Source organism: Marinobacter sp. C7 (assembly GCF_022343555.1).
GTDB lineage: Bacteria > Pseudomonadota > Gammaproteobacteria > Pseudomonadales > Oleiphilaceae > Marinobacter.
In genome coordinates this window covers 919,367-975,838 of sequence record NZ_JAKQZH010000002.1, presented here as the reverse complement: position 1 = coordinate 975,838, position 56,472 = coordinate 919,367, and the positions used below count along the sequence as shown (strand labels likewise).

The following is a 56,472-nucleotide window of genomic DNA, read 5'->3' as shown; positions in this document are numbered from 1 at the left end:
GGCTCGAAATCTTCCGGTAGCGCCAGGGTTCCTTCCACATTCTGGAAGAAGCGGAAACGGAACTTTACGCCAAGATCCTCGATATCCTCAGACAGATCACGCAGGGCGATGACTTCTTTTTCTTCGTCGCGCACGCCGATGACATTGACTGCCACCACGCCAGAAATGTAGTTCTTGTTATTACCAACCTGGGTCAGGGCCAGCTTGAAGTCCCAGACGCCGGGCTGGTAGTCCCGGGACAGGGTCAGACTGTCGACCTGGAGCCCTTTGCTGGTCTCCGACGGCGCCATGATATTTTTATAGAAAGTCAGGTCTGACTTCAGTGATGCGATGCGGGTTTCCAGCTCAACAATGGTATTCCTGGCCTGCCGGAGCGCCTGGGCGTCGATCACCTTGCCTCTTTCGAGGTTGACCAGTTGCTGACGCGCCTCCTTGTAATTGCTTCGAAGCGTGTCCAACTCCTCCTCCAGCACTTCATTGGAGGCGGAGACGTCCGAGAACCGGAAACCGCCCTGGGCAAGCCCGGCCGCATAGCCTGCAAGCGCTGCAATCACCGTAAACGCTAACAATATCGCGGTGCGGCGAATCCGGTAACCAGGACGATGGCGGATAACGACATATTCTTCCGCCGGCTTTCGTGGTTCACTCACTGGTCGTCCTCAGGGCAACAGGGCCGGCGCTTCAAGCCCAAGGGTTTCCCGGAAACCAAACATGATATTCATGTTCTGGACCGCCTGCCCCGCGGCCCCCTTGACCAGGTTATCAATGACAGAGGAAACGATAACGATATTACTGTTCTCCTGCCGATGCAGCGCCATACGGCACTGGTTCGCACCCCGGACACTGCGGGTCTCCGGATGGCTGCCGAAAGGCATTACATCGACAAACGGCTCGTCACGGTAGCGCTCCTCGTACAGGGCCTGAAGGTCATCAAAGGCGGACGGATCGTTCAATTCGGCGTAAAGTGTGGCCTCAATACCGCGAATCATCGGAATCAGATGCGGCACGAAGGTCACCCCAACCTCGCTACCGGCAGCGCCGGTCAGCCCCTGGCGGATCTCCGGCAAGTGACGATGGCCGGACGCCCCGTAGGCCTTGAAGCTTTCGCCAATCTCGCCGTGCAGCATCCCAATCTTGCCCTGACGACCCGCACCACTGGCACCGGATTTCGCGTCAGCGATCAGGCGCGCCGGATCAACCAGTCCCTTCTCCAGCAGGGGCAGGAAACCCAGCTGCACCGCAGTGGGATAACAGCCGGGATTGGCCACCAGGCGGGCACTACGGATCTCCTCGCGGACTACCTCCGGAAGACCGTAAACCGCCTTCTCCGCCCATTCCGGACTCTCATGGGCCATGCCGTACCACTGGGCCCAGACGTCCAGATCCTTGAGCCGGAAATCCGCAGAGAGGTCAACGACGCGGACGCCTGCATCCATCAGCTCCGGCACCATACGCATGGCTACGCCGTGGGGGGTCGCAAAAAACACGAGGTCACAGGCCTTGAGCACACCGGCATCAGGCTCGGAGAATTCGAGTTCAAAGTGCCCGCGCAGATTCGGGTACATGTCCGCGACCGGCATGCCAGCCTCGGAGCGGGAAGTTATACAGCTGACGGTTACCTCCGGGTGAACCGCCAGGATTCTCAGCAGCTCCACACCGGTATAGCCGGTGCCACCAACGATGCCTACTTTAATCACCATTTTCTCCAGTGACGTCGAATCAGGAATTGGAAGTTTGAAGTCCTAGTCTACCATGATAAACCAACGACTTATTGCAGCGGGGAGGCCGACCGCTACAATGTTGTCACAACACCGTAAACGGACTGGCACACCCGAACCGGACCCCCTGCGATCATGCGGAACATCTGGCACCAGATCACCGAAAACCTGATCCCTGTATTCCGTCGCAGGCTGTCAGGTGTCGACGCGCTTCCGCAGCTTGCGGTTCTGGGCCTGTTATCCGGCCTGATCACCGGTGGCGTGATCCTGCTGTTCCGGCTGGCCATCGAGTGGCCACTCGAGCATTTCCTGCCCGGCAGCGGCTCTGAATCCTTTGAACAACTCGACATCCTGACCCGCGGTCTCCTTCCGCTTGCCGGCGCCCTTGCTCTCGGGCTGATGCTTCACCGTCTGGCCATCCACGACCGCAAAGTCGGCATTGTCCACGTGATGGAACGCCTGAACTACCATCAGGGCTACATTTCGCTGCGCAGTGCGATTGTCCAGTTTGTCTCCGGTGTAACCACAGTGGTTACCGGGCAGTCAGCCGGTCGGGAGGGACCGGCGGTTCACCTCGGCGCGGCCTTCTCCAGCCTTATGGGGCAATGGATGCGGCTGCCCAACAACAGCATCCGGACCCTTGTGGCCTGCGGTTGTGCCGCCGCCATCTCCGCTTCGTTCAACACCCCCATTTCCGGCGTGATCTTTGCCATGGAAGTGGTGATGATGGAGTACACGATTGCCGGTTTCACCCCGATCATCCTGGCCGCAGTGAGCGCAGCCATCGTATCCCAGGCAGTCTACGGCTCCGAGCCGGCCTTCAGCGTGCCGGCGCTGACCATGAACTCACTGATGGAAATCCCCTGGATTCTCGCCATTGCGGTGATCATCGGTATCGCTGCAGCAGTATTCATTCAACTGGTGGACACCATGGGACGACATCACCATCAACCGGTCCTGCTTCGTATCGGCATTGCGGGCGCACTGATGGTGCCTTTCGCGGTATTCATCCCGCAAACCATGGGCATCGGCTACGATACGGTAAACGAGACCATCAACGGCGGCCTCGGATTCTGGCTGTTGCTGTCAGCGGGCGCCGCCAAGCTGCTCATAACCTCACTGACCATCGGCCTCGGCATGCCAAGCGGGGTCATCGGCCCGACCCTGTTCATGGGCGCAACCCTGGGCGGTGCCATGGGACTGGTCGGCGCGCAGATCGCCCCCGACACCGCATCCTCCGTAGGCTTCTACGCCATGCTCGGCATGGGCGCAATGATGGGAGCGGTCCTCCAGGCCCCCCTGGCCGCTCTCATGGCCGTGATGGAACTGACGCGCAACCCCAACATCATCCTGCCCGCCATGCTTATCATCACCACGGCGAGCCTGGTCACCAGTGAAGCCTTCGGCAAGAAGTCACTGTTCCTCACCATTCTGAAAAGCCAGGGCCTGAGCTACCAGAATTCACCCGTTATCCAGGCACTTCGGCGAGTCTCCGTCGGCGCGATCATGGACCGCAACATCCTGCGTACGGAACGCCACCTTTCCATCGAGGAGGCCCGCAAGGCGCTCAAGTCCGAACCCAAGTGGCTGATCGTCGAGGGCAGCAATGGCCCGACCGCACTGCTTCCGGCAGTGGATCTGGCCCGATACCTCGAGGATACCGAGAAAACGGTGGCCGAAGAGGAGATCGAAATGCCGGAATCCGTCGATCTGATGGATATACCTGCTAACCGTCGGGACCTTGCCCCGGTACAATACCAGGCAACCCTCGAGGAAGCGCTCAACGAATTCGATACCACCAACGCCGAAGCCCTTTACGTGCAACGCCACGTTGCCCCGATGATCCAGCGGGTGTATGGCGTGGTACTGAAGTCTGACATCGAAAGCTACTACCAATACCGACGGAGTTAACGGATGCTGTGGGTCAAAGCCTTCCACATAATTGCCATGGTTTGCTGGTTCGCCGGTCTTTTTTACCTGCCGCGCCTGTTTGTCTATCATGCCTCCTGCGAAGACCAGCCCGGACGGGAACGGTTCAAGATCATGGAGCGCAAGCTGTATCGGGGCATTACAACCCCCTCCATGATTGCGACGGTGGCCCTGGGCATCTGGCTGATCAGTTACAATGTGTCCGGTTATTTCAGCCAGGGCTGGCTTCATGCCAAGTTGCTGCTGGTCGCCCTGCTGGTTGTCTACCACTTTTACTGCGGCCATCTGGTCAGGGTGTTCCGGGACGACATGAACCACCGCAGCCATGTATTCTATCGCTGGTTCAATGAGTTACCTGTGTTCGTCCTGCTTGCCGTTGTGATACTCGCCGTTGTCAAACCGTTTTAAGGAGTAGAGCCATCAAACGCTACACCCGTCCCCAGGTCCTGGTACTGTCCGGGCTCGACCCTTCTGGTGGTGCCGGTATACAGGCTGACATCCAGGCCATCACTTCCCTCGGATGCCACCCTCTGCCGGTCCTGACCTGTCTGACCGTTCAGGACACCCGCAACGTCTACGATGCCCAGCCGGTGGACAGCGCACTGATTCGCAAACAGCTGGAGTGTGTCGCGGCGGATGCCCCGATCCATGCCATCAAGACCGGGGCCCTGGGAAATGCCGAGGTAGTCGATGTTCTGGTGGAGTTCGTGAAGGCCAGACCCGGAATCCCGCTCATCACAGATCCGGTCATAAAAGCCGCGGGCGGTGGCGACCTGGCCGACGAAGCCCTGATTGACGCCATGAAGGCGCGCCTGTTTCCTCTTGCAGAGATGATTACGCCAAACGGCATTGAACTGACAATGCTCGGGGGGAGCGAAGACCCGGAGCAGGCGGCAAAAAAGCTGATGGAGCAGGGTTGCGAATCGGTCCTGGCCACCGGTGGCCACGGCACCGGCCTGCATATCATCAATACGCTCTACAATCACAATCCGCAGCCCATGCGCTGGGAAATTGAGCGGGTGGGAGGCGAGTACCACGGAACCGGCTGCACCCTTGCTGCCGCCATTGCGGCCGGACGGGCATCGGGGTTATCGGCTCGCGCCGCGATCTCCCAGGCCCAGAACTATGTCAATCGGGCGATCCTCCACGCGCTGGACGTCGGCAAAGGCCAGCCTGTTCCTGACCGGGGCATCCTGTGGGAACGCTAGATAAAGGCCTGCGCCCGGGACTTTACGTCATTACCGACAGCAAACTCACCCCGGCGGATCGCCTGCTGGCATCCGTGGAAGCCGCACTGCGTGGTGGTGCGGTGCTGGTACAATACCGTGAGAAAACCGCTCCCGAATCCGAACGGCTGAGCCAGGCCCGAGACCTTCAGGCGCTGTGCAGCATGGCCGGTGTACCGCTGATCATCAACGACGATCCGGAGCTTGCCGGGCGGGTTGGAGCCGCGGGCGCACATCTCGGGCAGGAGGACGGGTCGCTGGCACGGGCGCGGCGTTTGCTGGGTGAGGACGCCATCATTGGCATTACCTGTCACGCCAGACTGGACCTCGCCCGCCGCGCCCTTGCCGACGGGGCCGATTACCTGGCCTTCGGGCGGTTCTATCCTTCGGCCACCAAACCGGACGCCCCCGGAGCCGATCCGTTCGTCCTCACCGAAGCGAGAGCTCTCGGCAAACCGCTGACCGCCATCGGTGGGGTCACTGCCCAGAATGGTGAGCCGCTGATCAAGGCGGGAGCCGATCTTCTGGCGGTCGTCGGAGGTGTGTTCGGGGGCACGCCGGATCAGATTGAACAGAAGGCCAGAGCCTTCGGGCAGCTGTTCGCTGCCCATCACCCACTTTTTTCACTATCGGATTAACAGGAGCCGAGCCATGACACACTCCGAAACCTTGTTCGAAGAGGCACAAAAGTACATTCCCGGTGGGGTGAACTCACCGGTACGGGCCTTTCGTGGCGTGGGTGGCACCCCGATTTTCTTCAAACACGCCGAAGGCGCCTACCTGTTTGATGAGGACGACCGCCGATACATTGATTACATCGGTTCCTGGGGCCCGATGATCCTGGGTCATTCCGACCCTCGTATCAAACAGGCGCTGCATGCCCAGGTCGACCTGGGTGTCGGCTATGGTGCGCCCACCGCTATCGAGACCCAAATGGCCAAGAAGGTCTGCGAAGTGGTGCCATCGATTGACCTGGTGCGCATGGTGAACTCCGGCACCGAAGCCACTATGAGTGCGATCCGACTGGCCCGAGGCTATACCGGGCGCGACAAGATCGTGAAATTCGAGGGCTGCTATCATGGCCATGTGGATTCACTGCTCGTGAAGGCCGGCTCCGGCGCCCTGACCCTCGGGGTCCCCAACTCACCGGGCATCCCCGCCAGCCTGGCAGAACATACCCTGACCCTGACCTACAACGACATCGACGGGATCCGGGAAACGTTCGAAAAAATGGGCGATCAGATTGCCGCCATTATCGTCGAACCGGTCGCGGGCAACATGAACTGCATCCCGCCGATTCCGGGTTTCCTGGAGGCATTGCGTGAGGTGTGTGACCAGCACGGCTCTGTTCTGATCTTTGACGAGGTGATGACCGGTTTCCGGGTGTCCCTGGGAGGCGCCCAGGGTTACTACGGCGTGACCCCGGATCTGACGGCACTTGGCAAGGTAATTGGCGGCGGACTGCCTGTTGGCGCCTTCGGTGGCAAACGGGAAATCATGGAGCACATTTCGCCTCTGGGCCCGGTTTACCAGGCTGGAACCCTGAGCGGCAATCCGCTGGCAATGGCTGCGGGCCTGACCACACTCAACGCCATTTCAGAGCCCGGTTTTCATGACCGGCTCACGGAAAAGACCAATGCCGTTCGCGATGGCCTTAAACAGGCCGCTGACGAAGCAGGTATCCCGATGACGGTACAGAGCGCCGGCGCCATGTTCGGATTCTTCTTTACCGAAGAAACCGCGGTGACCCGTTTTGATCAGGTCATGGCGTGCGACGTGGAACGGTTCAAGCAATTCTTCCAGGGCATGCTGAAGGAAGGCGTTTACCTGGCGCCATCGGCATTCGAGGCGGGTTTCACCAGTGCGGCACTGTCCGACGATGACATCGAGCATACGATTGATGCTGCCCGTAAGGTGATGGCAACCCTGTAATTCAGGAGTCTCGGGTCCGGCCTGAAGGCCGGACTCAGAGCACCCCTTCCAGCGTCAACATGAAAGTGTGGCGCTGGTAGTTGTAACTGTTAATCGCACTGTTGTTATCCCGGAACAGCCACTCGCTCCGCAGCAGCCATCGCCGGCTCAGCCCGTACTCCGCAAACGTTCCTGCCTCCCAACGCCGGTCCGTTCGCCGTTGGACCACCACAGTGTCGCCCTCCAGAAGACGGTGGGAATCCTGATACCGGCTGTACCGGAAGCCACCCAGGGCACCCACTTCAAGGTCCGCCCTGAAGCCATATCCCGCCACCATCTCCAGGGTGTGGTGTTGCGGTGAAACACTGACAAACCGTGTGCCGGAAACCATATCCGCGCGGTCATTGAGCTCCCACAGATACTTGCCCTCAACCTTCCAGTCGCCTATCCGGCGGTCTGTCCGCCCCCGCAACCGGTACCACTGACCGTCGTACGCCTCGAACGAACGGCCACCGTCGACCCTGGCCGCGGCAAGCGAAACGTCGCAGCCATCGACCGGGAAGGGGGCCGGGCATTGCGGCCATGCCATGATGCCCTCCAGTCCGTAGCGGGTCTCGAATGCATCGGAACCGAACCAGGACTGGCTCACTACCGCCCCCAGTTGCCGGGTCCGGTTCCCCTCCCGCTCTGACCAGGCAAGCTTGCCCTGCAGAAAGCGGGTGTTGTAATCACTATCGTCCGGGTAGTCCCGGCCAAAAAAAGCACCTTCAACATCCCAACCGGCTTCCCTGTCACCCCGAATCCGGAGGCTACCGGCAACCACAGCGTCTATAAAGAGTCCGCCTTCCCGGGTAGCGACGGTATCCGGAAGGCCAGAGATGTTACTGTCGTACCCACCCGCTGCGGATACATAAAAGCGTCGGGGTAGGCGCCGGGGAGCGGGCATCTGATCGGCGATTTCTGATAACCGGGTCCGGGCAAGGGCCCGCAGCTTGTCCGGGCCGTCACCGTCGCTGACCGCCACGAAAAAATCACGGGCTGCGACCCGGTCATTCCGGGCCAACGCGACCAGACCAAGGTTGTAACGCGCCAGGGATTCATGGGGGGAGGACAACAGGCGGGCGAATGCCTGCTCTGCGGCGTCCAGCTGACCCAGCCTGTAGTAGACGACGCCAAGGTTGTAATGGAGGGTCATGGAGTCCAGCCCACCAGCGCGCGCCGCCTCCAGATGTTGCCGGGCCGCCATCAGGGAACCCTGCTGAAACAATTCGACCCCTTTGCGAAAGTCCGCCTGTGCCGGCGCCTCGCCAGAGGTATCCTCAGCCAGTAGCGGCATACAGACAAACAGGAGTGAGCAGCTTAACAGCAGCTTACGGATGAGGCAGGCAGCCAGCAAACAACACCTTCCGTTCAGTTCCGGATCAGGGGAATAGGTCGGCGGGCTGACGACAAGCCAGCGTTACCGAGCGATAACGCAGGCAGTATAACAGGGATAGGTCAATATGACTGCCCGCCACCCTTGCCGGGGCGGGCAGGAACAATTACTCCCGCGGCTTGGCTACCTCGGGCAGGTTTTCCCGGGCGTCCTGGACCTGCTCTGGCAAATCCGGCCGGTCCGGACGCTCCCTGGAGGAGTCGCGTGCCTGTTCGGCCATGTCCTGTCCGAATCCCCGCCCCTGTTCACGGGCGTCGCGAGAGACGTCCATGCCGGGCGCCCCCCGGCTCTCGGTCATCTCTCCGGGACGCTCGACCGTTGCGGGCTCTGGTAGCTCGATCTCCCGGACAACGGACTCGGTGAGTGTCTGCTCATCAAGAACCATTCGCATGGTGACGTCCAGGTCCTCCTGCGCATGGGCCTCGGACACGGATAACGTAACCAGCATTATTACCGGAACGTACCATCTCATGATGCCGGTACCTCCTGCTTCTCATTTGCACCGGGAATCTCGACCCGGAAACTCTTTCTCTGCTCACCCGTATTCAGATGAGCCACCAATTCCCCCCTGCCGGGAAACAGGACTCTCAGGGGCAAGGCGACGACGTTCTCACCAGCGTCCAGACTGATCTGCCAACTCAGCTGCTGTCGCCCGGGCCACGGAGACAGCTCCACATTCGGCGGTAATTCAAGCGTCAGCGTGACATTCTCCAGTGCCTGGCCCGCGCGAAACGCTAACCGAACAGTCTGTTCCACAGGCTCGAATACGGCAGGTTCCGATACTTGCTCTCCGGCCAATTGCTGTTGTGGCTCGGAAGAGGGGCTGCGGTCCAGCATCACACCCAACGACACGCCCAGTGCCAGAGCCGCAGCGACAGCTCCCCCGAGCACACGATGGCTCCAGCGCCCCGGCTGGCCGGATTCTGTTGTAGCAGCAGACAGCACCCGTGACTCAAAACCGGAAGATGGCTCCGGAATTTGCTGGCGGACCCGCAGCTTTTCACCCAGCAACCGCTCCCCTTCCAGTGCCCGGCTGCACGCTTCGCACGCAGACACGTGCTCAGCCACCTTCTCCCGGTGCTGCGCTGGCAACTCATTGTTCAGGTAAGCAACAAGGCTTACGCGGATTTCCCGACAGGACATAGTCATCACCTCAGTCTTTCACACGCCCGGCCGTGACGGTTGGTTCCAGCTGTTGCCGCAATTTTTTTCGCAGTGCAGCACGGACCCGGTGCAGGCGGGATTTTACCGTTCCCAGGGGAATATCGAGTATTTCGGCGATCTCATCCTGGCGCCAACCATCGACATCATGCAGAAGCAGCAACGTCCGCTGGTCCGGCTCAAGGGTGGCCAGCACCCGGTCCAGCTCAGGACCCAGCCGCTCCAGTTCCAGGTGCGCCATCGGCCCGACATCCTCGGCATCCAGGCTGTCCAGCCAGTCCGCCTGGCTTTCGGCCTCGACCAGTTCGCTCATGGGCCGGTCGCCCTGCCGGTTCCTTCTTCGTAGCTGATCAATGAAATGACGGTAGAGCACCCGGTTCAGCCAGGGCCGTAACTGGTCCACCGTCTCCAACTCTTCCAGTCGGGGATACAGCTTGACCACGACATCCTGCACCAGATCCTCAGCGTCCTGTTGCTGGCCCGCAAGCCGGAAGGCAAAACGGTACATAGGCTCGAGGTGAGGCTGGATCAGGATTTCAAAACGCCGCTTTTTGCCCGGCTTAAAGGAGAGAATCGACAAAACCGTTACTACCCGCATGGTTTGCTGCTGAAGCGGCAAGTCTATACCAGACCGGCGCAAGGTTGCAGTTACGGGATTACCTTGATGATCACCAGTGGGCACCACATTACCGCTTGGTGAGAAAAGGTTAACAAAATCACCGGAACGCTTGCCGGAATTATGTCGTGGGGTAAGAGATATCCAACCAAAACCATGGAGGTTGTATGAAGCGTTCAATCCAGATGTTTGCTGTATCTGCACTGGCAGCTGGTATCGCCGCTTGTGGCGGCAGTGATGGTGGCCCGGCCACCGGCTCGGTTTCCGTTGATGTGACCGACGCACCAACCATGGAATTTTCCGAGGTGACAATTGCCTTTACCGGCATCCGCCTGAAGCATCAGTCCGGCGAATGGGAAGAGTTCACCTTCGACAACCCCAAGGTCTGGAACCTGCTTGACCTCCAGGGTGGAGCCAGTGAGCCGCTGATTACCGACGAGGAAGTCCTGGCCGGCAACTACACCGAGCTTCGACTGCTGGTTGATACCGAGAATTCCTACGTCGTCGAGAAGGACCAGCCGGACGTAGAGCTGTCCCTGGCCGTGCCCTCTGGCGAGCAAAGCGGTCTGAAGCTCAAAGGCGACTTTATCGTGGCAGCCGACAGCACCACGGACTTCACCGTCGACTTTGACGTCAGCAAGGCCATTGTGAACCCGCAGGGTCAGTCACTGGCGGATTACCTGCTGCGGCCTTCACTGCGCCTGGTAAACAACCTGGAGGTGGGCTCCATTTCCGGCGAGGTTGACTACGCAACAATTAACCAAGAGGCTACATGTGACTACGAGGGCGCGGTCTACGTCTATCAGGGTACAGACGTGACGCCGACGGACATTAACGTAAACGACGAGGAAAGTGGTCCGCTGATGGCTGTTCCCGTCAATTATGACGATACCAGCGGCATGTACACCTACACCGCGGCCTTCCTGACCGAAGGCGACTACACCATCAGCTACACCTGCCAACTGGATGACAACGAAGAGGATAATTCTGCAACTGTGGAATTCCGGGGCACCCAGAACGTGGACGTATTCGCCGGTCAAAACACCGAAGCCCAACCGATTCCGCTGGTACCGTAAGTCTCAAGCCCTCGGAATCAAAAGCCCCTGCTCCGGCAGGGGCTTTTTTTTTATTCAGAGCGCCGCCGCCCTCGCTTCCGCCTGATCCGCCCCGGCCACGTTACCCCGGGCGCGACGAATATCCGCCAGCAACAACCAGCCTGCCCGTTGCAAACGGACGCTGTCTCCAGCCAGGGACAACCCCTTCAGGGTGAACTGCTCGGCACTGCCCAGCTGACCTGCTGCCACATAGGCCTCGGAAAGCTTGAAATATACCTCCGCAGAACGGGGTGCAATGCGCTGCGCCCGCTCAAGACGCGCGATGGCACCGGAGGTATTGCCCTGGGCCAACAGGCTCTCGGCCTCGCGCACGAGGCTTTGGGCCGCCGGCGAAAGGCTCTCCCCCGAATCCTGATAGCTGGGTGCAGTATCCCTGCGCTCCTCAACAACCCTCGGCTCCTCCTCCGGCTGTTCACTCTTACGCCAGACCGGGGCTTCCTCCTGCTCGCTGGTAGAGGTCCGGGGCGGCTCCGGGGCCCTGGAAGGCTCACCACCGCCCATTGGCACGTAAATGGAACCTGGGCCACTGGCACACCCGGCCAGGGCGAGAAAGGCGCCCAGGGCGCCAGCACGGGTCAGCACAGATACTTTCATCGGAACAGTCCTTCAAACCAGCCTTGAATTCGACGCTGCAGCTTACCAGAGCAGGACACTTCCTGCTCCGGCTCACTGCCGGTGATGAATGGTACAAGGCGCGCATTATCGCAATATTCATCGGTCAACGCCTGCCGCCGGGCATTGACCCAGTGATAGTTCACCCCGTCCGGCACGACCGGCGAGAAACCATGCTGGGGCACCCCGGCCATGAACCGCGACCACACAGGCAACGCACCGGAAGCGCCGGACAGGGAGGTCGGGCCGTTGTCATCCCGTCCCACCCAGGCAACAGCGAGAAGATCGCCGCTGAAACCGGCAAACCAGGAATCCCGGCCGTCGTCCGTGGTGCCGGTCTTGCCGGCAACGGTGAGCTGTTCGGGGATTGTGTAATATGCCGACCGCCCGGTCCCCTCCTGCATGACTTCCTGCATCGCATATTGCACCAGGTGAACAGCGGCCGGGTCTGCCACCTGATCCACCTCCAGCGGGTAGCGGTTAAGAGCCTCACCTTCGGCATCCGTCACTTCGCGGATGGTACGCAGGGGGGTATTGAAACCAGAGGTAGCAAGGCCCTGGTACATCTGCGCAACGGTGACCGGAGTCATCGAAACCGAGCCCAGCAGCATGGAGGGGTAGCGGGAGATCGATGACGTCACCCCGAACGCCTGCAGGGTCTCCGCTACCACGTCGACCCCGACATCCAGTCCTACGCGAACCGCCGGAAGGTTGTAGGAGTTCGAAAGCGCCTCGTGAAGAGGCACCTCGCCGCGCTCCTTCTTGTCGTAATTCCGGGGTTCCCAACGCCGGCCATCGTCAAATTCGAGGACAAAGGATTTGTCATTTACCGGCGTGATCAGGGTGTAACGATCCGGCCGGGTCAGGGCAGAAAGATAGATAAACGGCTTGATCAACGAGCCGATTGGCCGTTCGGCATCCAACGCCCGATTGAAACCTGCGAACCCGGGGTCCTTGCCACCCACCAGCGCCAGCACCTCGCCACTGTCTTTGGCGGTAACCACAAGGGCGGCCTCAAGCGCCTCACGAACTTCGCCACTGGCCAGCCGGGGCACGGTTTCCTGGACCGCGTATTCAGCCGCATACTGGATCGCCGGATTCAGGGTGGTGAAGATTCTGAGGCCCTCGCTACGCAGGTCCTCTTCGCGATAATCCCGCGCCAGGTGCCGTCGCACCAGATCAATGTAGGCCGGATAGCGGTTCTCTGAATAGGACGGTTGCTCACTGACGCCCAGAGGCAGGCCCCGTGCCCGGGCAGCCTCGCTCGGGTCAATCAGACCCGCCTCCTCCATTTCGGAGATCACCAGATTTCTGCGCTCCGTGGCCCGCTCCGGATTCCGGCGAGGGTTATAGTAGCTTGGCCCCTTCACCATCCCGACCAGAAGGGCAATCTGGTGTACTTCCAGACTGCGCAGGGATTCTCCGAAATAGAACTGGCTGGCGAGACCAAAACCATTGATGCTGCGTGTTCCCGCCTGCCCCAGATACACCTCGTTCAGGTAGGTCTCGAGAATATCGTCTTTCTCGTAATGCCACTCCAGCAATACCGACATCAGGGCTTCGTTGCCCTTGCGCAACAGAGTCTGCTCCCGGCTCAGAAAGAAGTTCTTTACCAGCTGCTGGGTCAGGGTACTGCCGCCCTGAACGATCTCTCCGGCCCGGATATTCGCAAGCATGGCCCGCACAATGGATAAGGGGGCGATGCCGAAATGCTCATAAAAATTCCGGTCCTCCACGGCCATCAGGGTCGCCGGCAACAGTTCCGGCACATTTTCGAGCTGTACGAGGATCCGGTCTTCCTTGTGAGCCGGGTAGATCCCCCCTATCTGCGCAGGTTCCAGACGAACGATCGGAGCGGGGTCGCCACTGAGGACCCGGAAGTTCTCCACTCGATCCCCGTAGATGCTGAAGGCCACCCGGCGGCGCGGCTCCTCTCCATCGGGGAAGCGGAAGCCCCGGGTGCTGATCACAAAGCGGTTGCCACTTCGGCTGTAACTGCCACCTTTGGTGCCATCGCCCCGCCGAAAGCCGGAAAGCTCCAGCTCCCGTTGCAGCGCGGCGGTGCTGATGCCAGCTCCGTCGTAAAGCTCCAGGGGGCGGGCGTATACCCGTGAGGGTATTTCGAACCTTCGCCCTTCAAACCGGGAAGTCACCACGGCATCCAGGTACACCATCCAGCCGGCGAGCAACACCAGGCCGATCAGGGAAGCCCGGAAAAACAGGCGCCAGAACCAGGGCCGACGGCTGGATTTCGGGGATTTGCGGGAGGACTTGCGAGGGGTCTTTGATTTTGCCATGGCGCGATTATAGCGAAGGGAGCCCCCGATGAGGCAGGCCTGCTGTGTGTTATTTCTGTAATCTGCCGTTATGATAGGGCTTCAAAAATCAATGAGTTCAGGGAATCTGAGGAGAACACCGTGAGCGAGACATCCGGCAATACGCTGATTCAGGCACTGCAGAATCCGGCGCTGTATGAACACCCTGTCCGGGACTTCCGGGTGATCGAGACTCACATTTCCCAGGTCATCCTCACCGGGGATTACGCCTACAAGATCAAGAAGCCCATGGACTTCGGTTTTCTGGATTTCTCCACTCTTGAGCGCCGCAAGCATTTTTGTGAAGAGGAGCTGCGACTGAACCGGCGGCTCGCCAGCAGGCTCTACCTGGACGTGCTACCGATCACCGGCACCCCGGATCAGCCGGTGATCGGGGGTGAGGGAGAGCCGTTCGAATACGTGATCCGCATGCGGGAATTCGACCAGGGTCAGCTCTTCGATCGCCTTCAGGAGCGTGGCCAGCTGACGCCCGAACTGCTCGCCACGGCGGCCCGCCAGGCGGCCGAATTCCACGATCAACTGCCGCCGGTGGCGGAGGACAAGCCGCTGGGCACTCCCGATGCGGTGTACGCCGCCATGCAGGAGAATTTCGATCAGATCCGCCCCTTGATCGACGACAAGACTCTGCTGGCGCAACTGGATAATCTGGAAGCCTGGACCCGGACCACCTTTGACAGGCACCGGGATCTGATCGCCCGGCGCCGCGAAAATGGCTTTGTGCGCGAGTGCCATGGTGACCTCCACCTGGCCAACATCACTGTTTTCGAGGGCGAGGTCACTGTTTTCGACTGCATCGAATTCAATGAGCCGTTTCGCTGGATCGATGTCATCAACGACCTGGCCTTCCTGTTGATGGACCTGGAATCCCGCGGCGAACCGGCCCTGGCCAACCGGGTACTGAACACCTATCTGGAGTACCGTGGCGACTTCGAAGCCCTGCCACTGCTGCCCCTTTACAAAGCCTACCGCGCGATGGTCCGGGCCAAGATTGCCCTGTTTACCCTGGGCAATCCCGACCTCAGCGAAGATGAAAAGTCCGGACTGATGCAGCGCTACCGGAGCTATGCCCAGCTGGCCGAGGATTACAGTATCATTCCCAACCCGTATCTATTGGCTACCACCGGCCTGTCCGCCAGCGGGAAGAGCTGTGTCAGCGCTGCCATGGCAGGGGAATTGGGGCTGATCCGGCTTCGTTCCGACGTCGAACGCAAACGACTGCATGGCCTGGGCCCTCTTGCCGACAGCAAATCCGATACCGGCGAAGGCCTCTACACGCCGGAGGCCACCACCCTGACCTATCAGCGCCTGGCGGACCTGTCAGAACAGCTTCTGGCGGCCGGCATCCCGGTCGTAATTGATGCTGCCTGCCTGAAACAGAGTGAGCGGGACCTCTTCGCCTCCGTGGCCGAAGAACAGGCCGTGCCCTTTGCCCTGCTGCACTGTGAGGCACCGGAAGAGCTGCGCCGGCAATGGATCCGGAGTCGCTCCGGCGATGCCTCCGAAGCCACCGAGGAGCTGCTGGACGCCCAGCAGGGCTGGTTCGAACCTTTGACGGCGATGGAGAAGGCCCACACTGTGCACCTGCACACAGATCAGGAACATGTGGCCGAGGCAGTGGCAGACCGCATTCGCCAGCATTTCGGCCTGCAGGGCCGCTGAGACACCGGCAAGGGATATCCATGGCTGAAAGCACCCCCTCCTGGCAGCCAGTCTGCCCCACGGCCGACCTGCAACCTGGCCGGTTCATCGAGTTCCGGCTGACAGTAAAAGCCAGGGAACCGGCGGGAATGCCCCTGACCGGTTTCCTGTTCCTGGATGAAGGCCAGCCCAGGGCCTACCTGAACCAGTGCCCTCATCTGGGCATCGAGCTCAACTGGATGCCGGGGCGGTTCATGGATTCGGACAACCTGTTCCTCCAGTGCTCCACCCACGGCGCCCTGTTCAAGACCGCAACCGGTGAATGCATCGCCGGTCCCTGCCAGGGCGATGCGCTGACGGCCCTGGAGGTACGGGAGCAGGACGGCCAGTGGCAGATCAGGCTGCCAGATTGACCCGAATGGCCTCGACCAGCTCAAGGTTGCCAGAGGGATCTCCCCCGCCATTCGCCAGTGCTGCCCGATATGCGATCACCTCGACGCCGGCGGCCACGGCCTCGCGAAGCAGGCGACCGTAGGTCGGATCAATATGGTCAGCGGGGCGCACTTCGTCGATGCCGGTATGGTTCACGACAAAAAACAGGACGCCGCGCTCGCCTTGTTCGACCTGCCCCATCAGCTCCCGCAGATGTTTCTGCCCCCGGGTGGTCACTGCGTCGGGGAAATATCCGGCACCATTCTCGTCCAGGGTCACGTTTTTCACTTCAACCCAGGCATCGGGTCGGTGGTCATGGCCCGACAGCAGGAGATCAATGCGACTTTTCTCGCCACCGTACTTCACTTCTGACCGGCACTGGCCATAGCCGGCCAGCTCGCTCACCACGCCGCTTTCAATCGCATGTCGGGCCTGAGCGTTCGGCCTGGCCGTATTGACGCAGGCCAATACCCCCGGGCGGGTCTCCACCAGCTCCCAGGTGTACTTCAGCTTGCGTTTGGGATTGTTGCTCTGGCTGAGCCAGACCCTGGCATTGTCCGGCTGACAGCCGCGCATGGAACCGGTATTGGGGCAATGCGCCGTCACCTCCTCACCGTCAGGTAGCCGGATGTCCGCCAGGAAGCGCTTGTAGCGCCGAATGAGCCGGCCTTCAACCAAAGGTTCTGAATACTTCATGTGATCTCCGCAAAAAGTCAGTGTCACAAGGCTGGCACCCCCGTAACTAATCTGCTATTTTCCGCAAATTCCCGTTTCAGGACGAACGCTTCATCCAGGGTACAATCGCACAGCCACGGGGCTGGCACGATGGGAAGCAAAGCGTTCTTGTGGAGTACAAACAAGAGGCCGGGTTCAATGGCAAATACTGCAGAACAGTCACGCGAACGTTTTACCAACTTCACCCCCTATGAAATGAAGAAGGGTGAAGAGTACATGAGTGCCGAGATGTTGCAGCACTTCAAGGATCTGCTCCTGCAATGGAAACAGGAGCTGATGGAAGAAGTCGACCGCACCATGCACCATATGCAGGAAGACGCAGCAAATTACGCGGATCCCAGTGATCGCGCAACCCAGGAAGAGGAATTCAGCCTGGAGCTGCGTACCCGCGATCGTGAGCGCAAGTTGATCAAGAAGATCGACCAGACCATCGACCGGATCGACAAGGACGACTATGGCTTCTGCGATCAGTGCGGTGTCGAGATCGGCATCCGTCGTCTTGAGGCTCGCCCGACGGCCACCCTGTGCATTGACTGCAAGACGCTCGCCGAGATTCGCGAGCGCCAGACCGGCATCTGATCCCGAGAATAGCTGTCTGCCGGTAACCGCAAGCGGACCGGCAGACTGAGTTTTCCATGGCCAATCCACGCTATCGGGGCCGTTTCGCACCCTCTCCTACTGGCCCACTGCATTTCGGCTCTCTTGTTACCGCTGTCGCCAGTTACGTCGAAGCCCGCGCCCAGCAGGGCCAATGGCTTATTCGCATCGAAGACCTGGACCCGCTTCGGGAACCGCCGGAGGCCACCGGCCAGATTCTCCGGAGCCTTGACGCCCACGGCCTGTTTCCGGACGAGCCGGTCCGGTTCCAGTCCCGACGCCACGACGCCTACCAGGACGCCATCGATCAACTGTTAACCACCGGCCACGCCTACCGCTGCCCCTGCTCCCGCAAGGAACTTCAGGCCAATGGCGGCCGACACCCGCGCCAGTGCCGGGACGCACCCCGGCAACCGGGCGACCGCCCCTTTGCGGTCAGGTTTGCCCTGCACGACGAACACTGCCATTGGCAAGATCAGCTGCTCGGCCCTCAACACCAGGAGGTGCAGGCAGAACTCGATGACCCGGTCATCCTCCGCAAGGAAGGCTTCTACGCCTACCAACTGGCGGTGGTGGTGGACGACATCGACCAGGAAATTACCGACGTGGTGCGGGGCTCGGACCTGCTGGACATGACCGCTCAACAGCAACAGATCTTCCGGGCCCTGGGCGCCGAGCCACCCCGCTGGCTGCATATCCCTGTAATCCTGAACGAACAGGGGCAGAAACTGAGCAAGCAGACCCACGCCCCCGCGCTCGATGACGACCGCGCTCCCGAAAACCTGTTCCGCGCGCTGGACGCACTCGGTCAGGAACCACCGGCGTCACTGCAGGCATCAACCCCGGATGAGATCCTCGCCTGGGCCTGCCAGCACTGGCGCCGGCAGGCAATCGACCTGACAGCCCGCTAACCGGCATGGTATAAAGCCCTTCTTACACTTCAGTGCGGACCTTGAGCCTGATGTACATTTACCGTCTGGTCTTCCTGCTGGTTCTGGCCATATACATTTTTTCTCCCAACATCCTGGACTGGTGGACTGCGCCCGGCAACGTCTGGTACAGCCCCTATGTTATCTGGGCGGGACTGATCGCCATCGGTTTCTGGCTTGAATGGCGACGGGATCCCAATGAGTTTTAGTGCACCCGGCCTCGTGTTGGCCAGCCTGGTTTACCTGCTCCTGCTGTTCGGTGTGGCCTGGATTACCGAACAGGGTATGCTGCCCAAACACTGGGTACGTCACCCCCTGGTCTACACCCTCAGCCTTGGCGTCTATGCCGGCATCTGGGCAGTCTATGCGGCCATCGGTATGGCCGCCGAGACCGGCTATGGCTTCCTCGCCTATTACCTGGGTATCAGCGGTGCTTTCCTGCTGGCCCCGGTGCTGCTCAATCCGATCATGCGTATTGCCAGGGCCTACCAGCTGACCTCTCTGGCCGACCTCTTTGCCTATCGCTACCGGAGCCAATGGGCGGGCACGCTGGTGACTCTCTGTTCCGGGGCCGCCATCCTGGCGTTGCTGAGCATGCAGATCCAGGCGGTGGCAGTCTCTGCCAGCATTCTGGCCCCGGACACCTCGCCCAAGGCCATGAGCCTGCTGTTCTGCCTGATCGTACTGCTGTTTGCCATCCTGTTCGGCGCCCGCCGCAACCAGAATTCGGAGAACCACCAGGGGCTGGTACTGGCCATCGCCTTCGACTCCCTGGTGAAGGTGGGGGCGCTGCTGACGATTGGCGGGGTCATACTGTTCAGGGTCTTTGACGGCATGGAGGGGCTGGACCTGTGGCTCGCCATGAACAAGGCCGCCACCGGAACCATGACACTGGCCATAGACGACGGCAGCTGGCGCGCGCTGATGCTAATGTCCTTCGCAGGCGCGCTGGTACTTCCTCACATGTACCACATGACGTTCAGCGAAAACCCCTCACCCAAATCCCTGGCCAAGGCCAGCTGGGGTCTGCCACTTTACCTCCTGCTACTGGCCCTGCCGGTTCCCGTGATTCTCTGGGGCGGCCAGGCTCTGGGAGTGGGTGGCGAGCCCAACTTCTACGCCGTGGGTGTTGCCCGGGCACTGGACAGCCCCCTGCTGTCATTGCTCATGTACATTGCCGGCCTGTCGGCGGCCAGCGGCCTGATGATTGTCAGCACCCTGGCGCTGGCGGGCATGGTGCTCAACCATGTAGTGCTTCCTGTCAAGACGCCCCGGGACCAGGCGGACATCTACCGCTGGCTGCAGTGGGTCAAGCGTCTGCTGATCGCGGTCATCATCTTCTTTGCCCTGCTGTTCCATGAAACCGTGGGCCAGCACCTGGACCTGGCCATCCTGGGTGCCATTTCACTTTCCGGGATGCTCCAACTGCTGCCCGGCGCCCTGGGAGTCATCTACTGGCCGGAAGGCAACCGCCGCGGGTTGATTGCCGGCCTTGTTACCGGACTGGTCATCTGGCTGGCCACCCTGGTTCTGCCCTTCTCGCACACCATCAACCCGCTGGCCTGGTTCAATGTGCCGCTGGTGCCGGATTACAGCAACTGGCACATCTTCACATTTATCAGCATTACCGCGAATGTCACGGTCTTTGGCCTGTTCTCGATTCTCAGCGCCAGTTCCGCGGAGGAAACCAGTGCCGCCCAGGCCTGCTCGCTGGGAGCACTGTCCCGCCCCCAACGGCGGGAACTGCTGGCCAGCTCCTCGAGCGAGTTCATCCGCCAGCTCTCTGACCCCTTGGGCCATGGCGTTGCAAAGCGGGAAGTGGAAAGGGCCTTGGCACAACTGAAACTGCCCAATGTTGAGTATCGGCCCTACCAGCTTCGCCGGTTACGGGACCAGGTGGAAATCAATCTCTCGGGCCTGCTCGGCCCTTCCGTGGCCCGGGACATGGTCCACCGCCACCTGGGCTTCAAACCCCTGGCACGGGGCAATACCGGCCAGGACATCCGCTATGTTGAGCGTGCACTCGGGGACTACCAGAACAGACTGACCGGCCTGGCCGGCGAGCTGGACAACCTGCGCCGGCATTACCGTCAGACCCTGCAGAATCTTCCGATTCCTGCCTGCTCGGTGGGCGAGGATGGCGAAATCCTGATGTGGAACCACGCCATGGAAGAACTGACCGGTATCACTGCCGACGATGTGGTCGGGGCCCGCCTGATGGCACTTCCCGAGCACTGGCACCTGTTGCTGGAAGACTTCAACCGCGGCGAGGAGCTGCACCGGTACAAGCACCGGCTCGACCTGCGCGGGAAGCCGCATTGGCTGAATCTGCACAAGGCGGCACTGAGTGGGCCGGACCACACCGAGGGCGGGAGCATCATCCTGGTTGAAGATCAGACCGAAACCCGACTGCTCGAGGACGAATTGATGCACAGCGAGCGGCTGGCATCCGTTGGGCGCCTGGCGGCCGGCGTTGCCCACGAGATCGGCAACCCGGTTACCGGTATCTCCTCACTCGCCCAGAACCTGAAACTGGAAACCGACAACCCGGACATCCTGGATACCGCCGACCAGATTCAGCAACAGACACGGCGCATCTCCACCATCCTGCAGTCACTGATGAATTTTGCCCGCACGGGCAACCATGCCCATGCCAACCGGTACGAACCGGTCTCCATCCACCGTTGCGTGGAGGAGTCCATCAACCTCCTGTCTCTCAGCGACAAGGGCATGGGCATCCGCTATCTCAATGATGTACCCGCAGATCTGCTGGTGCTTGGCGACGAACAGCGCCTGGTACAGGTATTCGTCAACCTGCTGGCCAATGCACGAGACGCTTCCCCCGAGGGTGGTACCATCAGGGTCAGTGGAAACGGCGACAGCTACTCCGCTATTATCGAGGTCATTGATGAAGGCTCGGGTATCCCGGAAGACCAGCTCGACCATATTTTCGAGCCCTTTTACACCACCAAGGCTCCTGACAAGGGGACGGGCCTTGGCTTGTCTCTGGTGTACAGCATCGTTGAGGAACACTACGGCAACATCCAGGTCGAGAGTCCGGCAAATCCCGATACCGGCACCGGCACTTGTGTCCGTCTGAGGCTGCCAGCGTACAGCCCCGAAACCGACGATACTCCGGCCAGCCAGAACGAAAGGTCCTGAAACCGCTATGCCCCGCATTCTGATTGTAGAAGATGAAGACATCATTCGTTCCGCCGTGCGCAAACTCCTGCAACACGCCGGCTATGAGGTAGCCGATGCCCGGTCGGTCGAGGAAGCCGAACAGAACCATGAGCCGGATCAGTTTGACCTGATCATTTCGGATCTCCGGCTACCCGGCGCGGCAGGCACCGAACTGATTAACCGTGCGCCCAACACCCCGGTACTGATCATGACCAGCTACGCCAGCCTGCGCTCGGCAGTTGATTCCATGAAAATGGGGGCCGTCGAATACATCGCCAAGCCTTTCGACCACGACGAAATGCTGGCCGCGGTGGAAAACATCCTGGCGCGCCAGGGGCCGGCTGGCGCCGAATCTGACAGCGGGACCGATTCCGGCGACAAACCGGAGGAAAGCGACCCGGCCAGCATCATGTTCGGCCAGTGTGACGCAATGCAGAAGGTGTTCACCCTGATTCGGAAGGTGGCACCGACCGAAACCACGGTCCTGATCCAGGGCGAGTCGGGAACGGGTAAGGAACTGGCCGCCCGTGCCCTGCACCTGCTCAGCCCCCGGGCATCCAAGCCACTGATCTCGGTGAACTGTGCCGCCATCCCCGAGAGCCTGATTGAATCCGAGCTGTTCGGCCACGAAAAAGGGGCCTTCACCGGTGCCGTATCGGCCCGCACCGGTCTGATCGAGGCCGCTGACGGCGGCAGCCTGTTCCTGGATGAGATCGGCGAATTGCCGGCCGAGGCGCAGGCGCGGCTGCTTCGGGTGCTGCAGGAGAGCGAGATCCGCAAGGTTGGCTCCACCCAGAGTCGCAAGGTCAATGTGCGGATGATTGCGGCCACCCACCGCAACCTCAAGGCAATGACCCGTACCGGCGAGTTCCGGGAAGACCTTTATTACCGCCTTAATGTGATGCAGATTCGCATTCCGCCTCTGCGCGAGCGGCAGAGCGATATCCTCGGCCTGGCACGGAGGTTCCTCAAACGCCAGGGCCAGAAAATGGGCAAGCCGAACCTGAACCTCAGTCCCGAAGCCATGCGCGCGCTGGAGCGCCACCGCTGGCCGGGCAACGTCCGGGAGCTGGAGAACGCCATCGAAAGGGCCACCATCCTGTGTGATGGCGATGTGATCACCCCGGCCCTGCTCGACCTGGACAGCGAGGGAGGAGACGAGCAGATCCCCGAAACGCTGGTGGAAGGAAACAACGAGCAGGTCTCCACCCGGGATGCGGATTCAGCCAACGACCTGTCCCTGGAGGACTACTTCCAGCACTTCGTCCTGGAGAACCAGGACCGCATGAGCGAGACAGAGCTGGCCCAGAAGCTGGGCATCAGCCGGAAGTCGCTCTGGGAGCGGCGTCAGCGATTGGGGATACCACGAAAAAAGTCCGGCAGCTGAATGAAGGGGCCTCAGGCCCCTTTTTTTATGCCGAGGCCCGCCAAGAAATGAACCTGGGATCAGTTGTTACCCCCTGTTCCCCACGGTAACACTCCTCCGGAAACAACTGTGACCTCAGTAACACTTGAAAGGAGTACGGGGTAACACTTATTTCCTTCAAAACCGTAAGGCACTGTTAATAAAAGACTTTCAAAAACTGGCACGCACTCTGCAATCTATTAAGCGCACAACAACAAAAACAAGAAGTGGCAACGCAGCGTCAAAACAAATACAAAAAGCTGCAGGAAGACGTTCGGTAACAAAAACAAAAACAGAACGTGAGCGAACTGAGTGTTTTGGGTACTTTGCTTTTTAGTGGTCCCACGGCACGTGTGAGTTGTAGATGTAGAGAAGAATCGCCTTCCAGACGACACTGCATCTGCTGACAGACTCGCCCGATGTCCCTGACCGCTCTGTGTATTCAAAGCTTTCCGTTTGCACTGCTGAGATCCTCCGGACTTGGAGGTATACAGTGGGGTACAAAAATCAAGAAAAATCCCGGCAACAATAAAAACAATGCAGATCGTCAACGCTTTCAGGGCGGATTCGTGAAAACGGATCCGCCTTTTGATTATCTGGCGTGTGCAAATCCTGCCCAAACCGTTAAACTCTCGGTTTTTGCTCACCGCAAATACGGATTTCAATGCCTAAACGACTTGTCGACAGAATAAAATCCCTCATGCCCGGCGGACGGAAGAATCCCCATACCTACCAGCGACGGGAAATCCCCCGGGACCAGCATAATGTATCGCGCTCCGTGATCAGCGAGCCCGCCAAGAAAGTCCTGCATCGGTTGAACAAATCCGGTTACGAGGCTTACCTGGTTGGCGGCGGAGTCCGGGACATCCTGCTTGGCGGCAAACCGAAAGACTTCGACATCGCCACCAACGCTACCCCGGAAGAAGTGCATGACCTGTTCCGCAATTCCCGCCTGATAGGCCGCCGCTTCCGCATTGTTCATGTGGTGTTCGGTCGGGAGGTCATTGAAGTCACCACCTTCCGCGGCAATGCCAACGAAACCGATGACGACAGCACCGACGACGATCGCAAGACCAGCGAGCATGGGCTGCTGCTGCGTGACAACGTCTACGGTACTCAGGAAGAAGATGCACTGCGGCGGGATTTCACGGTCAACGCTCTGTATTACTGTATTCGCGACTTCACGGTAATCGACTTCGCCAACGGCATTGAAGACCTGCGCAACCGTCAGATCCGACTGATCGGCGATCCTGAAACCCGATACCGCGAAGACCCGGTACGCATGCTCAGGGCTATCCGCTTTGCCGGCAAACTCGACTTCGAGATCGAACCGGAAACCGAGGCACCGATACGCGAACTCGCCCCATTGCTCGGCCATATCCCACCGGCCCGGCTGTTTGACGAAGTACTGAAACTGTTTTCCGCGGGCCACGGCGAAAAGACCTACGACCTTCTCAACGAGTACAACCTGCTGGCACCGCTTTTCCCGGAAACCGTAAAAGCGATCGAGGCAGGCGAGCCCGACGAGCTGATCCGCCAGGCGTTGCGCAACACCGATGCGAGGATAGCGCAGGGTAAATCCGTCACTCCCTACTTCCTCTTTGCCGCCATGCTCTGGCCCGCCCTTCAGGCCGAGTGGCGCCGCCGCCAGGATAACGGGGACCCGGTACAACCGGCCCTCCACGGTGCCATCGGCAAGGTGATCGGTCGGCAGGTGCAAGCCACATCCATACCCAAGCGTTTCTCCGGTCCGATGAAGGAAATCTGGGAACTGCAGATGCGCCTGCCGAGACGGCAGGGTAAACGGGCCTTTGGCACCATGTCCCATCCCCGTTTCCGGGCCGCCTACGATTTCCTGCTGGTGCGGGAAGCGGCCGGGGAGATCGAACCGGGGCTGGGCCAGTGGTGGACAGAGTTCCAACAGGCGGATGAACGCGGTCAGGAACGCATGCTGTCCAACCTGGGAAGCGATGCACCGAAAAAACGCCGCCGTCGTCGCAAACCGGTAAAGCGCCAGGCTGCGCAATGACAACGGACGCCTTCATTGGCCTGGGCAGCAATCTCGAAAACCCTGCGGCGCAACTGGCCCGGGCGGTTGCAGAACTTGCGTCACTGCCGCAAACCACACTGGTGGCGCAATCCCCCTTCTATGCCAGCCGGCCGGTCGGCCCCCAGGACCAACCGGATTTCGTGAATGGCGCCGTATGGCTCAGAACAGAGCTGGCACCTCACGCATTGCTTGATCACCTGCAGGCGATTGAACAGCACCACGGCCGGGAACGTCTGCGCCACTGGGGGCCACGGACTCTGGACCTGGACATCCTGCTCTTCGGCCAGGAAACCCTGGGCGACCAACGGCTGGAGGTACCCCATCCTGAACTGGCCAACCGGGACTTTGCGCTCCAGCCGCTGCTGGATCTGAACCCCGACCTGACCCTGCCGGACGGTCGGACCGTCGCCAGCCTCAGGCAAAACTGCCCGGACAACGGTCTCCGGAAACTGCCCCCCATCCCCCGTGAACCCTTCGGCCCGGACTGAAACGCCAACCGCACCCCAGCCCGGACTCACCGTGATACTATTGCCTCAGGCATACCCCCGGATTACCCTTAGCACCTGAATGCCGAAACCACGGCGCAGTCCACGCCCATCCACCCAAAAGGCTAGGATTCTATGGCTGTTACCATCAATACCCTGCGGGAATACAAGCAGAAGGGCGAGGCTTTCTCTGCCCTGACCTCCTATGACGCGACCTTTGCCCAGCTCGTCAGCGAAGCCGGCGTTGATGTCATCCTGATCGGCGACTCGCTCGGCATGGTGCTTCAGGGCAACGACAGCACCCTGCCGGTAACCATGGATCAGATGGTGTACCACACCAGCTGCGTGGCCAAGGGAAACCAGGGCTCGCTGATCATGGCCGACATGCCGTTCATGTCCTACGGTACTGTCGAAGCGGCCCTGGAGAACGCGGCGGAACTGATGCGTGCCGGCGCGCACATGGTCAAACTGGAGGGCACGGACTGGATGAAGGACACGATCAGCGCCCTGAGTGAGCGGGGCGTTCCTGTTTGTGCCCACCTGGGCCTGACGCCCCAGTTCGTCAATAAGTTCGGTGGCTACAAGGTACAGGGTCGCGACGAGAAGGCCGCCGAAATGATGATTGAGCACGCCTGTGAACTTGAGGAGGCAGGTGCAGATATCATTCTGCTGGAATGCGTGCCCGCCCCGCTGGCAGCCCGCATCACCCAGGCGGTCAGGGCTCCGGTAATCGGTATCGGCGCCGGTTCTGACACTGATGGCCAGGTACTTGTGGTACACGATATGCTGGGACTGACCCCGGGGCGCAAGCCACGATTCGTGAAGAACTTCCTGGCCGAAACCGACTCTGTTCAGGAAGCCCTAGCGGCCTATGCCCAACAGGTCCGTGACCGTACTTTCCCGTCCGAGGAGCATACGTTCAAGGCATGAGAACGATCCATTCCCTCAAAGAACTCCGCACCATCCTGCGAGGCTATCGCCAGCAGGACAAGACCATCGGCCTGGTGCCCACCATGGGCAACCTGCATGACGGCCATATATCGCTGGTGCGCAAAGCGGCCGAGTCCGCAGACGTGGTGGTAACCAGCATTTTCGTGAACCCCATGCAGTTCGGGGCCAACGAGGACCTGGACAAGTATCCGCGGACCCTCGCCGAGGACCAGGAAAGACTTGAAGCGGCCGGAAATACCCTGGTGTTTGCTCCACCCGTGGAAGAGATCTATCCGGACGGCCTGGCCCAGCAGACCAAGGTGATCGTTCCGGAAGTCAGCGACGGCCATTGCGGCGCAAGCCGACCCGGCCACTTCGAAGGGGTCGCGACAGTCGTGACCATGCTGTTCAACATGGTGCAACCGGACCTGGCGGTCTTTGGCGAGAAGGATTTTCAACAACTCGCCGTGATCAGAAAGATGGCCCGAGACCTGTTCATGCCCGTGGAGGTCATTGGAGCGCCCACGGTCCGGGAAGAAGACGGACTGGCCAAAAGCTCCCGTAACGGCTATCTCTCCCCGGAGGAACGCAAGATCGCACCGGTCGTGTTCCGGACACTGGAAGCGACCGCCGAGAAACTCGCCAGTGGTCGCACAGACTTCCAGGCCATTGAGAAAGAAGCTGAACAGTCACTGAGCGCAGCCGGGTTACGGCCTGATTATTTCAACATCGTCAACAGCCTGACGCTAAAACCCGCTTCACCGGACGACCACGAGCTGACCATCCTGGTGGCAGCCTTCCTGGGAACCACACGACTGATTGACAACCTGTCGGTGGCGCGCTGACCCTCACACAAGGAAAAGGATCCCCTGATGCCCGAACACTCGGCCGTACTGACCTCGAAACCCGAATGGCAGACACTGAACGAGCGGCGGGACAAGCTCCGAAGCGTCTCCATGCGAGCGCTCTTCGAGCAGGATCCGGATCGTGCCAGCCGGTACTTTATCCAGGGTGCCGGCCTGGCCCTGGATTTCTCCAAGAACCTTCTGACCGACGAGACCCTGTCCGAACTGGTGGCTTTGGCCCGAAGCTGTCGCCTGGAAGAACGGCGTAGCGACCTTCTCAACGGCGCCAGGGTGAATATCACGGAAAACCGGCCGGCACTGCATACTGCCCTTCGCCACCCGGGCAACGAATCCATCCTGGTCGATGGCGTAGATGTGATTGCGGAGGTGCAGAAAACCCTGGACCGAATGGAAGCCTTCGTGAACGGTGTTCTCGATGCCTCCAGAACCGGATTCAGCGGCAAGGCCTTCACAGACGTCGTGAGTGTCGGGATCGGCGGCTCCTACCTCGGTCCCAAGCTGGTAGACGAATCCCTGCAGCCCTACCGGCAAGGCCGAATCCGCTGCCATTATGTTGCCAACATCGACGGTACCGACATCTGTGAGACTCTCCGGCAGGTGAACCCGGAAACCACATTGTTCCTGGTTCAGTCGAAGTCCTTCCGCACCCAGGAAACCCTTGAGAACAGCAAGGTGGCGCGGCAGTGGTTCCTCGACAACGGGGGCAATGAAGCCGCCGTCGCCAGGCATTTCATGGCGGTCACCGCCAACGTTCCGGCGGCCGAGGCGTTCGGCATTGATGCCGACAACGTCTTTCCCATGTGGGACTGGGTCGGAGGCCGCTACTCCCTCTGGTCGGCCATCGGCCTGCCCGTGGCCCTGAGCATCGGGATGGACAACTTCCGGGCGCTACTGGCCGGCGCCCACGCCATGGACAGCCATTTCCGGGAAGCGCCGCTTGAGCGCAACCTTCCCGTAGTGATGGGCCTGCTCAGCGTCTGGTACAACAATTTCTGGGATGCCGAGACCCACGCCATTCTGCCCTATGATCATTACCTGCGCAGCCTGCCGGATCATCTGCAACAACTGGACATGGAAAGCAACGGCAAGAGTGTGACCGAGGCGGGCCAACCCGTGAACTACCAGACCGGCCCGGTGCTCTGGGGGGGTGTCGGCTCCAATGGCCAGCACGCCTATCACCAGCTGATCCATCAGGGCACCCGACTGGTTCCCGCGGACTTCATCATTCCGCTGAAGACTCACAACCCCGTCGCAACCCATCATGCCGACCTGTTTGCCAACTGCCTCAGCCAGTCCCGGGCAATGATGGCGGGCAAGACCCTGGACGAAGCCCGGGCGGAGCTGGCGAACGAGGGTCTGGACAAGGAAACTGTCGAAGCCCTCGCGCCCCACAAGGTGATCCCCGGCAACAAACCGAGCAACACCCTGATCATGGAGAAGGTGGCGCCAGAAACGGTGGGGGCCCTGATTGCACTCTATGAGCACCGAACCTTTGTTCAGGGTGTGATCTGGGATGTAGATTCGTTTGACCAGTGGGGGGTGGAGCTGGGCAAGCAGCTGGGCAAGGGCATTCTCCCCAAGCTGCTCAGCCAGGATGCCATCGGCACCGCCGGTGACAGCTCCACCGACCAGCTGATCCGGAAGTTCCGTTCAGCTAACGGCCTCTGAGATTTTCCGGCCCCGCCACAGGAAGTCCACCGGCCAGAGCTTCTGGCCGGTGTTATAGGCCTGCCAGAGCTGGCGGTAAGTCTTGCCGCACACCGGGTGCACCGCGTTCGGGGCAATATCGGCCAGTGGACGCAATACGAACGCATTCTTCAGGATCTCGCCCCGGGGCAATTCAACACCGTCAATGATGCCGGTCCGGTCACCGTAGGTCAGGATATCCAGGTCCAGGGTCCGGGCACTGAATTTTGGCACATCGCGCCGGCGGCCGTTCTCGGCTTCCAGCTGCTTGAAGCGCCGGGACAGCTCACCAACGCTGAGATCTGTATCCACACCGACCACCAGGTTGAGAAATGGCGAACCGTCAAAGCCGACCGACTCGCTCTCATACACCGGGGAAATCTGCAAGTCACCGAACCAGTCTGCCAGAGCGTCCAGTGCGGCGGTCACGTAACGCTCCCGGTCGATATTGGTACCGATACTGATGTAGACCCGGGCAGTTGCCACCATCATTTGCTTCCCCGTTCGATTCGCACACCCACGGACCTGGCTGCCGGCACTGCACCGGGCTTACGAAGAGTCAGGGTCAGTCGCCCTACCCCGAACTCCTTTATCAGAAGATCCGCCAGCACTTCTGCGGCACGTTCAAGCAACTGTGGTTTCAGTTCCTGGAGACACCGGGCCACCCGCTCACTGACCGCGGCGTAATCCAGGGCATCGGCAACATCGTCCGACTGCCCCGGGGCGCGGTTATCCCAGGCCATATCCAGATCGATCAGGACCTGCTGGGTCACCTTCCGCTCCCAGTCATAAACGCCGATGACGGTTTCGACCGCCAGACCTTCGATCAGGACACTGTCTGCCAAGGAACTCTCCCGGAGTCTTCCACTCTTTGCTGATTGAAATGCACACAACCAACGGATACTGTGATCTGGCTGGTCAGTGATAAACGGGCCGGCATTTTCGCACAGATTGCACCGATTCGTCTCCGCCTCGGGACCGACACCATGGATCTGACCAGCCCTGCCGTAGCCACCGTTGCACTTTGCACCCTTGCCTATCTGTTGGGCTCCGTCCTGTTTGCACTGCCGGTATGTCATCTGTGGAAGCTGCCGGACCCGAGGGCCCTGGGATCCGGCAACCCGGGTGCTACCAATGTCTACCGTAACGGCGGCTGGGCGCCAGCGCTGGTCACCCTCGCCCTTGACGCCTTCAAGGGGTGGCTGCCGGTGTGGATCGCCCACATCGCCGGACTCTCAGTGATGGTGCAGGCAATGGTGGCCCTGTGCGCGGTGACCGGCCATATGATCCCTCTGTTCTACCGCTTCAAGGGCGGCAAGGGGGTAGCGACGGCCCTGGGTGCCGGCCTGGCACTGGCTCCGGTGACAACCCTGATACTGGCGGCCATCTGGGCCGGTGTGATGTGGCGCTGGCGCATCTCTGCCCTGGCCTCGCTGGTAGCCATTGCCTTCGGGCCATTGATCAGCGCCCTGATCGAGCCGAAAACCCTGCCCCTGTTCGGCCTGCTGGCCATCCTGATTGTCGTGCGGCACCGCAACAACCTGATCCGCCTCGCCCAGGGACGGGAAGCCGGGTTCTGACCGCCAGCTCAGTCCACCAGGCCGTCGGCGCGAGGCTCGCTGATTGGCGGCAGAGTATTCATGGGCCACCTTGGTACGGCCACGATGCGCTCGCCGTCCTGCTGACCGGCCTGCATTCGCTGGGCACCGGCATAGGCGATCATGGCGCCGTTATCGGTGCAGAACTCCGGGCGGGCGTAGAACACGTGGGCCTGGAGCTTCCTCGCCATTTTCTCGAGGCCGGCCCGCAGACGCTTGTTGGCACTGACGCCGCCGGCGATGACCAGACGCCTGCAGCCAGTCTGCTCCAGTGCACGCCGGCATTTTATGGTCAGCGTATCAACTACCGCAGCTTCAAACGCCAGGGCGATATCGGCCTTCACCTGATCGGAAAACTCCCCGGCTTCCACGGCAGCATTCACCGTATTGAGGGTGTAGGTCTTAAGCCCGCTGAAACTGAAATCCAGGCCCGGCCGGTCCGTCATCGGTCGGGGGAAGCGGTAACGGTCAGGAATGCCTTTCTCGGCGAGGGCGGCGACGCGGGGACCACCCGGGTAATCCAGGCCCAGCATCTTGGCGGTCTTGTCAAAGGCCTCGCCGGCCGCATCATCCACCGATTCCCCGAGCATTTCGTACTCACCGATGCCATCAACGCGGACCAACTGGGTGTGGCCGCCGGAAACCAGCAACGCCACGAACGGAAACGCCGGCGGGTTATCCTCCAGCATCGGGGCAAGCAGGTGCCCCTCCATGTGGTGCACACCCAGTACCGGCACGCCCAGCGCAAAGCCCAGGGCGTGGGCCACCGAGCCGCCCACCATCAGCGCGCCGACCAGTCCGGGCCCGGCGGTATAGGCAATGCCGTCGATATCCGGACGGCCGCACCCGGCTTCCTCGATTACCTGATCGCACAGGGGCAGGAGCTTGCGCACATGGTCCCGGGACGCCAGTTCCGGCACGACACCGCCGTAGTCGGCATGCATATCGATCTGACTGAACAGCGCATGGGCCAGCAGGCCTTTGTCGGTGTCGAACAGGGCCACGCCGGTTTCGTCACAGGAGGTTTCAATACCGAGAATGAGCATAGATTCGGGCCGCATCAGGTTGGCATGAATGAGAACGGAGCGCATTTTAGCAGAAACCCGAAACCGGAAGGCAGTTTCATCGAACAAACATTGACCTCGCCATGATCCAGGCGCTATTATTGCCGCCCTAAAATATGCACTGGTCGAGTTTTAGCCAATCTGACCAGGTATCGAGCCGCACAGGCAATGCCGTGCGGAGCAAATCAAAACCGAATCTATCAGGTAGGTGATTTTCGAATGCCAGCTGTTAAAGTGAAAGAGAATGAACCGTTTGACGTAGCACTGCGTCGCTTCAAGCGTTCCTGCGAAAAGGCCGGTGTACTGTCTGAAGTGCGTCGTCGTGAGCACTACGAGAAGCCGACCGCTGTTCGCAAGCGCAAAGCAGCCGCTGCCGTTAAGCGTCATCTCAAGAAGCTTCAGCGGGAACAGCGCAAGTTCGAGCGTCTGTACTAAGCTACAGCCAGACGCCGCTTGACTGCAAAGCACTGATTGCCTGTCAGCAACAGGCTGCACAGAGCGATTGAAAATGCCGCCGAGGCCTGGCTTCGGCGGCATTTTTGGCTATGGCCAACACCTGAAGTACCGGCATAAACAGGCCGGCAGACCTGGAGTCTCCATGAGTGGACTGATCCCTCAACGTTTCGTTGAAGACCTGCTCGACCGCATCGACCTTGCGGAACTGATCGGGTCCCGGATCACCCTCAAGAAAGCCGGAGCGAACTACAAGGCCTGCTGCCCCTTCCACGATGAAAAAACACCATCGTTCAACGTGCGACCGGACAAGGGTTTTTATCACTGCTTCGGTTGTGGCGCCCATGGCGACGCCATCAGCTTCGTACGGGAATTCGAAGGCCTGGGCTTTACCGAAGCGGTGGAGGAACTTGCCAAGCGAGCCGGCCTGGAAGTGCCCTACGACCGGGCCGCGCGGCAGGAAATGCAGCAGGCCCGGACCCTGACCGATGCGCTCGACTTCGCTAACCAGTTTTACCGCAAGGCCCTGCGTAGCCCGGGCGGCAACTACGCCCTCGATTACCTGAAGCAACGCGGGCTGGACGACGTCATTATCGAGCGTTACCAGCTGGGCTACGCCCCCGGCACCGGGACTGCACTTTATGACGCGGCGGCACAGGACCTGAAAGGTCCCCTGATCGAGACCGGCACCGTATCGGACCGTTACGGGCGCCCGCGGGACCTGTTCCGTAATCGGGTGATGTTCCCGATCCGCAACACCCGCGGTCGGACTGTGGCTTTTGGCGGCCGGACCCTGGGGGATGACAAGGCCAAGTACATCAACTCTCCGGAGTCGGATGTCTTTCACAAGAGCCGGGAGATCTACGGGCTGTTCGAGGCCCGCCAGGCCATCCGCCAGCTGGACAAGCTCCTGGTGGTGGAAGGCTACATGGACGTCATTGCCCTGGCCCAGTACGGCATCGATTACGCCGTTGCCACACTCGGCACTGCCACCAACCAGGACAGCCTGCAGGCACTGCTGAAACAGGTGCGGCACGTGGTGTTCTGCTTTGACGGTGATAGCGCCGGCTTCCGCGCTGCCGACCGGGCCATGGAGAATGCCCTGGAACTGATGGCGGATGGCCTGCATTTGCAGTTCCTGATGCTGCCGGAGGGCGAGGATCCCGACACATTGATCCGCAAGGAAGGCTCGGACGCGTTCCAGAAACGGATCGCGGGCGCCACGCCACTGTCGCGCTATCTGTTTGACCGGCAGGGCGAGGGTCTGGACCTGCAGTTACCGGAACATCGCGGTGAACTGCGCGCACGGGTTGAGCCGCTGCTTAACAAAATGCCCCGCAGCACCCTCCGGGATGCCATGTGGCATGAGATGCTGCGCCTGTGCGGAGGCCGCAACCAATGGCAGAACCGCCAGCCGCAACAGCGGGGCAAATGGCGAAACGGCGAGTTCCGGGACCGGCCGGCCGAAGAGCGGGTGGACGTCAAACTCAACAAGGACAGCACGCTCTGCCTGGCATTGGTGCAAGCCCCGGAGCTGGCCACCGAAATCTGCGAGCTGGCCCGGCAGTCACGGCAGTTTCCGCAGGCGATGGACCTGGCCACCTGGATCGTGGACCAAGGGATCCGTGATCGTCGCAAGCTGATAGGCGCACTGGCCCTGGATCAACAGGCCCGGGACCGGTTTTACCATCTCTTTGATGGCATCGAACACATTCCCTCACGGGAAAGCACGCTGGCCTCGGCCCGCGAGCTCATCAGTCCGAGCGAGGAAACCTCGCGCCAGCAGAGGCTGGCAGCGCTACTGAGGAACTTTGCCAACCTCTCTGCCGAGGAACGCAACGAACTTCGGGAGCTGAGCGGTGGCATGCAGGAATGACCGCACTTGAAACTTAACCGATTGACCACAATCTAATCAGTCGGTGGCAGAGCAACCACGCGACAGCTATAATGGCTGTTTAACTTTTTTCCTTTTAAAAGCGAGTTCACAGGGTGTCTATGTCAGGCAATTCGCAAAAATCACGTTTGAAAGACCTCATTGCACGAGGCAAGGAACAAGGTTACCTGACTTACGCCGAGGTAAACGACCACCTCCCGGAAGACATCGCCGACCCAGACCAGGTCGAAGACATCATCCGCATGATTAACGACATGGGTATTCAGGTGTGCGAGGAAACTCCCGACGCCGATACCCTGTTGATGACCGAAGGTGACTCCACTGCCGACGAAGCGGCCGCAGCCGAAGCAGCCGCCGCGCTCGCCGCCGTGGAGACCGACGCCGGCCGCACCACCGACCCCGTCCGCATGTACATGCGTGAAATGGGCACCGTGGAACTGCTGACCCGCGAAGGCGAGATCGTTATTGCCAAGCGCATCGAGGAAGGTATCCGGGATGTAATGGCCGCCGTGGCCCACTTCCCGGGCACGGCCGGCACCGTTATTCAGGCGTACGACCGGATCATCGAGAACGAAGGCCGCATCAGTGACATCGTCACCGGCTTCCTGGACCCGGATGATGCCGAGCCGTTCATGGGCGAAGAGACGCCCGCACCGGAGGAAACCAGCTCCGAAGACACAGATTCCGACGATTCGGATGACGACGACAGCTCCAGCGATGACGATAACGACAATGGCCCGGATCCGGAAGAGACCCGGCTGCGGTTCGAGTTGCTGAAAGAAAAGCTGGACGCTGCCGACAAGGCACTTGAGAAGTATGGCCGTTCCGACCAGAAGACGCAGGACGCCCTGAACGAACTGGGCCAGGTCTTCGCGCCGTTCAAGCTCGCCAACAAGGCGTTCGAGGAACTGGTAAACGTCGTTCGCTCCACCAACGACCTGGTGCGTGAGAACGAACGCGCCATCATGCAGATCTGCGTACGCGACTGCAAAATGCCGCGTAAGGATTTCATCAAGTCGTTCCCCGGTAACGAAGTGAACCTGGAATGGGCTGACAAGATCGCCAAGGGCAAAAAGCCCTATGCGGCGGCGATCAGTGAGCGGCTGGACGAAATTGTTCGTCTGCAGAAGCGCATCCATAACGTTCAGACCGAAGTGGACCTGGACGTTGCCGACATCAAGGAAATCAACCGCCGCGTTTCGATCGGTGAAGCCAAGGCCCGTCGCGCCAAGAAGGAAATGGTCGAGGCCAACCTGCGCCTGGTTATCTCCATCGCCAAGAAGTACACCAACCGCGGCCTGCAGTTCCTGGACCTGATCCAGGAAGGCAATATCGGCCTGATGAAGGCCGTGGACAAGTTCGAATACCGTCGCGGCTACAAGTTTTCCACCTACGCCACCTGGTGGATTCGTCAGGCCATCACCCGCTCCATCGCGGATCAGGCCCGCACCATCCGGATTCCGGTGCACATGATCGAGACCATCAACAAGCTCAACCGCATCTCGCGGCAGATGCTCCAGGAGATGGGCCGCGAGCCGACCCCGGAAGAGCTGGGCGAGCGCATGGACATGCCGGAGGACAAGATCCGCAAGGTCCTGAAGATCGCCAAGGAACCGATCTCCATGGAAACCCCAATCGGCGACGACGAAGACAGCCATCTGGGTGATTTCATCGAGGACATCCAGGCGCTCTCCCCGGTGGACTCCGCCACCGCAGAAGGCCTCCGGGAAGCCACCCGTTCCGTGCTGGCCGGCCTTACCGCCCGGGAGTCCAAGGTGCTGCGCATGCGTTTCGGTATCGAGATGAACACCGATCACACGCTGGAAGAAGTCGGCAAGCAGTTCGACGTTACCCGCGAGCGGATCCGTCAGATCGAGGCCAAGGCCCTGCGCAAGCTGCGCCACCCCTCACGTTCCGATCACCTGCGCGGCTTTATTGACGACCAGGGCAACGGATAAGCTCCACAACAGTAGCGGGCGCCACACCTCACCGGTATAATGGCGCCCGCTCTGTTTCCCCATCCGGAAACATCTCGCCATAATGCAATTCTGAACGGGCCTATAGCTCAGTTGGTTAGAGCAGGGGACTCATAATCCCTTGGTCGCTGGTTCGAGTCCAGCTGGGCCCACCATTTTTCAGCCACTTAGAAAGCTCGAAATAAAGCCTCCCTCCAAAGTGTCAACCAAACGTCGACGGCTGCTAAAAACCATCCAGGACGGATCATGTTAGTAAAAGAATTTCTCAGCCAAGCCTTTGCCCCAAAATATCAAATTAATCCAACTCCAGAGTTCAGAAGCACAGCGCGAAAGGCCTACTTCTTTCTTCACTTCGTAATCGGCTTTTACGTTCTATACCTTCTGAACGCTTCGCTGCATGAAAGCTACGAAATAGCCATGCAAAACGGGATCGTCAGAAAATATTCAGAAGGCACCGTTTTGGAAAGTCTGCAAACCTACCTTTTCAACAGCCTTTACTGGAACAGCTTCGAATTTAAAAGTGGCACCGAAACTATCTACCTCATAATAGGTGTTGTTTGGGGAAGCCTAGGATGGGACCGACTAAAAAGTATCAAGACGGATAAAGACGACTCATCGTTCTTCGCTTATTTCGTTGTTGAGTCAAGCGTTTGCATAACACTTGTTGGTTTCGTTACAGCAGCGATTAACGTTTCAAATCGCATCATGGAGGGGCTCTTCTCCAGCGGATCCCCAACGCTAGAGGTTTTGTGGATATGCATCCTCGGCGCAATTTTCGTCATTGGCACTTCGCTACTTTGGACACTAGCCAAAGATAGGAATCAAGAAACAATCAGCAACCGTGGCCCAAGTTCCACAACTTCTTGAAGAAAGCTGGGCGCCAAGTGGGCATACCTCATCGTTAGTTTTAAATCCGAGTGCCCTAGAACCTTCTGGAGCGTGAGTATATGCCCTCCATTCATTACAAAATGGCTGGCGAAAGTGTGTCTACAGATATGCGTAAGCTGCCCCTTAGGCAGCTTGATTTCAGCCCTATTTAACGCAGACCGGAAAGCGCTGTAACAAGACTGGAACGGCAACTCTTCAATCAATTCCTGGTAAAGATCCTTGCTGAGTGGAACCGAGCGACTTTTCCCGCTTTTCGTCCCGGCGTAGGTCACCCGATAAGGAGTGAATGCGGACGGCTTTACCGACTCCGCTTCCGACCACCTGGCGCCGGTTGCCAGAGCCAAGCGCGCCACATGGTAAACCGAGGGATTGGATGAAGCCCTGCACTCTTCCAGGAGCCTTTCGATTTGTTCCTGGTTCAGGAATGCGAGTTCAGGTTCATCTATTTTCAGCCGGCGCAGCCTTTCCAGCGGATTTTTACCTTTCCAGTGGCCTTGTCGGATCAGCTCGTTGAATACGGCCGTCAGATAAGCCTGTTCGTGATTGAGTGTGTTCTCTGAAATTCCGGACTCCACTCTAACCAGGCGATAGGCCGCGAAGTCACCTGATGTAAACCGGATAGCCCTGGGATTCCCTAACCGCTGGACGGTTGCCTCAAGCTTCTTCTTACGGGATTCACCATCCTTCAAAGCATGGCCGTGGTGGACGTACCAGAGCTTGACGAGATCCTGAAGGCTCCGTTTGTCCTGCCTCGGGTTCCAGTCTTCACCGGCTTCATGCTTGGACAGCACCCAGCGTTCATATCTAAGCGCTTCCGGCTTTGAATCAAACGATTTCCGGACGCGCTTCCGCCCTCGCCCACCCGGCTGGATATCAACCTGCCATCGTCCCGATGGAAGCTTTTTGATCATGCAGCCACCTTTGTCAGCAGTCGTCGTTTAATCAGACCATCCTCTACCAGCTGGTAGAGCTCGTTTTCGTATATTTCGCGCCTTCGGTAGTAATTGCAGAGGTCTTCCCAAAGGCCGGATTTCTTCAAGCAGTCCCAGGCCTGGCGCGTGTTAAACCGGTTGCGGGCATAGATGGAGAGCAAGTTGCCAAAGGCCAGGGAGACATTCTTTTCGTTGCCGCAACCGGGTTCCTTTTTTGCGCGTTTGTAGAGCAGATCCGGGGCCGAGTAGCCGAAACCAATGTCATCGCGCAGCTTGGTCCAGATGGGATGGACCCATTCCCGCTTGACCTCGTAACGGTTGCCGGTGAGCGCGTAGCGCCAGAGGCCGGTCAGGTGCGGTACCGCGTCCATGTAGGTGTAGATCGGCTTCATGTTGGCCGTGCCCTGGGAGATCTCGTTCACGATCCGGTGATGGAACCGGATTTCCAGGCGCCAAACGGGCTTATCCGGGTCGTAGCAGGTATCCGGGAAGCAGTCTTCGTTGGTGGCACACTCCCAGATGGACTCCATGAAGGCGCGCTTGTCGGAGACGTCGATTTCCTTGGACTTGTCGTAGAGGCAGACCTGAAGGCTGTTGGCCTTGCCGAAGGTGTAGGTTTCGCCCCGGCCGTTGATGGTGGCACCGTCCAGGCCCTTGAACACCAGGTCACTCAGACCGTTGTGAACGCTGATGGTTTTGGCGCGAGTGACGAAGTGGCTGGCGAAGTCCTGGGGCGGTTCCCAGCCCTGGAAGTCCACGCACAGGTGCAGGGCAATCCCGACCGGTTTAATGCCCTTCAGGAAGACCATGCCCCATTCCGCGAGTTCGTCGTGGATCTCCTGACTGGAGCGCTCATAGAGCCAGCGGGGAGAGGTTTCAATCTTGAGGTGCGTGCCGGGGTTTTCCGCATCCGCGTAGAAGTTCTGGATCAGCAGGGTCAGGCCATATTCCCGGTTCTGCAGGATGTACTTGAACCCCCCTCGCCTACCGGACTGCACCCGGAACGGAATGTTCCGGATGGTAATAGTGGCGTCAAAGCTGGATTCGTAGGCGTCCGCAATTTCAGCCAGGGGTTCCAGTTTGAGACGGCCCTCGAACAGCTGGCGAACGGTGTCCACACCGGTCCAAAGGACGTTCACGTCCTGGAGATTCACTTGCTGCCCTTCGGGACCGATGAACAGATCCCCTTTGCCGGTTTCCCCGGTCCGGATATCAATGCGCTCAAAGTCTTTGATTTTCATCTGTGGCCTTCTGTGGTTGTCTGTGGTGGAAAATCAACTCACGTTGTTTTCTATGAGACGTGTTACAGGGACGTCTCTGCCGCTGGCGCGGCGCGTGGTGGTCGCTCCGCTCGCACTCACGCGCCGCCGCCTTCCTCGGATTTAAAGTCCAGGTATTCCCGGTCCTCCCGCCGATCGTCGTCGCGGTTCGGTTCCCGGTAGCTGTAGTAAGTCACCAGCTTGCCCTCGATCACGCAGAACGGTTCCCCGGTTTTCTGGAACCGGGCGCAGATCCTGGAATGGATCTTTCGGGTACCGGTTTCACCCCAGATCCAGTAGACGTCGTTGACCTTGCCGACGATGCGCCACTTGTCCGAGAGCGGGAGCCAGCCAGGTTCGACTTCGAAGGCGGCTTGGTGGGTGGCCCTGGGCTCCAGCTGGGTTTTCACGGCCCTGGCCTGCCGGGTGTTCCTGACCGGGGTTGTGCCCTGGGCCGGAGTAGACTGTCGTATTTCCTGGGTCGGTGTTTCCGGGTTGTCCTGGGCTTCGCCTGGATTCAGGTACGCCATGACCTTGAAGACACTGAAGACCACGATGGCCAGCGCAGCCGGAATGCCGAACTTGATCAGGGGATGTTTCAGAACGTTGGCGCGGTCGTCGGCCTTCTCTTCCATACCCGCGGCGAAGTCAGTTTTGTTGCGAGTGTGGCTCTTGTAGTACTGGTAGATCTCGGGCTTGTAGCTGCCGTAGAGCTGGCGCATGGGTTGGCCGGGTTTCTGGCCGGTGGCGGCACCCATGTAAACATCGACCCGGTACTTGTTCCTCTGGCCAATCGCGGTCAGTTTGGTGGCGCGATAGGTTTCCTCAACCAGACCTCGGACGAAGGCGCACAGCTGGGCGAGATCCTGGGTGACGAGGACGATTTCGTTGGTTCGGCCATCCTCGCCGACGCAGTGCCGGTGTTCCGTAAAGAACTCCTTCTGGCACTGGGGAATGTTCACGGCCTTCATGCCGCTTTTCCAGAATCGCCAGGCCTCGTCGATGATCCAGATGACACCCGGTGGATGCTTCTCCAGATCGAAGAAGCCGGGGTCATCCTCGGCTTCCTTGTTGTCGAAGGTGGTGACCCTGCCCTGGGGGTAGTCATCCGAGAGACGTCCCAGCTTCAGTGGGATGTTGGTGATGATGTGCCGGCCCGATTCCAGGGCGGGAATAATGACGTTTTCGACCACGCCATAGCTCTTACCGGAGCCTGGCAGGCCTGAGTAACCGACGATGGACATGAATCACCCGATGACTGGCAGACGGCGAAGCAGGAAGCGGGCGACAAACGCCGAGGTCACAGCGGTAAGGCCGTACTGGAATTCCATGATGGTGAGGAAGTACAGCATGTCGCCGGTGAAGCCGGAGGCGAGCGTTTGCGGATCGACGACCTCAATGGCCGGCAGCGTATCGAGCGCAATCTGAAGTACCTCCAGAGCCCCCCAGAAGATGATTCGGGGTACGAACAGAACGATGTCGATCCAGAAATCGAGAACCGCTTGAAAGATCTCAGCCATGGTTAAGCCCTCAGGAATGCGAAGAGCGCGACCCCGGTCCAGAAGAACATGAACAGGAGGGAGAACACGCCGCGATTGTCTTCCAGGATGTCGCAGTGGATGGTGATGGTTTGCGCGTCAGAGATCGGGGTGGACGGCACAGTCCAGACAGGGCAGCTGGTCTGGCTGGGGATCTCGGCCAGGCCGCCCACCGCCTGGATGAGTTCGTTACCCATGATGGCCTGTTTAAAGCCGGTGGCAGTTTCGGTCAGGGTGGGAATGACGTTCAGGCCTTCACTGGAGAAGCCGCCTTCGGGGGCATCGAAGGCGTTATTCAGGGTGTCGTTGATGCTGTTCAGGGTCTGGTTGGCGGTGCCCAAACCATCCTTCAAGTTTTTGTTCACGCCTTCCAGCGCTTTGCCGACTTTATCCAGGCGCTTGTTGGTGCCATCCAGTTTCGTGTTGGTGTCGTTGATCCCCTCCTGGACTTTATCCAGGCCCTTATCGACGGATTCCGGATCGTTCTCGCGCTGGTATTCGTCCGGCGTACCGTCGCCGTCGGTATCGGTGTTCGGTTCTTCCGGGGTTTCCGGTTCCTCCGGAACATCGCTCAGCGGTTCACAGACGAACCCGTATTCATCGATGACGGTGATGGAATCGCCCTGGCAGGAGGGAATGCCATAGTCTTCCGGGATGCAGCGCAGCTCCCCATTCACGAAACCGACCTGTCCGGGGGTATTGCCGGAGCACTGATCGAAGTTGCCACAGGCAGGAATCGGGGAAGTGCCGTATCCCAGGACGACTTCGCCCCGGTAGTCGGGGCTGTCTTTGCTGCACTCGGGATTCTCTTCGGGTGGCAGTAAGCAGCTGCCGTTGAACATGCCGTATTCGCATTCGGTGACGCACTGCTGGGTCGTCGGATCGTAGAGTTCACCGATCTCGGAACACTCTTCCGGGCTTTTGCTGGGATCTGAACATTCCCCGGTGATGGGATCGCACTCGGGGGAATCGGTGTTCCAGTAATACCGATGTTGCGTGCCCAGCCGGTAGTTATCGGTTGGGGACGAGTAATAATTGAGGTTATAGCGGGTGTATTCGGCTTGAACGACACAGCGGTAATCGTAGGCGGTGGCGGCTTCCTTGGTCGCTTCCGCCTCCAGGCACAGCGTATAGGCTTCGGCCTGGGTCTCGGAGGTCGTACTGCCCACCGCAAACGCCAGAGACGGCGAAAACAGGCAGAGCCACAGGATCAGATATCTTTGAACAGGTACACGCACAGCGCCGCTCCCATGACGAAGAAGGTCCAATCCCATAGCTCTGCCACGACTCACGCCCCTACTTGATCATGCTCAGCAGGAGACGGCCGCCCTTACGGACCAGATAGAAGCCGAACAGGGAACCGACGATGGCGATGATCGCCGTTTCTTCGCCGGAAAAATCGACGGTACCGGTCATGGCGGTCCAGTCGGCGGCGGCAGCAGGACCCGCTACCAGGGTAAAGGCCAGAGCGGCCAACGCAATCACTTGCTTCTTCATGGTGTACCTCACTTCAGCATTTTCAGGAGTTGGCGACCGCCCCATGCGACCGCCATCAGTGGCAAGGTGATGCTGAAGCCCTGGAACAACGCTTCAGCAATCATTGCCGGGGTGTACTCGACGGGTGCCGTGTACACCACCTGAGTGATGGCGCCGGTGCAGTCCCAGCCCGAGGCCGTGATTGTCCAGTCGCCGTCACACAGGATTGCTTTGCTCACCGGTCAGTCTCCCCTGCCCGGTTAAGCGGATTTCTTGACGGGTTCCTGGGGCTTGAGCTCCAGGGCCTTGAAGGTGATCTTGCCGCCCTGCCCGGCTTTCATCTGGGCCTTGACGGTGAACATGGCCGGGAGGCGGTCGGCGTGGTTGCGCAGCTGGTCGATGTGCTTGTAGTCGCAGGCGATCTTCATGACTTCGTTGCCGACGCGGTTGTCGTCGTCAGCCTCCGCCGGGGAGTAAGCCCACAGGGAGCCGCCTTTGTTGCCGTCGATGTCGTAGCGGGTGGCGCCGATGATCATCAGGTTCAGGTAGTTTTCCATTGCATCTGTCCTCTGGTGTTGGGTGGTGCTTTCGGTGTTGGCCCGGTACCGGGCGGGTTAATTCCAATCTCTGGCAAGCTGCGCTTGCGGCTTGTGCTCATGGCTCGGAATCAAGGGGCGGTCGTCCTCCCCCGACATCCTCACCACTCCGGATGCGCACTGTGGACCAGCCAGCGACCGCCACAAGGCCAGGGGGCCTTCGGCCCTGGCGCGGGGCGCCAGCCTTGCAGCGCTCACTGCCCGGCCCCCTGGTCGTGCGCGAGTGGTGACGATGACGGGGGCGGACTCGAAGACTTTTCAGGGGCATCCCCCTGGAAGCCAAAGTTCGGGCAGCCAGCCTCTAACCAGGCGCGCAGGACCGAACCGCAGAGGGTCCACAGATCCGTGCCACGCTGAATGGCCTCCTGCTGGAGTTGCAGGTAGCAGGAACTCGGGGCCACCACGTAGAAGCGGCGTTCCTTGTCCTCCACCTGGTCCTGTCTTGGGGGGATGTAGCTCATGGTTGCGTCTCCGTGACGGTGGGAAGATCCAGTTGGCCACCGTCCCAGGCGTCCCTCAGTTGAATGAGGCGATCAAAGGCCGGGCTGTGGTAGTTCCTGGCTTCCAGTTCGTTGATGAGTGCGTCGGTGAACCCGGCCTTGCAGCGGGCGAGGTAGTCGCACGGGTGGTCGGTGCGGACCTCACGCAGCTGACCAAGGCGCTGGGCCAGGGTGTCAAAAAGGCCTTCCAGGGCATCAGGGGTGAGCGCAGAGGACGGACGTGGGCCCTGGAAGGCGAAACTGGCCGCGTTGATGGCGCGGTTGACGTCGTGGCGGTGGAATCTCATGCGGCGGCCCTCAGTGCTTGGCAGGCTTGCCCGACGGCCCAGGCGTTGAAGTCCCGGGTTTCTTCCTGGAGAAGAAATTCAGCCCACAGAATGGTGAGCCGGATGCCGAACCAGTAGAGGTCGGAATCGACGCCCATATAGGCCGACACCATCTGGTGGATCTGGCTGATGCGCATGGCGGCGGCTTCGTATTCGCCTTCCTCGAAGGCTTCACAGGCTTCCTGGAAGCGCAGGCGCATGATGGTTTGTTTCTGGTTACGCAGGTCCGGGGTCATTGCCAGTCCTCCTTATCCAGAGCGTCCTGAGACAGAGCGGCAATGTTCACCAAGCGAGGCTTTCCGATCTTGAGGGACGGCAAGTGCCCCTTTTCGATCATGCCCCTCACCTGCCCTTCCGTGAGCCCGGTCAGTTGAGCGAAGCGCTCCTGGGTCATGACCGGGGTAGCTATCAGAATGATTTGTTTCTGCTCGTCCACTGTTTTGCACTCTGCTACACTGATTTGCACTAACGCTTTTGGGTACTACCTTAGCGCTTTCATGCAATGAATTTAGCACTATTAGGCCATAAATCAAGCCTTAAAGTGTGAAATTTTTAGCCTAATTAGGTTAAATGTTGCAAAAAACTCTAATGTGAGACTTAGGAAGACATTCTTAAATGACTGATTTTGATGGACTTAATGAAAATGAGACTGATGAGTCGGGGAATGTCTCTACTCGGATGAAAACCCTAATGGGCAATCTTTCGGAGAGCGCATTTGCCCAAAAGTGCAAAATCCCGCTTAGCACGATGAGGAAATACCTCTCGGGATCAACACCTGGCCTGGATAAAGCTGCCCAGATAGCAGAGGCAAATGGAGTACCACTGGAGTGGTTAGCCACCGGAAAGAAGCCGACAAAGACAGATTCACAGTTTGAGGATGAGTTTGCGCTTATTCCTGGCTACAACGTCCAAGTAGCCGCCGGCCATGGATCTCTCGCCGGCGACGAATCACCAACTAGAGAACTCGCCTTTAGAAGAAAATGGCTCCGCTTCAGAGGATTGCATGAACAGGATTTAGCATTGGTGTTTGCCAAAGGGGATTCAATGGAGCCGACGATCTCAGACAATGAGACCGTGATGGTAGATACCAGCGAAAAGAAGCTGAGAGATGGGCACATCTACGTGATTCGAAACGGTGACCACCTTTTAGTCAAAAGGGTTCAGACACTTTGGAACGACGGAGTACAGTTGCTGAGCGACAACAAAGAGTATCCACCGCAGGAAATAGAACGCTCCAACCTAGAAAATATGGAAGTCATCGGAAGAGTTGTCTGGGTAGGAAAAGATCTTTAGTTAGAGGGAAGTTTTACGTGGAAGAGAAAAAAAACAGCAGAGCTTATATTAGCATTGAAACCGATATCGGCAAAAAAAAGTTCCACGACCTAGAAAGCCTTATTGAATGGGTAGAACAAGAGGAAGAATTCTGGAGAGATATTTTTGCCACCCGTTCCTCAGGAACTATTAGAAATATTTTTCAAAAATGGGGAGAGGCAAATCAGCAAATATCAACAATATCCGAATCTGAAAGAAAACCTACAGAAAAAAAGAGAGATATCAAGTCAGCGATAGAGACCAAATTTAATAAACGAGAAATAATCTCTTCAATAAACCCGATAGTAGATGAGCTCAAAGAATGCAAACACAACAATGAAGCAGATGGTTTTATAGAAGGATACCAAAATTCTTATACTCAAAATATTAAAAACGACCATTTACGCCTGATAGGTTATATTAAAGGAAAAATATTTTCAGAGAGAGAACACCCAAAAGCGAATTCCGAAAACCGGAAAATTGATAAGTTGATAGCTCAATGGAGCGAGAAAAACGAAGAGCTCCTAGCCTCTTTAGAGCAACACAAGGACGAGCACGAGAAGCTTCTCGATGCCTTGACAACGTCTCAGTCTGATAATTTAGAAACACTTAGATTAACTAAAAACAGCTTCAATCAGGCAATACTAGGCCTCAAACATGCGTTTGATGATTTCCTGAAGGATGCTAACCAGTCTCTCGAATCAGTAAGGGAGACTTATAGAAAACATATGTCACTGAGAGCGAGTGTCGATTACTGGAGTGATCAGGCGAATGAGCATGAGCAGAAAGCTAAAAGAGCATTTACCTGGCTTATAATATTTACACTGGTAACTATATTTACTTTTTTATTTGCAGGTGCACTTATCGTCTTGAGTGCAACACCCGAAGACTTAAATGGCTCTGCATTCAATCTTTCATATGGACATGCAATTAAGGGATTAGTAGCCGCTCTTCTGCTTTCTTTCCTTATATGGTCTATAAAGCTTTCAAATAAAACGTGGCATATACATAAGCACCTTCACCAAGATGCAAAAGAGCGTGTCACAATGATGAAAACGTATTTAGCCCTTGCCAGCGAGGAAAAGAACCTAAGAGAAAATGACGTTGAACTTATATTGAACTCGCTTTTCAGACCCGCGTACGACGGAATAATAAAAGATGACACAGCACCTAGAAGCTTAATGGATTTCATTATGAGAGATAATAAGTAGAAAGCTCCTTTAAGCACTATAAAAAAGATTAGTTGTTTATTCAAAGCTACAGAGATATCTACTGTCACACCACTAGGAAGGTATCGAGCTTGCCCGGCATTATTGACGGCGTTGAGACCAGGTCAACCTAATCTAAAGGCTTGATGTCGCTTTATTTGTTAGACCATTGTGAGACGTCGTTTTCGGTAATAACGGTATAGTTCATTACGCATCCTTACTCGGGAACCGATGCAGTTTTTGAAATATCCCAGACTAAACTCCGCCTTCCACCGGATCGGTGCCAGTGACCGGAAGAAGCTTTCGGCATTTAGGGTATCGAGAGCACGCCAAAACCTCTGCCCCAGCAAACTTGCCCGAACGTACCCGTTTCCTAGCCATAGGAGCATAGCAACGCGGACAGAACCTCTCAGGTGTATCGTCAACACGAGAAGCAGAAATAGACTCTGCACTTTGCTCCGAACTTTGTTCAGTGACTGAAACGGATTCCTCACTGGACGGCTCAACGGAATCCAATTCAAAAGCTCTTTGAAGATCTGCAATGGTGTAGCTACGTTTGGCTTTGAACCGTAAGAGGGGCAACCCTGCAACTTCAAAGGCCTTGTCCAAAAATGAATCGCGCTCCTGTCTGGTGGCCGAGTTATGCGACTTATCGTCCAGCTCAACCGCCCAAACCGGCTTAAAAGTTTTGCGTTCTACAATGACAATATCGATATGCCGGCTTTTAATCCGGTTACGGGCAGACTGCCAGGTGCTCCGATCCAGGCCTGATTTAACTGATATAAGATCTTCTACCCTGACCTTCCCGAAAATTCGATAGCGATCTTCAGGTAGTGCAAGTTCAAGCACCTGATAAAAAGAACCTTCCGCCTCGGTCATCAGACGCTCACGGCGTTGGTACGGGAGGTGGACTGATGTCTTTTTCGCGCGCAGTGCCTGTAGAAAAGCAATCAAAAAGAAAACGGCAGCGATTACCGCCAAGAATTTCAGAAATGAAACTCCATCAAACACAGAGCCCCCTAAACCTTATCAATTCCTTATGAAGTAGCAGATAGTAGCCTATCCGTCTTCCTCCTTGCCAACCGCCTTGTGGACTAAAGGTGTCAACAAAGTGTCCACGGAGTCGTGGCAGGGTGTGGCTTTGAGTGGAGATGCATTTCTACAACCCGCTGTTTTCGCAGGAATAGTGGTTTTTTGTGTTCCTTTGTTTGCGTGCGACATCGGGTTCAATTCCCGCGACTGTAATCAAACGAAGGCAAAAGGGGCATACGTCGAAGGAATCAGAATTTGAATGTAAGCTGGACCCCCTCAACGCACCCACTGATCAACCATTGACGGTCCTTCAGCCAAGCGTTAGTCGTTGCCTCGATAGACTGCGCAGTTTCTGAACCGGGCAAGCATCCAGTTACCGTGACCCGTATATCGCCCCCATAAAAATCCAAATCTACCTCAATCTCTGGGAAATCATGCAGCAACAAATTCCACAAGATTTCGGAAGCTTTCCCCGTGGTCATCGAGGACGCAATCGATTTTCTTCTCTGATCGAGAAAACGCTGCTCTTTCTGCTCAAAGGAGAGAACCTTCGGGCCTGGGGAACTATTAGTTATGTAAGGGCCAACATATTCACAATCGTCGCCATAGTAGTCCTCACGCCCCTCATAGCCACGAGATTCATAGTACGCATCATTGTTAGGATTGAGCTGGTTAGATCTGTTATCCACATCAGACTTGGACACTTAACAAATTCCCTTGTTTAGAACTTCGGGCTTTATACACTATAAGCATAAACGAAAAGATACCACCTAGTGTGTCTACGCCGTGTCCACACGTATGCGGTTTTCTGTGGTGTTCCGTGGGCCATGAATCCTGTAAGTGCCTGATTGTGCAGGGATGTGGCTAAATGGGGTATTTGTTATATGGATTGAAAATCCCCGTGTCGGTGGTTCGGTTCCGCCTGCCGGCACCAATATTCAATGACATCGCCCGCCTTGTGCGGGCTTTGTTGTCTCTGGAGGCTGGATTTGTAAGCAAAATGTAAGAAGATCCTAAGAACTATATTCCCAACAAGCCCAACCAGTATCCAAAACGCAGAATTAAAAAAAGCACGGGCACCAACAAAAGCGGGACCAAGAAGACAGACAGTGCACCTCCTAGCAAGGCGCCAGTAATCGCTCTCAAGTAACCTGCACCGGTGACCGTCTTTAAATAATAGAGAAAGTATCCCAGAACTAGAGCTGCGGAAACATAAACAAAAATCATAAAGCTAATCATGTACTCAAAAACATCAAAATGTAGTGAAAGCCTATGATCGAAGGAATAATAAATGCCAGCCAAGCTAACCACCGAGTAGACCAATAAATGCCAAACCGATATGGAACAAAGCGAAACCAAGAACAGAAACCTGATATTCGCAACTACTCCCAGCTTTGAAAGCACATACCAAACTGAAATAGAAAAAACAGCAGACAGCGTCATCATGAAAATGAGAGCGACAACCTCATTACTCACATCATCTCTATATACTTTATCGAAGAGTATCGATGCAAAACCAAACTTCACAAATGCGAGCTGAGGGACCTCCGGGTCAAAGAAACAGGACTGAGGAAATGCAATTCTTGTAGCTAAACCGAACTCTAAAACTCTGGAATTTTCTCTATCAACCTCTGGATCCCCGGTTGCAACCTGAAGCCCCGGACCAACTATTTTCATCCCCATGAACTGCGGCGGCTCCTGAACGTCCGAATTAGCCAGAGCTCTACGGTCGGCTACATAATCCTTCCAATAAGGGGAGTTAAGGAATTCTTTCACAGGTAAAAAGTCACAAGACGCAAACTCTCCAAACGAATCATAACCCTCGTACTGGAATAGACGCCCCGATACTGCCTCTAAGACAGCCACCAGTACGATTATCCAGAATGCAAACTTTACCCCCTCAAAAAAGCCAGAGCTTTTCATTATTTTTTCAGAAAAGGAGTCAGGCTTAAAAAAGAAGGAAAGTAAGACTTTTAAATTCTCAAGAGCAGATCTCAGAACTACTCGGAAATAGCTACTCAACCCGGAGCCTCTCTGGATTCAGTTTCAGATTGTTTTGGTAGATTATACCCGAGAGTCCTTTGACGGGCCCTTCCTTAGTCAAACTCATCACCGCGGGGAACGAAAAACGCGAGTTGGGTGCATCTTCAAATTTTCTCTAACTCCACGCCCCCAAGAATTATTCACCAATTAATTCAGCTCGGTTAGCAGCTTCGGACCCCTAAGGGACGACTCCGAACAAATTCTACTTACGCATACGCCGATTTGAGGGGATGTTTACACTGGGCCCCATAAAGGGTGTTATCGCTTCCTACTAGACCGCCTTGGTGTCAACAAAGCGTCCAAGCGCTTGCGCTTTTCTGTGGTCATGAGTGTTTTTCGATTTTAGGACGTGACTGTTTTAACGAAATAGTGGTTCAGCGTGTTGCTTGCGAGCGTGTGGCATCGGGCTCAATTCCTGCGTACCAATGCGGGACCGGAGCTTGGCACCTAGACGCAAACAAATGTCTATTCCAACGACCTTCAGACAGACGCTTACGGACTAGTTTTCTGAATGTTATCGGATCCGGTACGCCCTTCCTGTGGTGTCGTTGGTGATTGCAGAAGGAACAGACCGCGACAATATTCTCAACACTCGCATCTCCACCTTCCGAATGCGGAATAAGGTGCTCACCAGTGCACTGAAAGTACCGGGCCTGTTTTTCCGAGATGCCGTAAAAGCTCGCAAATTCCTTTATAGACGAAATCCACATCGGCTGATCACAGTAGTAGCAAAATCCATCTTGAGCAAGAAATGATAAATAGCGAGGCTTACGAAGTGATTTTCTTTTCTGTGACACTGGAGACACGCCTTTTTCAGTGCCTTGAAACCGATACATCGGTATCCAAGGAACCAGGCGAGTCACTCGAACTGGCGGGAAGACTGCTGACAAACATGACAAGCAGCCATACATTATGTTTCTAGACTACCGAACCTGCGAAAGCCAGTAAAGCCAAGCAGTGTCAACAAAGTGTCGACATCTCTGTGATGTCATGCGGTGCACTGTGGGGCAAGCTCCACGTAACGAATTGATTTAACGTTTATTGTGGTTTTATGTGTAGCTATAAAAGCTGGCTCAAGGCCCTCATAATCCCTTGGTCGCTGGTTCGAGTCCAGCTGGGCCCACCATTACTCCCCACTCCCGAATTCAACGCAACCGCGGCGTCAAGCTTCTTTACAGGTACCCTTCCCCACGTCCTGCAGACTGTGCTTAAGCATCTAATTAAGCAGCAGTTACGGATCTTGGTCTGAAACCTGCTTTCCACTGATGGCAACACGCAAGGAAAGCTTAGGGAGTAACCAATCATGAAAATGCACCATAAAGTCACGGCGATCGGAGGTCTGGCAGCAGGCCTGCTACTCAGCGGCAGCGCTCTCGGCGCTCCAATCCAATGCAGTCCAGACGACACGCTGAATCATATGATAATGGACGACAGCCAGGCGGCTGCCTGCCTGGATTCGGGTGTGGGTAACCTTACCGGGAATGCGACCAACGACCCGTTTCTCACAGGCGTTGGAAGCGACTACGAACTGATCGAGAAATCAGACGAGGCACCCAACCCCTACAACCTGACCTACAGCCAGGATGGAAGTTATTACGGAACCTGGAGTTTCGACTCGGATTTCTGGAACGACTATTCCGATGCAGCCATCGGGTTCAAGTTCGGGACCGGCAACACCCCGGATGAGTGGTTCGTATTCTCCCTGCAGGCTCTCGTCAGCTCCGGAGAATGGGCTTTCTTCTTCGGCTCCAGCGTCGACAAGGAGACAGGCGGTGGTCTGTCCCATGTAAACCTGTATGCCAAGGAACCGGTAACGGTTGCTGAACCGGGCACCATCGCATTGCTTGGCCTCGGCCTCGTTGGGCTTGGACTGGCTCGCCGGAAGAGAAAAGCCGGATAAAAAGAGTCGACTTTCTTTACACTCCTACCAAGGCTCCTCCCCGAGGAGCCTTTTTCATTCCTTCCCGGAAACATCCGACTACAAAAACAAACAGGCCTGAACCTGATAACGCCATGTATTCCGGTTATTTTTGGACCTGACGCCTAACATACGTGGTTCTACAGACACTGATCTGTGTCAAAAAAGCCAAAGTCCCGAAAAGACAAGCCACATACACTGCAACCCTGAACCAGCGTGGCGCCCCCAGGAACCACAGGCGCACGGACAAAAACAACGAAATGATGGAGTGTATCAATGGTAACCACCTCCCGGTTTTCAGTACGGGCCCTGTCCCTTGCAGTCGCTGCGGTATCCGCCGGCGTTTCACTGTCAGCCAGTGCCAGCATGGGCAACCTCGGCACCACCTACGGTGTAATGCCGGTTGACGTTGCCACCGCCCAGTCCCTGTCCATGTTCAACGATCAGGTCTCTGCCACCTATTACAATCCGGCCTACCTGACCAAGGATACCCGTGGAGAACTGACCGCAGGCATTCTTCACGCCGAACAGGAATTGCGCTCCGCCAATCCGAATGCCGACGGTGACGTGCTCTCCAACTCGCCCAGCCAACACGTACTGATCGGCATGAAGACCAACCTTGGCTCTCTCACTCGTTTCGATCACCCGATCTACCTCGGCTTTATTGCCGGCGTCGAGAAGTACGGTAAGGAAATGCTTGCATTCAGCTCCGAGACCACTGAGACCGGCCAGTTCCTGCAGTATGGCAAGGAACCGCTGTTCCTGAATATCGGCGGTGCCACGCAGATCTGGCGAGGCATTTCTGCAGGGGCCTCAGTTCGTGTCACTCTGGATGCAACCGCAAACCTGGATGCCGTATCCACCCTGGGCGGTGAGACCAGCCGTGAACGCCTTTCTGTCAATGCCGAGCCTTCACTGAAAACCATCCTCGGTACCAACATTGATCTCGGCAGCACCTTCTGCCCTGACGGTGGGTGCTTTCTGGATGGCTGGGAGTCTGCTCTCATCTACCGGACCAAGTCGTCAGCCTCGACCTCCATTGATTCCAACATCATCGTCACCCAGACCATTCCGGAGCCGGGCCTGAGCCTGGCGGTCTCCACCATCGATTCCTTCCAGCCGGAAACCTTCGGCATTGGTACCCAGTACCAGGGTGAAAACTGGCGGATTGGCGGCAGCATCGAGCAGCAAAACTGGTCCGAGCTGGAAGACGAGTTTGCTGCCGACAGCATCAAGGACCAGGGCTCGGTGGCCCCGGCCAGCCGGATCGAGTTCGACGATATCCTGATTCCGCGTATCGGTGGCGAATACCAGCTCAACAAGAACTTCGCCCTCCGCGGCGGGGTGGCCTATGAGGAGTCCCCACTCAAATCCACCCGCAACCCCGAAATCAACTACCTCGACACCGACAAGATCGTCATCGGCCTCGGCGTCAGCGCCACCTACGACCGCACCCGCCTGCTGGCCTACCCGGTCCGGCTCGACCTGGGCTACCAGTATCAACAGCTGCAGGAGCGTGATTTCACTCTGGTGGATTACGACGGCAACGAGACTGACGTGAAAGCCGATGGCGATGTCCACGTGGTCAGCGGCTCCATCACCCTGAAGTTCTGAGGAGAGGTACAGCCATGAAGTACAACAAGACCCTGGCACTCGTCCCCGCCATTTTGCTCGCTGCCTGTGGGGGTGAGGAGCAATCGATGAAAGCGGATGTTCCCTCCGGCTCGGTCGTCTACTCCTATCCCGCCGACGGCCAGACCGGAATCAGCCCAAAGTCGGACATTGTGATTCGCTTCTCCCATGCGATCGCCGATGCAGAAGCGGACATCCGGAACAAAATCCTGATCGAGGGTGACTCAGGCAACGTCGACTTCACTGTGACCAAAGTGGACGGCGGACGCAGCCTCAAGCTATCACCCGCCAGCAAGCTGGCGACGGGCACCGAGTATTCGATCTCCTTCGCCGAAGCTCTCACCGTCGCCAACGCGAACCCTGTCGCCACGCCAAATGCCGAGGGCCCGGAGGGCATTCAGTTCAGCACGCGGGCAGGCTTCACCGGCATTGCCAGTGAGGACAACCTGGCTGCGAATTTCACCGTGTCGGAGATGACTCCCTCCCCTGACGGCGAATTGCAGCCAATGGACTTCTCCAGTTTCCGGCTTGTTCTTACCCAGCCGATCCACCCCGAGTGGGAGAAAATGGGGGGCAGCATCCGACTCGAAGACAGTAGCGGCAACGAAGTACCGGCCAAAATCCTTGTTGACCAGCGCCGGATCACTGTCGATCCCTGCCTCACCGACGAGCCGGCGCAATGCGGCACCAAGGCCGACGAACTCATGGCCGGGGCAACCTACACACTGCGCATTTCCGGGCTCCCGAGTCTGACCAGTCCGGGCACCACGCTGGACTTTGACAAGAGCTTCACCGTCCGGGAGACCGGTCCCACAGTCGTGCTGTTCCAGGAAGTCATTGATTCGGGACTGCTCGAAGGACAAGAACCCCAGACCTCCAGGCTGAACGGTCAGATCATCAATGGCGTCACACTGAACTCAGTGCTGCAGGGCACCGCCGGACCCTCCCAGCAGACAGGAGGCCTCTTCGCCGAGCTTGCCTACGCACCCGCGTTTGAAGCCGACGAGCCACTGCCCCTGCGGGTTCCACGCACCAGCGTGTTGAACAGCAGCAGCCTGGACGTAAAGATCAACGGTACTGTGCCGATCATCAACCCGGAAACCGGGGTGATTCAGCAGACCGGCAACATCAAGGTCACCATGCTCTCGGACGCCAGCGGTTACCTGTTGCCCAATCCCTATACCGATGACCTCAACGCGCCGCGCCATGTAAAACTTTTTATGGACGTGGCCATGAACACCGAAGAGGCACAGCCGAACGCGTCCCTGTCCCAGAACCTGCTCGGCGTGGAGCTCAGCGGTATTGCAGTGGTTGAGGATGGTGTGCTGACAATTGATGCCATCGGTGTTGTAGAGCCGAACCTGCTTGGCCAGGAGTTTACCGACTCGACCATTGCCTTCCGTATCGAAGCGGCGACTGACACCGACTCGGCACTGGACGCCGAAGGGCTGTGGGAGCCTGACAGCACCGGTCCGACTCTGGTCAGCTGGATGCCCGGGCCGGATTCAGCCATTCCGGGTGATCGTGATCAGATGCAGCGCCCGGGAGATCCGATAGTGCTGAATTTTGATGAACCTCTCGACGGAGACAGTCTCGAGAGTGCATTCACCCTCTACGCAGGCAACGCGAATACCGTGCCCGTAGAAACCCGGCTTGACGGCACAACCGTAGCAATCAACCCCCAGGGCGGCCTGAAGCATGGTGTTGATTACACCCTGGCGATAAGCACCTCTTTGACTGATCTCGCCGGCAATAGCGCTGCGTCACAGTCATTGAACTTTGCCCTTCCGGCAATAAAAGATGGTTCTGAGGCACCATTTGCCTCTCCCATAGCTCTAACCACTTACCCCGGCTACCCATGCGTGACAGAGAATCTTGACCTCCCGAACGGCAGTCATGGAACCTGCGTGGACGCAGCGCCAGCGGATACGGTACGTGATCAGCTACCGGTTACTACCCTGCCGGAAGACCGGCCGATTGTGGTGCAATTCTCGCAATCGATGGATCTTTCAACCATCAATTCCAACACATTTGTGGTTGAAAAAATCTCCGACCCCGCTGCTCCAGGCGCAGTTGGCAGCGAGCAGGTCATCAGTGGCCGGCTGAACAAGAGCAATCAACGGGTCCGCTTTTTCCCGGATGCTGCCTGGGAGGTTGGCGCAACCTACCGCTACACCCTGAAATCAGCTGCAAACGGCGATTGCGGCACCGGAGATTACGTCTGCTCGGAAGAGAATCTGCCCCTACAGACCGATGTTCTGGTTGACCCGACCGATGTAGGGGGGCCGAACCTGACCATTTACTTCACCGGTCAGGACGAGCAATCCAGCGTCTTTACGCCACTGCGTAACCTGCCTATCCGGGATACGAATTCCAACTATGTCATCGACTGCGATGCACCCGGCAGCACGAACTGCCTGGAGCCTTTCGCTCACGAACCGGATGGCGACGGGGGTTTCCTGCCCTCTGCCAATGCCGGCAAACTTGGCGTAGTCAACCAGCGAGCAAGGTTACTTGGTGGCGGCGCCGACGCTCGGGTCGGATGCTCAACCACCGGGGCCGATTGTCCGGACAACAAATTCATCTATCAGACCTACGGTCTCGATACGGAAGTCGTCGGCCCGGCGTTCGATGAAGCCGGCAACAACATCGGTGTGCGGGTGCTGCTCTACCCGACCATGTTGGTCGCCTCATCCGCGAGCGTATTCTTGAAGGCAGATGCAGATTTCCTTGCACTGGCAGAAATAGAGGAGCCCACGGGCCCTCAGATCATCCGCATGACCTACGGCGAGCCAACCGAAGACAACCCATTGGGATTGGTTGAAGGCCTGATCTCCGAGGGTAGCGACGGGCGACCCTACTTCAGCACCGTTGCCAATCTGACGCTGGATGCACCCAATCTGGCGCCCCTTGAGGGAATTGCAGAGCACAACCTCTACAGCTACCCGATTCAGCTCATTCTGGACGGTCCGATCACCTTCTTCGACGACGGCCGCATGCAGATCGAGCAACGGAACACCGCTGTGGCACCCATTAATGTTCAAATTGGCGGCGGAGGTGTAGCCGACATCCCCCTGCAAATCCCCGTGGGTGGCATTTATCTGAACTTCATCTCCAACCCCATAAAGGAGATCCCCAAGAAGTATTAGTCAGGCATGTTCTGTCTCCGCTTGGGCCAGTCTCCGGACTGGCCTTTTTTATGGAGTTGTCCCCTCCTGACTTTTCCCCTCCCCCACCAAACCTGATAATCTGGTTGCACAACGAAACCTGCTGACACAATAACAATCCCGGGGGATCCCATGGAAAACGGCACCCATTTCCGCACCTGCCATCTCTGCGAGGCCATGTGCGGCGTTGCCATCGAGGTCAAGGACGGCCGCATTGCCGCCATCAAGGGTGATGACAATGATCCCCTCAGCCAGGGGCATATCTGTCCGAAAGCCGTTGCACTGCAGGATCTGCATGAGGACCCGGAGCGGCTACGCCAGCCCATCCGGAAGACGGCCGATGGCTGGCAGAAAATCGGCTGGGAGGAGGCTTTTGACCTGGTGGCCCGGCGCCTGCACCAGACGCGGAAGGAGCACGGCCGCAACAGTATCGGGGTCTACCTGGGCAACCCCAACGTCCACAATCACGGTTCACTGGTCGCGACCATGCCATTCCTGCGCGCCATCGGCAGTCAGAACCGGTTTTCCGCCACATCCAATGACCAGTTGCCCCACATGCTGGCCAGCCTGGAAATGTTCGGACACCAGATCCTGTTCCCCATTCCGGATATCGACAACACCGACCTGTTTATCTGCATCGGCGCCAACCCCATGGCCTCGAACGGC

The 56,472-nt window shown here is 58.0% G+C and carries 57 protein-coding genes, 1 tRNA gene and 1 pseudogene (2 of these 59 only partly in view); 31 read left to right on the top strand and 28 right to left on the bottom strand.

The annotated features are described in order from the left end of the window. Window positions 1-650 carry the 5' portion of a DUF6776 family protein gene (locus MD273_RS14380; RefSeq protein ID WP_239038462.1) on the bottom strand. Its footprint begins 91 nt before the window's first position, so only the first 650 of its 741 coding nucleotides appear in the window; its start codon is at window positions 648-650; its stop codon lies beyond the left edge, outside the window. 9 nt (window positions 651-659) lie between these two features. Continuing rightward, entirely contained in the window at window positions 660-1,697 is a 1,038-nt protein-coding gene (gene argC / locus MD273_RS14375; protein WP_239038461.1) for an N-acetyl-gamma-glutamyl-phosphate reductase, read from the bottom strand. A gap of 156 nt (window positions 1,698-1,853) precedes the next feature. Between argC and MD273_RS14370 the strand changes: the two genes are divergently transcribed. From MD273_RS14370 to hemL, 5 genes are read left to right on the top strand one after another with little or no spacing between them, the layout of a single operon-like run. Continuing rightward, window positions 1,854-3,629, top strand: a complete 1,776-nt coding sequence (locus MD273_RS14370; RefSeq protein ID WP_239038460.1) for a chloride channel protein — start codon at window positions 1,854-1,856, stop codon at window positions 3,627-3,629. A 3-nt stretch (window positions 3,630-3,632) separates the two neighbouring features. Beyond that, complete coding sequence (gene hemJ / locus MD273_RS14365; protein WP_239038459.1) at window positions 3,633-4,055, top strand: protoporphyrinogen oxidase HemJ; 423 nt, start codon at window positions 3,633-3,635, stop codon at window positions 4,053-4,055. A 38-nt stretch (window positions 4,056-4,093) separates the two neighbouring features. Next, window positions 4,094-4,855: a bifunctional hydroxymethylpyrimidine kinase/phosphomethylpyrimidine kinase gene (gene thiD / locus MD273_RS14360; protein WP_239038504.1), complete on the top strand. Its 762-nt coding sequence runs from the start codon at window positions 4,094-4,096 to the stop codon at window positions 4,853-4,855. Continuing rightward, window positions 4,843-5,511 carry a thiamine phosphate synthase gene (gene thiE / locus MD273_RS14355; protein ID WP_239038458.1) on the top strand — a complete coding sequence of 223 codons (669 nt, stop codon included), beginning with the start codon at window positions 4,843-4,845 and terminating at the stop codon, window positions 5,509-5,511. Before thiD ends, thiE begins: the two co-directional genes overlap by 13 nt. Window positions 5,512-5,524: 13 nt before the next feature. Further along, window positions 5,525-6,805, top strand: a complete 1,281-nt coding sequence (gene hemL / locus MD273_RS14350; RefSeq protein ID WP_239038457.1) for a glutamate-1-semialdehyde 2,1-aminomutase — start codon at window positions 5,525-5,527, stop codon at window positions 6,803-6,805. A gap of 34 nt (window positions 6,806-6,839) precedes the next feature. On the opposite strand, the gene MD273_RS14345 is transcribed toward hemL, so the two are convergent. The 4 genes from MD273_RS14345 to MD273_RS14330 form a co-directional block, all read right to left on the bottom strand. Further along, window positions 6,840-8,180, bottom strand: coding sequence for a tetratricopeptide repeat protein (locus MD273_RS14345; protein ID WP_239038456.1), 1,341 nt, complete (start codon window positions 8,178-8,180; stop codon window positions 6,840-6,842). A 145-nt stretch (window positions 8,181-8,325) separates the two neighbouring features. Then, window positions 8,326-8,691, bottom strand: a complete 366-nt coding sequence (locus MD273_RS14340) for a hypothetical protein (RefSeq protein WP_239038455.1) — start codon at window positions 8,689-8,691, stop codon at window positions 8,326-8,328. Then, a complete protein-coding gene (locus MD273_RS14335; RefSeq protein WP_239038454.1) occupies window positions 8,688-9,368 on the bottom strand; it encodes an anti-sigma factor family protein in 681 nt (226 codons plus the stop codon). Before MD273_RS14335 ends, MD273_RS14340 begins: the two co-directional genes overlap by 4 nt. A 4-nt stretch (window positions 9,369-9,372) precedes the next feature. Continuing rightward, the gene (locus tag MD273_RS14330; RefSeq protein ID WP_239038453.1) at window positions 9,373-9,978 is read right to left on the bottom strand and encodes an RNA polymerase sigma factor; all 606 of its coding nucleotides are present in this window, start codon (window positions 9,976-9,978) and stop codon (window positions 9,373-9,375) included. A 185-nt stretch (window positions 9,979-10,163) separates the two neighbouring features. Between MD273_RS14330 and MD273_RS14325 the strand changes: the two genes are divergently transcribed. Then, window positions 10,164-11,072 (top strand): DUF4382 domain-containing protein, encoded by a 909-nt coding sequence (locus tag MD273_RS14325; protein WP_239038452.1) that lies wholly within the window; start codon window positions 10,164-10,166, stop codon window positions 11,070-11,072. A 54-nt stretch (window positions 11,073-11,126) separates the two neighbouring features. Here MD273_RS14325 and MD273_RS14320 read toward each other — a convergent pair whose 3' ends face one another. Beyond that, window positions 11,127-11,705: a tetratricopeptide repeat protein gene (locus tag MD273_RS14320; protein WP_239038451.1), complete on the bottom strand. Its 579-nt coding sequence runs from the start codon at window positions 11,703-11,705 to the stop codon at window positions 11,127-11,129. Further along, a complete protein-coding gene (gene mrcB / locus MD273_RS14315; protein WP_239038450.1) occupies window positions 11,702-14,020 on the bottom strand; it encodes a penicillin-binding protein 1B in 2,319 nt (772 codons plus the stop codon). Before mrcB ends, MD273_RS14320 begins: the two co-directional genes overlap by 4 nt. A 120-nt stretch (window positions 14,021-14,140) precedes the next feature. On the opposite strand from mrcB, the gene MD273_RS14310 reads away from it, so the two are divergent. Beyond that, window positions 14,141-15,718, top strand: coding sequence for a bifunctional aminoglycoside phosphotransferase/ATP-binding protein (locus MD273_RS14310; protein ID WP_239038449.1), 1,578 nt, complete (start codon window positions 14,141-14,143; stop codon window positions 15,716-15,718). Window positions 15,719-15,738: 20 nt separating this feature from the next. Then, window positions 15,739-16,110, top strand: a complete 372-nt coding sequence (locus tag MD273_RS14305; protein ID WP_239038448.1) for a Rieske (2Fe-2S) protein — start codon at window positions 15,739-15,741, stop codon at window positions 16,108-16,110. Here MD273_RS14305 and sfsA read toward each other — a convergent pair. Continuing rightward, the gene (sfsA, locus tag MD273_RS14300) at window positions 16,094-16,825 is read right to left on the bottom strand and encodes a DNA/RNA nuclease SfsA (protein WP_239038447.1); all 732 of its coding nucleotides are present in this window, start codon (window positions 16,823-16,825) and stop codon (window positions 16,094-16,096) included. The two genes, MD273_RS14305 and sfsA, sit on opposite strands and share 17 nt — an antisense overlap. A gap of 177 nt (window positions 16,826-17,002) precedes the next feature. Between sfsA and dksA the strand changes: the two genes are divergently transcribed. From dksA to pgi, 11 genes are all read left to right on the top strand, one after another. Next, the gene (dksA, locus tag MD273_RS14295; RefSeq protein WP_091997293.1) at window positions 17,003-17,443 is read left to right on the top strand and encodes an RNA polymerase-binding protein DksA; all 441 of its coding nucleotides are present in this window, start codon (window positions 17,003-17,005) and stop codon (window positions 17,441-17,443) included. Between the two features lie 56 nt (window positions 17,444-17,499). Next, entirely contained in the window at window positions 17,500-18,372 is an 873-nt protein-coding gene (gluQRS, locus tag MD273_RS14290) for a tRNA glutamyl-Q(34) synthetase GluQRS (protein ID WP_239038446.1), read from the top strand. Between the two features lie 50 nt (window positions 18,373-18,422). Then, complete coding sequence (locus MD273_RS14285; protein ID WP_008940627.1) at window positions 18,423-18,599, top strand: hypothetical protein; 177 nt, start codon at window positions 18,423-18,425, stop codon at window positions 18,597-18,599. Then, window positions 18,589-21,552, top strand: coding sequence for a sensor histidine kinase (locus MD273_RS14280; protein WP_239038445.1), 2,964 nt, complete (start codon window positions 18,589-18,591; stop codon window positions 21,550-21,552). Before MD273_RS14285 ends, MD273_RS14280 begins: the two co-directional genes overlap by 11 nt. A gap of 7 nt (window positions 21,553-21,559) precedes the next feature. Then, window positions 21,560-22,960, top strand: coding sequence for a sigma-54-dependent transcriptional regulator (locus tag MD273_RS14275; protein WP_239038444.1), 1,401 nt, complete (start codon window positions 21,560-21,562; stop codon window positions 22,958-22,960). 437 nt (window positions 22,961-23,397) lie between these two features. Beyond that, on the top strand, window positions 23,398-23,670 hold the full coding sequence (locus MD273_RS14270; protein WP_239038443.1) for a hypothetical protein: 273 nt from the start codon (window positions 23,398-23,400) through the stop codon (window positions 23,668-23,670). Beyond that, window positions 23,643-25,007 carry a polynucleotide adenylyltransferase PcnB gene (pcnB, locus tag MD273_RS14265; RefSeq protein WP_239038442.1) on the top strand — a complete coding sequence of 455 codons (1,365 nt, stop codon included), beginning with the start codon at window positions 23,643-23,645 and terminating at the stop codon, window positions 25,005-25,007. The genes MD273_RS14270 and pcnB overlap by 28 nt, the downstream gene beginning before the upstream one ends. Further along, complete coding sequence (folK, locus tag MD273_RS14260; protein WP_239038441.1) at window positions 25,004-25,516, top strand: 2-amino-4-hydroxy-6-hydroxymethyldihydropteridine diphosphokinase; 513 nt, start codon at window positions 25,004-25,006, stop codon at window positions 25,514-25,516. The genes pcnB and folK (MD273_RS14260) overlap by 4 nt, the downstream gene beginning before the upstream one ends. 132 nt (window positions 25,517-25,648) lie before the next feature. Continuing rightward, window positions 25,649-26,443, top strand: a complete 795-nt coding sequence (gene panB, locus MD273_RS14255) for a 3-methyl-2-oxobutanoate hydroxymethyltransferase (protein WP_239038440.1) — start codon at window positions 25,649-25,651, stop codon at window positions 26,441-26,443. Then, window positions 26,440-27,288, top strand: a complete 849-nt coding sequence (gene panC / locus MD273_RS14250) for a pantoate--beta-alanine ligase (RefSeq protein WP_239038439.1) — start codon at window positions 26,440-26,442, stop codon at window positions 27,286-27,288. Before panB ends, panC begins: the two co-directional genes overlap by 4 nt. Before the next feature lie 27 nt (window positions 27,289-27,315). After that, window positions 27,316-28,977 (top strand): glucose-6-phosphate isomerase, encoded by a 1,662-nt coding sequence (pgi, locus tag MD273_RS14245; protein ID WP_239038438.1) that lies wholly within the window; start codon window positions 27,316-27,318, stop codon window positions 28,975-28,977. On the opposite strand, the gene folK (MD273_RS14240) is transcribed toward pgi, so the two are convergent. Both folK (MD273_RS14240) and folB read right to left on the bottom strand, forming a co-directional pair. Further along, entirely contained in the window at window positions 28,960-29,484 is a 525-nt protein-coding gene (gene folK / locus MD273_RS14240; RefSeq protein WP_239038503.1) for a 2-amino-4-hydroxy-6-hydroxymethyldihydropteridine diphosphokinase, read from the bottom strand. The two genes, pgi and folK (MD273_RS14240), sit on opposite strands and share 18 nt — an antisense overlap. Then, complete coding sequence (gene folB, locus MD273_RS14235) at window positions 29,484-29,840, bottom strand: dihydroneopterin aldolase (RefSeq protein ID WP_239038437.1); 357 nt, start codon at window positions 29,838-29,840, stop codon at window positions 29,484-29,486. The genes folK (MD273_RS14240) and folB overlap by 1 nt, the downstream gene beginning before the upstream one ends. Before the next feature lie 141 nt (window positions 29,841-29,981). Here folB and plsY point away from each other — a divergent pair, with 141 nt between their 5' ends. Beyond that, entirely contained in the window at window positions 29,982-30,575 is a 594-nt protein-coding gene (gene plsY, locus MD273_RS14230; protein ID WP_239038436.1) for a glycerol-3-phosphate 1-O-acyltransferase PlsY, read from the top strand. Between the two features lie 8 nt (window positions 30,576-30,583). On the opposite strand, the gene tsaD is transcribed toward plsY, so the two are convergent. Further along, window positions 30,584-31,639 (bottom strand): tRNA (adenosine(37)-N6)-threonylcarbamoyltransferase complex transferase subunit TsaD, encoded by a 1,056-nt coding sequence (gene tsaD, locus MD273_RS14225; RefSeq protein ID WP_239038502.1) that lies wholly within the window; start codon window positions 31,637-31,639, stop codon window positions 30,584-30,586. Window positions 31,640-31,876: 237 nt separating this feature from the next. Here tsaD and rpsU point away from each other — a divergent pair, with 237 nt between their 5' ends. From rpsU to MD273_RS14200, 5 genes are all read left to right on the top strand, one after another. Continuing rightward, complete coding sequence (gene rpsU, locus MD273_RS14220) at window positions 31,877-32,092, top strand: 30S ribosomal protein S21 (RefSeq protein WP_007153483.1); 216 nt, start codon at window positions 31,877-31,879, stop codon at window positions 32,090-32,092. Window positions 32,093-32,255: 163 nt separating this feature from the next. Next, the gene (gene dnaG, locus MD273_RS14215; RefSeq protein WP_239038435.1) at window positions 32,256-33,986 is read left to right on the top strand and encodes a DNA primase; all 1,731 of its coding nucleotides are present in this window, start codon (window positions 32,256-32,258) and stop codon (window positions 33,984-33,986) included. A 119-nt stretch (window positions 33,987-34,105) separates the two neighbouring features. Beyond that, the gene (rpoD, locus tag MD273_RS14210; protein WP_239038434.1) at window positions 34,106-35,962 is read left to right on the top strand and encodes an RNA polymerase sigma factor RpoD; all 1,857 of its coding nucleotides are present in this window, start codon (window positions 34,106-34,108) and stop codon (window positions 35,960-35,962) included. Between the two features lie 96 nt (window positions 35,963-36,058). Further along, window positions 36,059-36,135 (top strand) — tRNA-Ile (locus MD273_RS14205). 91 nt (window positions 36,136-36,226) lie between these two features. Continuing rightward, window positions 36,227-36,847 (top strand): hypothetical protein, encoded by a 621-nt coding sequence (locus tag MD273_RS14200; RefSeq protein ID WP_239038433.1) that lies wholly within the window; start codon window positions 36,227-36,229, stop codon window positions 36,845-36,847. Here MD273_RS14200 and MD273_RS14195 read toward each other — a convergent pair. The 12 genes from MD273_RS14195 to MD273_RS14140 form a co-directional block, all read right to left on the bottom strand. After that, entirely contained in the window at window positions 36,802-37,779 is a 978-nt protein-coding gene (locus MD273_RS14195; protein ID WP_239038432.1) for a phage integrase, read from the bottom strand. The genes MD273_RS14200 and MD273_RS14195 overlap by 46 nt on opposite strands. Continuing rightward, a complete protein-coding gene (locus MD273_RS14190) occupies window positions 37,776-39,041 on the bottom strand; it encodes a phage replication initiation factor (RefSeq protein ID WP_239038431.1) in 1,266 nt (421 codons plus the stop codon). Before MD273_RS14190 ends, MD273_RS14195 begins: the two co-directional genes overlap by 4 nt. A 116-nt stretch (window positions 39,042-39,157) precedes the next feature. Continuing rightward, a complete protein-coding gene (locus tag MD273_RS14185; protein WP_239038430.1) occupies window positions 39,158-40,303 on the bottom strand; it encodes a zonular occludens toxin domain-containing protein in 1,146 nt (381 codons plus the stop codon). 3 nt (window positions 40,304-40,306) lie between these two features. Then, window positions 40,307-40,579 carry a hypothetical protein gene (locus MD273_RS14180; RefSeq protein ID WP_239038429.1) on the bottom strand — a complete coding sequence of 91 codons (273 nt, stop codon included), beginning with the start codon at window positions 40,577-40,579 and terminating at the stop codon, window positions 40,307-40,309. Between the two features lie 2 nt (window positions 40,580-40,581). Beyond that, window positions 40,582-41,835, bottom strand: coding sequence for a hypothetical protein (locus MD273_RS14175; protein WP_239038428.1), 1,254 nt, complete (start codon window positions 41,833-41,835; stop codon window positions 40,582-40,584). Window positions 41,836-41,893: 58 nt separating this feature from the next. After that, the gene (locus MD273_RS14170) at window positions 41,894-42,094 is read right to left on the bottom strand and encodes a hypothetical protein (protein ID WP_239038427.1); all 201 of its coding nucleotides are present in this window, start codon (window positions 42,092-42,094) and stop codon (window positions 41,894-41,896) included. 8 nt (window positions 42,095-42,102) lie between these two features. Next, a complete protein-coding gene (locus MD273_RS14165) occupies window positions 42,103-42,312 on the bottom strand; it encodes a hypothetical protein (protein WP_239038426.1) in 210 nt (69 codons plus the stop codon). Between the two features lie 21 nt (window positions 42,313-42,333). Then, on the bottom strand, window positions 42,334-42,630 hold the full coding sequence (locus MD273_RS14160) for a hypothetical protein (protein WP_239038425.1): 297 nt from the start codon (window positions 42,628-42,630) through the stop codon (window positions 42,334-42,336). 233 nt (window positions 42,631-42,863) lie between these two features. Next, window positions 42,864-43,130, bottom strand: coding sequence for a hypothetical protein (locus tag MD273_RS14155; protein ID WP_239038424.1), 267 nt, complete (start codon window positions 43,128-43,130; stop codon window positions 42,864-42,866). Further along, on the bottom strand, window positions 43,127-43,456 hold the full coding sequence (locus MD273_RS14150) for a hypothetical protein (RefSeq protein ID WP_239038423.1): 330 nt from the start codon (window positions 43,454-43,456) through the stop codon (window positions 43,127-43,129). The genes MD273_RS14155 and MD273_RS14150 overlap by 4 nt, the downstream gene beginning before the upstream one ends. Continuing rightward, a complete protein-coding gene (locus tag MD273_RS14145; protein ID WP_239038422.1) occupies window positions 43,453-43,731 on the bottom strand; it encodes a hypothetical protein in 279 nt (92 codons plus the stop codon). The genes MD273_RS14150 and MD273_RS14145 overlap by 4 nt, the downstream gene beginning before the upstream one ends. Beyond that, on the bottom strand, window positions 43,728-43,931 hold the full coding sequence (locus tag MD273_RS14140; protein ID WP_239038421.1) for a Cox family DNA-binding protein: 204 nt from the start codon (window positions 43,929-43,931) through the stop codon (window positions 43,728-43,730). The genes MD273_RS14145 and MD273_RS14140 overlap by 4 nt, the downstream gene beginning before the upstream one ends. A gap of 179 nt (window positions 43,932-44,110) precedes the next feature. On the opposite strand from MD273_RS14140, the gene MD273_RS14135 reads away from it, so the two are divergent. Both MD273_RS14135 and MD273_RS19165 read left to right on the top strand, forming a co-directional pair. Continuing rightward, window positions 44,111-44,788, top strand: a complete 678-nt coding sequence (locus tag MD273_RS14135; RefSeq protein WP_239038420.1) for a LexA family transcriptional regulator — start codon at window positions 44,111-44,113, stop codon at window positions 44,786-44,788. A gap of 17 nt (window positions 44,789-44,805) precedes the next feature. Beyond that, window positions 44,806-46,017, top strand: a complete 1,212-nt coding sequence (locus MD273_RS19165) for a DUF6161 domain-containing protein (RefSeq protein ID WP_239038419.1) — start codon at window positions 44,806-44,808, stop codon at window positions 46,015-46,017. Window positions 46,018-46,269: 252 nt separating this feature from the next. On the opposite strand, the gene MD273_RS14125 is transcribed toward MD273_RS19165, so the two are convergent. From MD273_RS14125 to MD273_RS19160, 4 genes are all read right to left on the bottom strand, one after another. After that, a complete protein-coding gene (locus MD273_RS14125) occupies window positions 46,270-47,025 on the bottom strand; it encodes a DUF2726 domain-containing protein (RefSeq protein ID WP_239038418.1) in 756 nt (251 codons plus the stop codon). 269 nt (window positions 47,026-47,294) lie between these two features. Beyond that, the gene (locus tag MD273_RS14120; protein WP_239038417.1) at window positions 47,295-47,750 is read right to left on the bottom strand and encodes a hypothetical protein; all 456 of its coding nucleotides are present in this window, start codon (window positions 47,748-47,750) and stop codon (window positions 47,295-47,297) included. Between the two features lie 316 nt (window positions 47,751-48,066). Beyond that, window positions 48,067-49,068, bottom strand: a complete 1,002-nt coding sequence (locus MD273_RS14115; RefSeq protein WP_239038416.1) for a hypothetical protein — start codon at window positions 49,066-49,068, stop codon at window positions 48,067-48,069. 395 nt (window positions 49,069-49,463) lie between these two features. Further along, window positions 49,464-49,799, bottom strand: a complete 336-nt coding sequence (locus MD273_RS19160) for an HNH endonuclease (RefSeq protein ID WP_353050317.1) — start codon at window positions 49,797-49,799, stop codon at window positions 49,464-49,466. Between the two features lie 1,076 nt (window positions 49,800-50,875). On the opposite strand from MD273_RS19160, the pseudogene MD273_RS19210 reads away from it, so the two are divergent. The 4 genes and pseudogenes from MD273_RS19210 to MD273_RS14095 form a co-directional block, all read left to right on the top strand. Beyond that, window positions 50,876-50,989, top strand: a pseudogene (locus MD273_RS19210) (PEP-CTERM sorting domain-containing protein); the annotation flags it as partial. Between the two features lie 294 nt (window positions 50,990-51,283). Beyond that, entirely contained in the window at window positions 51,284-52,621 is a 1,338-nt protein-coding gene (aupA, locus tag MD273_RS14105) for an alkane uptake protein AupA (protein ID WP_239038414.1), read from the top strand. A 14-nt stretch (window positions 52,622-52,635) separates the two neighbouring features. Beyond that, on the top strand, window positions 52,636-55,788 hold the full coding sequence (locus MD273_RS14100; protein WP_239038413.1) for an Ig-like domain-containing domain: 3,153 nt from the start codon (window positions 52,636-52,638) through the stop codon (window positions 55,786-55,788). Between the two features lie 150 nt (window positions 55,789-55,938). Then, window positions 55,939-56,472, top strand: partial view of a molybdopterin-dependent oxidoreductase gene (locus tag MD273_RS14095; RefSeq protein WP_239038412.1) — the start only. It continues 1,761 nt past the right edge of the window; only the first 534 of its 2,295 coding nucleotides appear in the window; the start codon lies at window positions 55,939-55,941; the stop codon falls past the right edge of the window.

What these genes read in the sequence shown, in the direction of transcription:
- MD273_RS14370 (WP_239038460.1), top strand. Translation starts at nt 1,854, where the DNA reads ATGCGGAACATCTGGCACCAGATCACCGAAAACCTGATCCCTGTATTC.
- hemJ (WP_239038459.1), top strand. Translation starts at nt 3,633, where the DNA reads ATGCTGTGGGTCAAAGCCTTCCACATAATTGCCATGGTTTGCTGGTTC.
- hemL (WP_239038457.1), top strand. Translation starts at nt 5,525, where the DNA reads ATGACACACTCCGAAACCTTGTTCGAAGAGGCACAAAAGTACATTCCC.
- MD273_RS14340 (WP_239038455.1), bottom strand. Translation starts at nt 8,691, where the DNA reads ATGAGATGGTACGTTCCGGTAATAATGCTGGTTACGTTATCCGTGTCC.
- MD273_RS14335 (WP_239038454.1), bottom strand. Translation starts at nt 9,368, where the DNA reads ATGACTATGTCCTGTCGGGAAATCCGCGTAAGCCTTGTTGCTTACCTG.
- MD273_RS14330 (WP_239038453.1), bottom strand. Translation starts at nt 9,978, where the DNA reads ATGCGGGTAGTAACGGTTTTGTCGATTCTCTCCTTTAAGCCGGGCAAA.
- MD273_RS14325 (WP_239038452.1), top strand. Translation starts at nt 10,164, where the DNA reads ATGAAGCGTTCAATCCAGATGTTTGCTGTATCTGCACTGGCAGCTGGT.
- MD273_RS14320 (WP_239038451.1), bottom strand. Translation starts at nt 11,705, where the DNA reads ATGAAAGTATCTGTGCTGACCCGTGCTGGCGCCCTGGGCGCCTTTCTC.
- mrcB (WP_239038450.1), bottom strand. Translation starts at nt 14,020, where the DNA reads ATGGCAAAATCAAAGACCCCTCGCAAGTCCTCCCGCAAATCCCCGAAA.
- MD273_RS14305 (WP_239038448.1), top strand. Translation starts at nt 15,739, where the DNA reads ATGGCTGAAAGCACCCCCTCCTGGCAGCCAGTCTGCCCCACGGCCGAC.
- sfsA (WP_239038447.1), bottom strand. Translation starts at nt 16,825, where the DNA reads ATGAAGTATTCAGAACCTTTGGTTGAAGGCCGGCTCATTCGGCGCTAC.
- dksA (WP_091997293.1), top strand. Translation starts at nt 17,003, where the DNA reads ATGGCAAATACTGCAGAACAGTCACGCGAACGTTTTACCAACTTCACC.
- gluQRS (WP_239038446.1), top strand. Translation starts at nt 17,500, where the DNA reads ATGGCCAATCCACGCTATCGGGGCCGTTTCGCACCCTCTCCTACTGGC.
- MD273_RS14285 (WP_008940627.1), top strand. Translation starts at nt 18,423, where the DNA reads ATGTACATTTACCGTCTGGTCTTCCTGCTGGTTCTGGCCATATACATT.
- MD273_RS14280 (WP_239038445.1), top strand. Translation starts at nt 18,589, where the DNA reads ATGAGTTTTAGTGCACCCGGCCTCGTGTTGGCCAGCCTGGTTTACCTG.
- MD273_RS14275 (WP_239038444.1), top strand. Translation starts at nt 21,560, where the DNA reads ATGCCCCGCATTCTGATTGTAGAAGATGAAGACATCATTCGTTCCGCC.
- MD273_RS14270 (WP_239038443.1), top strand. Translation starts at nt 23,398, where the DNA reads ATGTCCCTGACCGCTCTGTGTATTCAAAGCTTTCCGTTTGCACTGCTG.
- pcnB (WP_239038442.1), top strand. Translation starts at nt 23,643, where the DNA reads ATGCCTAAACGACTTGTCGACAGAATAAAATCCCTCATGCCCGGCGGA.
- folK (WP_239038441.1), top strand. Translation starts at nt 25,004, where the DNA reads ATGACAACGGACGCCTTCATTGGCCTGGGCAGCAATCTCGAAAACCCT.
- panB (WP_239038440.1), top strand. Translation starts at nt 25,649, where the DNA reads ATGGCTGTTACCATCAATACCCTGCGGGAATACAAGCAGAAGGGCGAG.
- panC (WP_239038439.1), top strand. Translation starts at nt 26,440, where the DNA reads ATGAGAACGATCCATTCCCTCAAAGAACTCCGCACCATCCTGCGAGGC.
- pgi (WP_239038438.1), top strand. Translation starts at nt 27,316, where the DNA reads ATGCCCGAACACTCGGCCGTACTGACCTCGAAACCCGAATGGCAGACA.
- folK (WP_239038503.1), bottom strand. Translation starts at nt 29,484, where the DNA reads ATGGTGGCAACTGCCCGGGTCTACATCAGTATCGGTACCAATATCGAC.
- plsY (WP_239038436.1), top strand. Translation starts at nt 29,982, where the DNA reads ATGGATCTGACCAGCCCTGCCGTAGCCACCGTTGCACTTTGCACCCTT.
- tsaD (WP_239038502.1), bottom strand. Translation starts at nt 31,639, where the DNA reads ATGCTCATTCTCGGTATTGAAACCTCCTGTGACGAAACCGGCGTGGCC.
- rpsU (WP_007153483.1), top strand. Translation starts at nt 31,877, where the DNA reads ATGCCAGCTGTTAAAGTGAAAGAGAATGAACCGTTTGACGTAGCACTG.
- dnaG (WP_239038435.1), top strand. Translation starts at nt 32,256, where the DNA reads ATGAGTGGACTGATCCCTCAACGTTTCGTTGAAGACCTGCTCGACCGC.
- rpoD (WP_239038434.1), top strand. Translation starts at nt 34,106, where the DNA reads ATGTCAGGCAATTCGCAAAAATCACGTTTGAAAGACCTCATTGCACGA.
- MD273_RS14200 (WP_239038433.1), top strand. Translation starts at nt 36,227, where the DNA reads ATGTTAGTAAAAGAATTTCTCAGCCAAGCCTTTGCCCCAAAATATCAA.
- MD273_RS14195 (WP_239038432.1), bottom strand. Translation starts at nt 37,779, where the DNA reads ATGATCAAAAAGCTTCCATCGGGACGATGGCAGGTTGATATCCAGCCG.
- MD273_RS14190 (WP_239038431.1), bottom strand. Translation starts at nt 39,041, where the DNA reads ATGAAAATCAAAGACTTTGAGCGCATTGATATCCGGACCGGGGAAACC.
- MD273_RS14185 (WP_239038430.1), bottom strand. Translation starts at nt 40,303, where the DNA reads ATGTCCATCGTCGGTTACTCAGGCCTGCCAGGCTCCGGTAAGAGCTAT.
- MD273_RS14180 (WP_239038429.1), bottom strand. Translation starts at nt 40,579, where the DNA reads ATGGCTGAGATCTTTCAAGCGGTTCTCGATTTCTGGATCGACATCGTT.
- MD273_RS14170 (WP_239038427.1), bottom strand. Translation starts at nt 42,094, where the DNA reads ATGAAGAAGCAAGTGATTGCGTTGGCCGCTCTGGCCTTTACCCTGGTA.
- MD273_RS14160 (WP_239038425.1), bottom strand. Translation starts at nt 42,630, where the DNA reads ATGGAAAACTACCTGAACCTGATGATCATCGGCGCCACCCGCTACGAC.
- MD273_RS14155 (WP_239038424.1), bottom strand. Translation starts at nt 43,130, where the DNA reads ATGAGCTACATCCCCCCAAGACAGGACCAGGTGGAGGACAAGGAACGC.
- MD273_RS14150 (WP_239038423.1), bottom strand. Translation starts at nt 43,456, where the DNA reads ATGAGATTCCACCGCCACGACGTCAACCGCGCCATCAACGCGGCCAGT.
- MD273_RS14145 (WP_239038422.1), bottom strand. Translation starts at nt 43,731, where the DNA reads ATGACCCCGGACCTGCGTAACCAGAAACAAACCATCATGCGCCTGCGC.
- MD273_RS14135 (WP_239038420.1), top strand. Translation starts at nt 44,111, where the DNA reads ATGACTGATTTTGATGGACTTAATGAAAATGAGACTGATGAGTCGGGG.
- MD273_RS19160 (WP_353050317.1), bottom strand. Translation starts at nt 49,799, where the DNA reads ATGTGGATTTCGTCTATAAAGGAATTTGCGAGCTTTTACGGCATCTCG.
- aupA (WP_239038414.1), top strand. Translation starts at nt 51,284, where the DNA reads ATGGTAACCACCTCCCGGTTTTCAGTACGGGCCCTGTCCCTTGCAGTC.
- MD273_RS14100 (WP_239038413.1), top strand. Translation starts at nt 52,636, where the DNA reads ATGAAGTACAACAAGACCCTGGCACTCGTCCCCGCCATTTTGCTCGCT.